At 69.9% G+C, this 56,985-nt stretch carries 50 protein-coding genes (1 of these 50 cut by a window edge); 14 read left to right on the top strand and 36 right to left on the bottom strand.

Annotated features, from left to right (window positions below; all coding sequences use genetic code 11):
* On the top strand, positions 1-1,146 hold a 1,146-nt coding region (locus tag J7E25_RS06525), incomplete at its 5' end, for a hypothetical protein (RefSeq protein ID WP_214869057.1).
* 63 nt (positions 1,147-1,209) lie between these two features.
* Here J7E25_RS06525 and J7E25_RS06520 read toward each other — a convergent pair.
* From J7E25_RS06520 to sucC, 9 genes are all read right to left on the bottom strand, one after another.
* Positions 1,210-3,015, bottom strand: a complete 1,806-nt coding sequence (locus tag J7E25_RS06520; protein WP_214869056.1) for an ABC transporter ATP-binding protein — start codon at positions 3,013-3,015, stop codon at positions 1,210-1,212.
* The gene (locus J7E25_RS06515; protein WP_251007171.1) at positions 3,012-4,958 is read right to left on the bottom strand and encodes an ABC transporter ATP-binding protein; all 1,947 of its coding nucleotides are present in this window, start codon (positions 4,956-4,958) and stop codon (positions 3,012-3,014) included. The genes J7E25_RS06520 and J7E25_RS06515 overlap by 4 nt, the downstream gene beginning before the upstream one ends.
* Before the next feature lie 342 nt (positions 4,959-5,300).
* The gene (gene ddaH / locus J7E25_RS18180) at positions 5,301-6,557 is read right to left on the bottom strand and encodes a dimethylargininase (protein ID WP_285289809.1); all 1,257 of its coding nucleotides are present in this window, start codon (positions 6,555-6,557) and stop codon (positions 5,301-5,303) included.
* Positions 6,558-6,587: 30 nt separating this feature from the next.
* Entirely contained in the window at positions 6,588-7,679 is a 1,092-nt protein-coding gene (locus J7E25_RS06505) for a Glu/Leu/Phe/Val dehydrogenase family protein (protein WP_215009314.1), read from the bottom strand.
* A gap of 233 nt (positions 7,680-7,912) precedes the next feature.
* Complete coding sequence (purH, locus tag J7E25_RS06500; protein ID WP_214869054.1) at positions 7,913-9,523, bottom strand: bifunctional phosphoribosylaminoimidazolecarboxamide formyltransferase/IMP cyclohydrolase; 1,611 nt, start codon at positions 9,521-9,523, stop codon at positions 7,913-7,915.
* Positions 9,520-10,113 (bottom strand): phosphoribosylglycinamide formyltransferase, encoded by a 594-nt coding sequence (gene purN / locus J7E25_RS06495; protein WP_214869052.1) that lies wholly within the window; start codon positions 10,111-10,113, stop codon positions 9,520-9,522. The genes purH and purN overlap by 4 nt, the downstream gene beginning before the upstream one ends.
* Positions 10,114-10,144: 31 nt before the next feature.
* Positions 10,145-11,488 (bottom strand): DUF6350 family protein, encoded by a 1,344-nt coding sequence (locus J7E25_RS06490; protein WP_214869050.1) that lies wholly within the window; start codon positions 11,486-11,488, stop codon positions 10,145-10,147.
* Between the two features lie 266 nt (positions 11,489-11,754).
* Positions 11,755-12,657, bottom strand: a complete 903-nt coding sequence (gene sucD, locus J7E25_RS06485) for a succinate--CoA ligase subunit alpha (RefSeq protein ID WP_214869048.1) — start codon at positions 12,655-12,657, stop codon at positions 11,755-11,757.
* 16 nt (positions 12,658-12,673) lie between these two features.
* A complete protein-coding gene (gene sucC / locus J7E25_RS06480) occupies positions 12,674-13,840 on the bottom strand; it encodes an ADP-forming succinate--CoA ligase subunit beta (RefSeq protein ID WP_214869047.1) in 1,167 nt (388 codons plus the stop codon).
* A gap of 201 nt (positions 13,841-14,041) precedes the next feature.
* Between sucC and J7E25_RS06475 the strand changes: the two genes are divergently transcribed.
* The 4 genes from J7E25_RS06475 (at position 14,042) to J7E25_RS06460 (ending at position 17,631) form a co-directional block, all read left to right on the top strand.
* The gene (locus J7E25_RS06475) at positions 14,042-14,761 is read left to right on the top strand and encodes a VIT family protein (protein ID WP_214869045.1); all 720 of its coding nucleotides are present in this window, start codon (positions 14,042-14,044) and stop codon (positions 14,759-14,761) included.
* 2 nt (positions 14,762-14,763) lie between these two features.
* Positions 14,764-15,594, top strand: coding sequence for a DUF72 domain-containing protein (locus tag J7E25_RS06470; protein ID WP_214869067.1), 831 nt, complete (start codon positions 14,764-14,766; stop codon positions 15,592-15,594).
* Between the two features lie 73 nt (positions 15,595-15,667).
* Positions 15,668-17,302 carry a cyclic nucleotide-binding domain-containing thioredoxin-disulfide reductase gene (locus J7E25_RS06465; RefSeq protein WP_215009309.1) on the top strand — a complete coding sequence of 545 codons (1,635 nt, stop codon included), beginning with the start codon at positions 15,668-15,670 and terminating at the stop codon, positions 17,300-17,302.
* Entirely contained in the window at positions 17,299-17,631 is a 333-nt protein-coding gene (locus tag J7E25_RS06460; protein WP_214869041.1) for a UBP-type zinc finger domain-containing protein, read from the top strand. Before J7E25_RS06465 ends, J7E25_RS06460 begins: the two co-directional genes overlap by 4 nt.
* 13 nt (positions 17,632-17,644) lie before the next feature.
* On the opposite strand, the gene J7E25_RS06455 is transcribed toward J7E25_RS06460, so the two are convergent.
* Entirely contained in the window at positions 17,645-18,268 is a 624-nt protein-coding gene (locus tag J7E25_RS06455) for a TetR/AcrR family transcriptional regulator (RefSeq protein ID WP_214869039.1), read from the bottom strand.
* Positions 18,269-18,367: 99 nt separating this feature from the next.
* Here J7E25_RS06455 and J7E25_RS06450 point away from each other — a divergent pair, with 99 nt between their 5' ends.
* Positions 18,368-19,819: an FAD-dependent monooxygenase gene (locus J7E25_RS06450; RefSeq protein WP_214869038.1), complete on the top strand. Its 1,452-nt coding sequence runs from the start codon at positions 18,368-18,370 to the stop codon at positions 19,817-19,819.
* 19 nt (positions 19,820-19,838) lie between these two features.
* Here J7E25_RS06450 and J7E25_RS06445 read toward each other — a convergent pair whose 3' ends face one another.
* Positions 19,839-22,301, bottom strand: coding sequence for an ATP-dependent helicase (locus tag J7E25_RS06445; RefSeq protein WP_214869037.1), 2,463 nt, complete (start codon positions 22,299-22,301; stop codon positions 19,839-19,841).
* 191 nt (positions 22,302-22,492) lie between these two features.
* Here J7E25_RS06445 and J7E25_RS06440 point away from each other — a divergent pair, with 191 nt between their 5' ends.
* On the top strand, positions 22,493-25,048 hold the full coding sequence (locus J7E25_RS06440) for an FG-GAP-like repeat-containing protein (protein ID WP_214869036.1): 2,556 nt from the start codon (positions 22,493-22,495) through the stop codon (positions 25,046-25,048).
* A 3-nt stretch (positions 25,049-25,051) separates the two neighbouring features.
* On the opposite strand, the gene J7E25_RS06435 is transcribed toward J7E25_RS06440, so the two are convergent.
* On the bottom strand, positions 25,052-26,173 hold the full coding sequence (locus J7E25_RS06435) for a glycerophosphodiester phosphodiesterase family protein (protein ID WP_214869035.1): 1,122 nt from the start codon (positions 26,171-26,173) through the stop codon (positions 25,052-25,054).
* Positions 26,174-26,330: 157 nt separating this feature from the next.
* Between J7E25_RS06435 and J7E25_RS06430 the strand changes: the two genes are divergently transcribed.
* Positions 26,331-27,143: a Bax inhibitor-1/YccA family protein gene (locus J7E25_RS06430; RefSeq protein WP_214869034.1), complete on the top strand. Its 813-nt coding sequence runs from the start codon at positions 26,331-26,333 to the stop codon at positions 27,141-27,143.
* A gap of 63 nt (positions 27,144-27,206) precedes the next feature.
* Here the strand turns inward: J7E25_RS06430 and J7E25_RS06425 are convergent, their stop codons facing one another.
* The 10 genes from J7E25_RS06425 to J7E25_RS06380 all read right to left on the bottom strand — a co-directional run bounded on the left by J7E25_RS06425 (position 27,207) and on the right by J7E25_RS06380 (position 38,123).
* Positions 27,207-28,151 carry an L-lactate dehydrogenase gene (locus J7E25_RS06425; RefSeq protein ID WP_214869033.1) on the bottom strand — a complete coding sequence of 315 codons (945 nt, stop codon included), beginning with the start codon at positions 28,149-28,151 and terminating at the stop codon, positions 27,207-27,209.
* A gap of 49 nt (positions 28,152-28,200) precedes the next feature.
* A complete protein-coding gene (gene guaA, locus J7E25_RS06420; protein ID WP_214869032.1) occupies positions 28,201-29,802 on the bottom strand; it encodes a glutamine-hydrolyzing GMP synthase in 1,602 nt (533 codons plus the stop codon).
* Positions 29,799-30,263, bottom strand: coding sequence for a DUF3817 domain-containing protein (locus J7E25_RS06415; RefSeq protein ID WP_214869030.1), 465 nt, complete (start codon positions 30,261-30,263; stop codon positions 29,799-29,801). The genes guaA and J7E25_RS06415 overlap by 4 nt, the downstream gene beginning before the upstream one ends.
* 9 nt (positions 30,264-30,272) lie before the next feature.
* On the bottom strand, positions 30,273-30,869 hold the full coding sequence (locus J7E25_RS06410) for a TetR/AcrR family transcriptional regulator (protein ID WP_214869028.1): 597 nt from the start codon (positions 30,867-30,869) through the stop codon (positions 30,273-30,275).
* Positions 30,870-30,978: 109 nt separating this feature from the next.
* Positions 30,979-31,908 carry a trypsin-like peptidase domain-containing protein gene (locus J7E25_RS06405; RefSeq protein WP_308164394.1) on the bottom strand — a complete coding sequence of 310 codons (930 nt, stop codon included), beginning with the start codon at positions 31,906-31,908 and terminating at the stop codon, positions 30,979-30,981.
* A 61-nt stretch (positions 31,909-31,969) separates the two neighbouring features.
* On the bottom strand, positions 31,970-32,755 hold the full coding sequence (locus J7E25_RS06400; RefSeq protein WP_215009301.1) for an SURF1 family protein: 786 nt from the start codon (positions 32,753-32,755) through the stop codon (positions 31,970-31,972).
* Between the two features lie 11 nt (positions 32,756-32,766).
* The gene (locus J7E25_RS06395) at positions 32,767-33,273 is read right to left on the bottom strand and encodes a cation:proton antiporter regulatory subunit (RefSeq protein WP_214869023.1); all 507 of its coding nucleotides are present in this window, start codon (positions 33,271-33,273) and stop codon (positions 32,767-32,769) included.
* A gap of 51 nt (positions 33,274-33,324) precedes the next feature.
* Positions 33,325-35,055 (bottom strand): glycerol-3-phosphate dehydrogenase/oxidase, encoded by a 1,731-nt coding sequence (locus J7E25_RS06390; RefSeq protein ID WP_214869021.1) that lies wholly within the window; start codon positions 35,053-35,055, stop codon positions 33,325-33,327.
* Between the two features lie 95 nt (positions 35,056-35,150).
* Positions 35,151-36,275 (bottom strand): GuaB3 family IMP dehydrogenase-related protein, encoded by a 1,125-nt coding sequence (locus tag J7E25_RS06385; protein ID WP_214869019.1) that lies wholly within the window; start codon positions 36,273-36,275, stop codon positions 35,151-35,153.
* A 147-nt stretch (positions 36,276-36,422) separates the two neighbouring features.
* Complete coding sequence (locus J7E25_RS06380) at positions 36,423-38,123, bottom strand: ABC-F family ATP-binding cassette domain-containing protein (protein WP_214869018.1); 1,701 nt, start codon at positions 38,121-38,123, stop codon at positions 36,423-36,425.
* A gap of 113 nt (positions 38,124-38,236) precedes the next feature.
* Here J7E25_RS06380 and J7E25_RS06375 point away from each other — a divergent pair, with 113 nt between their 5' ends.
* Positions 38,237-39,397 carry a MalY/PatB family protein gene (locus J7E25_RS06375; protein WP_214869017.1) on the top strand — a complete coding sequence of 387 codons (1,161 nt, stop codon included), beginning with the start codon at positions 38,237-38,239 and terminating at the stop codon, positions 39,395-39,397.
* Between the two features lie 252 nt (positions 39,398-39,649).
* Here J7E25_RS06375 and guaB read toward each other — a convergent pair whose 3' ends face one another.
* Positions 39,650-41,152 carry an IMP dehydrogenase gene (guaB, locus tag J7E25_RS06370; protein WP_214869016.1) on the bottom strand — a complete coding sequence of 501 codons (1,503 nt, stop codon included), beginning with the start codon at positions 41,150-41,152 and terminating at the stop codon, positions 39,650-39,652.
* 348 nt (positions 41,153-41,500) lie between these two features.
* Between guaB and J7E25_RS06365 the strand changes: the two genes are divergently transcribed.
* The 4 genes from J7E25_RS06365 to J7E25_RS06350 are packed head-to-tail and all read left to right on the top strand — an operon-like array spanning position 41,501 to position 45,357.
* A complete protein-coding gene (locus J7E25_RS06365; protein ID WP_374196196.1) occupies positions 41,501-42,703 on the top strand; it encodes a branched-chain amino acid ABC transporter permease in 1,203 nt (400 codons plus the stop codon).
* Positions 42,704-42,718: 15 nt separating this feature from the next.
* Positions 42,719-43,699: a branched-chain amino acid ABC transporter permease gene (locus J7E25_RS06360; protein ID WP_214869065.1), complete on the top strand. Its 981-nt coding sequence runs from the start codon at positions 42,719-42,721 to the stop codon at positions 43,697-43,699.
* Complete coding sequence (locus tag J7E25_RS06355) at positions 43,689-44,603, top strand: ABC transporter ATP-binding protein (protein WP_214869014.1); 915 nt, start codon at positions 43,689-43,691, stop codon at positions 44,601-44,603. Before J7E25_RS06360 ends, J7E25_RS06355 begins: the two co-directional genes overlap by 11 nt.
* Entirely contained in the window at positions 44,590-45,357 is a 768-nt protein-coding gene (locus tag J7E25_RS06350) for an ABC transporter ATP-binding protein (RefSeq protein ID WP_214869012.1), read from the top strand. The genes J7E25_RS06355 and J7E25_RS06350 overlap by 14 nt, the downstream gene beginning before the upstream one ends.
* Positions 45,358-45,837: 480 nt before the next feature.
* Here the strand turns inward: J7E25_RS06350 and J7E25_RS06345 are convergent, their stop codons facing one another.
* From J7E25_RS06345 to groES, 3 genes are all read right to left on the bottom strand, one after another.
* Entirely contained in the window at positions 45,838-47,127 is a 1,290-nt protein-coding gene (locus J7E25_RS06345) for an ABC transporter substrate-binding protein (RefSeq protein ID WP_214869011.1), read from the bottom strand.
* 273 nt (positions 47,128-47,400) lie between these two features.
* The gene (gene rarD, locus J7E25_RS06340) at positions 47,401-48,303 is read right to left on the bottom strand and encodes an EamA family transporter RarD (protein WP_308164396.1); all 903 of its coding nucleotides are present in this window, start codon (positions 48,301-48,303) and stop codon (positions 47,401-47,403) included.
* Between the two features lie 151 nt (positions 48,304-48,454).
* Complete coding sequence (groES, locus tag J7E25_RS06335) at positions 48,455-48,751, bottom strand: co-chaperone GroES (RefSeq protein ID WP_129521053.1); 297 nt, start codon at positions 48,749-48,751, stop codon at positions 48,455-48,457.
* A gap of 129 nt (positions 48,752-48,880) precedes the next feature.
* Between groES and J7E25_RS06330 the strand changes: the two genes are divergently transcribed.
* Positions 48,881-50,068, top strand: coding sequence for a class I SAM-dependent methyltransferase (locus J7E25_RS06330; RefSeq protein WP_214869007.1), 1,188 nt, complete (start codon positions 48,881-48,883; stop codon positions 50,066-50,068).
* Between the two features lie 77 nt (positions 50,069-50,145).
* On the opposite strand, the gene J7E25_RS06325 is transcribed toward J7E25_RS06330, so the two are convergent.
* The 10 genes from J7E25_RS06325 to glmS all read right to left on the bottom strand — a co-directional run.
* The gene (locus J7E25_RS06325; RefSeq protein ID WP_214869005.1) at positions 50,146-50,622 is read right to left on the bottom strand and encodes a DUF4190 domain-containing protein; all 477 of its coding nucleotides are present in this window, start codon (positions 50,620-50,622) and stop codon (positions 50,146-50,148) included.
* A 10-nt stretch (positions 50,623-50,632) separates the two neighbouring features.
* Positions 50,633-51,286, bottom strand: a complete 654-nt coding sequence (locus tag J7E25_RS06320) for a DUF4190 domain-containing protein (RefSeq protein ID WP_214869003.1) — start codon at positions 51,284-51,286, stop codon at positions 50,633-50,635.
* A 42-nt stretch (positions 51,287-51,328) separates the two neighbouring features.
* Entirely contained in the window at positions 51,329-51,730 is a 402-nt protein-coding gene (locus tag J7E25_RS18285) for a DUF4190 domain-containing protein (protein ID WP_214869001.1), read from the bottom strand.
* A gap of 138 nt (positions 51,731-51,868) precedes the next feature.
* Complete coding sequence (tsaD, locus tag J7E25_RS06310) at positions 51,869-52,921, bottom strand: tRNA (adenosine(37)-N6)-threonylcarbamoyltransferase complex transferase subunit TsaD (protein WP_214868999.1); 1,053 nt, start codon at positions 52,919-52,921, stop codon at positions 51,869-51,871.
* Complete coding sequence (gene rimI, locus J7E25_RS06305; protein ID WP_214868997.1) at positions 52,918-53,559, bottom strand: ribosomal protein S18-alanine N-acetyltransferase; 642 nt, start codon at positions 53,557-53,559, stop codon at positions 52,918-52,920. Before rimI ends, tsaD begins: the two co-directional genes overlap by 4 nt.
* On the bottom strand, positions 53,556-54,176 hold the full coding sequence (tsaB, locus tag J7E25_RS06300; protein WP_214868995.1) for a tRNA (adenosine(37)-N6)-threonylcarbamoyltransferase complex dimerization subunit type 1 TsaB: 621 nt from the start codon (positions 54,174-54,176) through the stop codon (positions 53,556-53,558). The genes rimI and tsaB overlap by 4 nt, the downstream gene beginning before the upstream one ends.
* A gap of 9 nt (positions 54,177-54,185) precedes the next feature.
* Positions 54,186-54,710, bottom strand: a complete 525-nt coding sequence (gene tsaE / locus J7E25_RS06295) for a tRNA (adenosine(37)-N6)-threonylcarbamoyltransferase complex ATPase subunit type 1 TsaE (protein WP_214869064.1) — start codon at positions 54,708-54,710, stop codon at positions 54,186-54,188.
* Positions 54,710-55,852 carry an alanine racemase gene (gene alr / locus J7E25_RS06290; protein WP_214868994.1) on the bottom strand — a complete coding sequence of 381 codons (1,143 nt, stop codon included), beginning with the start codon at positions 55,850-55,852 and terminating at the stop codon, positions 54,710-54,712. Before alr ends, tsaE begins: the two co-directional genes overlap by 1 nt.
* Positions 55,845-56,240, bottom strand: a complete 396-nt coding sequence (locus J7E25_RS06285; protein WP_214868992.1) for a holo-ACP synthase — start codon at positions 56,238-56,240, stop codon at positions 55,845-55,847. Before J7E25_RS06285 ends, alr begins: the two co-directional genes overlap by 8 nt.
* A gap of 25 nt (positions 56,241-56,265) precedes the next feature.
* On the bottom strand, positions 56,266-56,985 hold the end of the coding sequence (gene glmS / locus J7E25_RS06280) for a glutamine--fructose-6-phosphate transaminase (isomerizing) (protein ID WP_214868990.1). It continues 1,131 nt past the right edge of the window; 720 of the gene's 1,851 nt are visible here — the last part of the coding sequence; its start codon lies beyond the right edge, outside the window — the gene reads right to left on this strand; its stop codon occupies positions 56,266-56,268.

The raw sequence follows: 56,985 nt of genomic DNA, 5'->3' as shown, positions 1-56,985 counted from the left end.
TCGCCCGCGTCGCCCGCGTCGGCGCACCCCGCGGCCGGCCGCTGGGCGGCACCCGCCGACGTCGCCGACCATCGAGCCGCCGTCGAAGCCACTCGCGCCCGCCGCAGGGTGCGTTTGCGCGCGGGCACCGACACCATCTGGAACCTCGACCCTGGATACCGGTTCGCGATCGCCTCGCGCGCCGTGCGTCTCATCGACCGCGTGGTCGTCTCCCCGGTGAATCGTGTGATCGCCATCGGGGCAGGCGCCGTGCTCGCAGCGCTGCGCCCCATCCTCGTCGCGCTGCCCACCCTCATCGACCCGCCGCGGCTCGCGCTCATCGCGGGCTTCGTGGCGGCGGCCGCGTGGCTCACGAGCTGGAAGGCCGTTCCCAAGCAGGTCGCATGGGTGCCCTTCGGCATCGCGATGGCGATCTGCGGCGTGCTGCTCGTCCTGCTCGTGGTCGGCGTCGCGCGAGCGAGAATCCGGTGGAGCGCCGTCAAGAACGCGAGCGACGGGGAGCTCGCCGACCTGGTCGGGCGCGCGGCACTTCGGGCGTGGCGGCCGACCCTGCTCTACGGCGTCGTCGCGATCCTGAGCCTGTTCCCGCTCGCGTTCTCGATCTACCAGTCGAACACGCTCATGACGCTGCTCTGCCTCGGCGTGAGCGGCGCGCTCGTCGCGACGACGAACCGCGCCGCGACGTCGGTGCGGCGCACCGATGTGCCCGGCCGACGGCTGCGCGTCTGGCTGATGCTGGGCACGTTCGCCGTGCTGGGCGGTCTCCTGCCCCTCACGCAGTTCCTCGTGGGGCAGACCTCAGGGCTGCTGGATCCTGAGCCCCGGTGGTTCCTGCCGATCCTCGTCGCGGGCGGCAGCGCGGTCGCGATCGTGCTGACGCACGACTGGCTGCCGATCACGGGCATCCCGCTCTCGGTCTCGCGCGGCGTCAACTGGCTCACGATCACGATCGTTTCGGCCCTCGGCGGGTGGGCGGCATGGTTCCTCGTCGACAAGCTCGACGCGCGGCTCGAGCCGTTGCTCCAGCACACGCTGGAGGCCGCTGCGTTCGTCATCGCGTGGGCGAACATCGTCTGGTGGCTCCCCGAGGCCCGCGCCGCCGAGGCGGAGATCGACGATCGCGTGGTGCGGGCGCCGCTCGACTGACTCGAGGGGAGGACGATTCCGCGGAATCGTCCTCCCCTCGCGTTCAGCTCCTGCCGCGGCACCTCACACGAGCGAGTCCCGCCACGCCGCGTGCAGAGCGGCGAAGCGGCCCGACCCGCCGATGAGGTCGGAGGGCGCGCCGTCCTCGACGATGCGGCCCTGCTCCATCACGAGCACCCGGTCGGCGATCGCGACCGTCGAGAGGCGGTGCGCGATGATCACCGCGGTGCGGTCGGCGAGGAGCGTCGTGAGCCCCTCCTGCACGAGCCGCTCGCTCGGGATGTCGAGCGATGACGTCGCCTCGTCGAGGATGAGCACCGCCGGGTTCGCGAGGAACGCCCGCGCGAACGAGATCAGCTGGCGCTGGCCCGCGCTCACTCGCCCGCCGCGCTTGTTCACGTCGGTGTCGTACCCGTTCGGCAGGCTCTCGATGAACTCGTGCGCACCGACGGCCTTCGCGGCGCGCACGATCTCGTCGTACGACGCGTCGGGCTTGCCGAGCGCGATGTTGTCGGCCACGGAACCCGAGAACAGGTACGCCTCCTGCGTGACCATCACGATCGCGCGCCGCAGGTCCTTCGGGTGCAGCGACCTGAGGTCGATGCCGTCGAGCTCGACGACCCCGTCACTCGGGTCGTAGAACCGCGCGAGGAGCTTCGCGAGCGTCGACTTGCCGGCCCCCGTCGAGCCCACGAGCGCGATCGTCTGTCCGGCCGGCACGTCGAGGTCGAAACGCGGCAGGATGACGCGATCCTTCGTGTATGCGAACTCGACGGCCTCGAAGCGCACATGCCCCGACGCCTTCCACAGGTCGACCGGATGCCGCGGCTCGGGCACGCTTGGCTCCTCCTCGAGCACGCCGGAGATCTTCTCGAGCGCCGAGGCGGCCGACTGGTACCCGTTGTAGAACATCGCCATGTCCTCGATCGGGTCGAAGAACCGCTTCGTGTAGAGGAGCGCCGAGAGGAGCAGGCCGATCGCGAGCTCACCCTCGACCACGCGGAATCCGCCGACGACGAGCACCGCCGCGACGCACGCGTTGCCGATGAGCAGCAGGCCAGGGTCGTAGATGCCGAAGAGCTGGATCACGCGGGCGTTGACGTCGCGATAGTCCTCGACGAGCTCGCCGTAGGCCTTCTCGTTGCGCCGCTCCTTGCGGAACGCCTGCACCGCCCGGATGCCCGTCATCGACTCCACGAAGTGCACGATGAGCTTCGCCGAGGCGACCCGGGACTGGCGGAAGAGCTTCTGCGAGCGCACCTGGAACCAGCGCGTGAGCACCGTGAGCGGGATGAGCGCGCCGAGCAGCACGAGCGCCGACGTCCAGTCGAGCAGCACCAGGGCGATCGCCGTGAACGACATGTAGAGGACGCCGCGCACGAGCTGGTTGATGCCCTCGTCGAGCAGCTCGCGGATCGCATCGAGGTCGCTCGTCTGTCGCGAGATGATTCGCCCCGAGGTGTACGACTCGTGGAACTCGAGCGAGAGCTTCTGCGTGTGCAGGAACACTCGCGTACGCAGGTCGAGGAGCACCGCTTGGCTGATTCGAGTCGAGAGCCGGATGTACCACGCGATGAGCAGCGCTCCCGAGGCGGCCGTGAGCAGGTAGGCGACGCCGGCGAAGCCCACCGGCAGCCAGTCGCCGTCGAGCAGGGCCGGCAAGCCGCGGTCGATGCCGAATCCGATGAGCGCGGGCCCTGCGACCTGCGCGGCCGTCGAGACGAGCACGACGAGCATCGTGAGCCAGAGCCGCAACCGCAGCGGCCGCAACAGGGAGCCGAGCAGGCGCAGCGATCGCGCGCGCACCTGCTTCGACTCGGCCTTGGTGAAGTCGTTGCGCTCCTCACCTTCGACGCCGATGACGCTCATCGGTTCGCCTCCTCTCGTTCGATGGGTCCGGTCTCGGTCGATGTGTGTTCGGCGGCTTCCGATTCGATGGGATCGGATGACTCGGCGGCATCCGTCACGAGGAGATCGGATGCCTCCGCAGCCTCGCGTCGCACTTCGTCTTCGAGGCTCGAGATGACGAAGGCGTAGTGCTCGTTCTCACGCAGCAGCTCGGAGTGGGTGCCGACCGCGGTGATGCGACCCTCCTCGAGGAGCGCGACGCGATCGGCGAGCAAGACGGTCGACGGGCGGTGCGCGACGATGAGCGCGGTCGTCGAGGCGAGCACTCGGCGCAGCTCGGCTTCGACGCGTGCCTCGGTCGCGACGTCGAGCGCCGAGAGGGGGTCGTCGAGCACGAGCACCGAGGGGGATGCCGCGACCGCGCGAGCGAGCGCGAGCCGCTGCCGCTGCCCTCCTGAGAGGCTCATGCCCTCTTCGCCGACCTTCGTGTCGACGCCGTCGGGCAGGTCGTAGACGAACGACGCCTGCGCGATGCTCAGTGCTTCGTCGAGCACTCGCTCGGCCTCGGCGGCGAGCGCCGGGTCGCCTTCGCCGAATTCGGGACGGCCGAGCAGCACGTTCTCGCGCACCGAGGCGCTGAACAGCGTGGCATCCTCGAACGCCATGGCGATGTGCGTGCGGAGCTCCTCGCGGGAGAGCGCCCGGATGTCGACGCCGTCGAGCGTGATCGAGCCTCCCGTCACGTCGTAGAGCCGGGTGGTGAGCGCGGTCAGGGTCGTCTTGCCGCTCCCGGTGAGGCCGACGAGGGCCATCGTCTCGCCGGGCTCCACGACGAGGTCGATCCCGTCGAGCAGGTCGCCGAACCGCTCGGGCGCGTCCTGGTAGCGGAAGCGAACGCCTGAGAACGCGAGCTCGCCGAGCGGCTGCTCGACCGAGACGCGGCGCTCGGGGTCGGTGATGGCGTTCTCGCTGTCGAGGATGTCGAAGAAGCGATCGGTCGCCGTGCGCGCGTCGAGCGAGAACGCGAGCAGGAAGCCGATCGACTCGATCGGCCACGCGAGCACGGTGGCCGTCGCGAAGAACGCGACGAGCTCGCCGACGGTGAGCACGCCTTGCGACGCGAGCCACACACCGAGCACGAGGCATCCGGCGAGCGCGACGGCAGGGACCAGGATGATCCATGCCCAGATGCTCGCCTCGAGGCGCGCCTTCTCGATCTCGGTGCGGCGCAGGGACTCGGCTCGGACGCGGAAGCTCGACAGTGCGTGCTTGCCGCGGCCGAAGGCCTTCAGCACGCGGATACCGTGCACCGATTCCTCGACGGCGGTTGCGAGGTCGCCGGCCTGGTCCTGGCTGCGCCGGGAGACCTCCGAGTAGCGGCCCTCGAACCGGAAGCCGACGATCCAGAGCGGGATCGAGCACACGAGGAACACGACGCCGAGCATCCAGTTCATGGAGATGAGGATGCCGAGGCCCACGACGATCACGATGAGGTTCACGACGAGCAGCACGAGCCCGAACGACAGCCACCGGCGGATGAGGCCGAGGTCGCTCATGGCTCGCGACAGCAGCTGCCCGCTCGGCCAGCGATCGTGAAAGCTCACCGGTAGGTCCTGCAGCTTCGCATAGAGCGCGTTGCGCATGCTCGCCTCGACCTTCGTGCCCGGTGTGAGCACGAACCAGCGGCGCAGCGCGATCATCACGGCCTCGAGCACGCCGAGGCCGAAGACGAGCCCGGCGAGCGGCCAGATCGCGCTCGCGTCGCCGTCGGAGAGCGGGCCGTCGACGACGGCCTGCAGCACTTGCGGAATCGAAAGCGCGATGAGCTGCGAAGCGAGCGAGGCGCCCATGCCGGCGGCGATCGCGGGGAGCGCAGGCCGCGCGTACTCGCGGAGCCGGAACAGCGCCCGCACGGCGCTCGTGCGCTCGGCGGGGTGGTCGGTGTTGTGAGGGGTGGCTGACAAAGCCGTTTCCTTCCGGAGGTGCGCCGAGCGGTCGCGAAGAGGCGTCGATCGGACGAGATCAGAACAAGTGGACGCGTGGAATCGCGCCGGATGCGGAGATACCGCGAGACGGGCCGGCGAAGCCGGCGGACGGGCCTGGTGCTACCCGGCGATCCGATCGGAGAGGAGCGCCGGGCGGGCAGCGCCGTCGACCGCGATCGTGCGGGCGTTGGTGTCTGTCTGCATGGTGTCCTCCTGCGTCGTTGACTGATCATCCCCAAGGCCACCGGATCTCTCACGGCAGCCAGCCCTACAGCCTATGGGTACAGCTCCGTCGGGTGCAAGAGTCTCGGCGAGACTCGCTCAGCGCACCCGCACCGACAGGCACGTGACGCAGCCCTCGAGCTTCTCGAACTCACTGATGTCGACGGTGACCACGCGGTAACCGAGGCTCGAGAGCATCGCCGCCGTCTGCGGTGCCGCCGCCGACATGAGCAGCGATTCCCGTGAGAGCTCGACGACGGCGACGCCCTCGGGCTCGGGCACGGGGACGAACCGGGGGAAGAGGCTCACCACGTCGAGGAGCGTAGGGTCGCCGATGATGGTGCCGTCGGGCAATGCCGTCGCGGCGCTCTTCAGATGCAGCGCCTTCGTGATGGGCACCGCGACCACGGTGTAGCCGTGGGGGTTGAGGAGCGAGCGCAACTGGCGGATGCCCTCGGCGTTCGTGCGCGACGAGGCCCCGACGTAGACCGTGGATTCGACCTTCAGCACGTCGCCGCCGTCGAGCGTGCCGGGCAGCTCGATCCGCTCCACTGTGACGCCGGGGATCGCCCGCACCGCGCGCTCGACCGCCTCGATCTCGGGGCGCCGCGACACCGCGCCCGGGCTCGTGATCACGGCGAGGTCGCCGAACATCACGACGGCGTCTTCGACGAAGGCCGAGTCGGCGAGCTCGGGTGCGGCGTCGACCTCGAAGGTCTCCCAGCCCTCCGCGACGAGCGCCGCACAGTAGTTGTCCCACTGCTCGTCGGCGCGCGCCTTGTCGACCGGCTGCCGCTCGAGATGCGTGAGCTCGCCTTCGTCGAGGTTCGAGGCGGGAATGCGCACGAGCGCGATCTGCCGCGGCGGCCGAGCCGGCGCGAACGCCAGGATTCCGTGCAGCACTCGCGGAGCGAGGAAGACCTCGCCGGCGATCGCCGCGAGGATGAAGATGAGGTTGAAGCTCACGAGCGAGCCGAGCACGGCTTCGAATATGCGCGGCGTGAACGGATTGCCGCCGGCGCTCACGGTGGCCGTCGTGGCGAACAGTGCGGCGAGGCACGCCGAGGCGAAGCCGGCGATCGCGGCGAGGAACCACCTGCGGGTCGCGCCGATCCCGTTCGCCACCGAGAGCAGCACCCACACCACGAGTGCCGCGAGCCCGAAGTGGCCGAACAGCTGCGGGACGATCGCCGGCGACTGGCCGTTGCCGATGAAGAAGGCGAGCACCGCGACGGACATCGCGATGATCGCGACGACCCCCGCCGAGACGAGCACCGCCATCGTGCGCCGCCACGGTGTGATGGCCGGCGTGAACCGGGCCGTGGCGGACGGAGGCGGCGAGGCGGGGGACGTCATGGCACGAGCCTATCGGCCGGTGCCGACCCGTCAGCGCGCGGCGTCGAGGCGATCGCGGGCGAGTCGTTCGGCCGCCTCGAGTGGGGTCGAACCGTTCGCAACGGCGCTTCGGAGCACCGCGGCGACGGTGTCGCCGATGCCTGCGATGCGCGCGTCGAGGCCCGCCTGGTCGGCGCCGGGCGCACCGGCCACGTCGAGGTAGATGACGCCGCCGGCGTTCACGACGAAGTCGGGCGCCCAGACGATGCCGCGGCGCTGCAACATCGTCGCGACGTCGCGAGAGGCGAGCTGGTTGTTCGCCGCACCGACGACGGCGTGCACGCGAAGGCCGCGAGCGACGTCGGGCGTGAGCACGCCGCCGAGTCCGCACGGCACGAACACGTCGGCCTCGACGAGGTGCGCGTCGCCGGGTTCGACCCAATCGGCGCCGAGCTCGTCGGCGAGTGCCCGCTTGCCGTCGGCGACGTCGGTGACCGTGAGCCGGGCTCCGGCTGCGGCGAGGCTACGGGCGAGGCGTCCGCCGACCTGGCCGAGGCCCGCCACGACGAAGTGCCGGCCGGCGATCTCGGGCGATCCGAAGACGTGGTCGAGGGTCGCGATGATCGACGCGTGCACACCTGCCGCAGTGGCATCCGCAGGCTCGCCGACGCCGCCCTGCTCGGGCGGAAGTCCGCAGACGAACTCGGTGCGCTCGTGCACGACGGCCATGAGCTCGGCGCTCGTGCCGACGTCTTCGGCGGTCATGTAGGCGCCTCCGAGCGACTCGACCGCGTCGCCGAGGTCGAGCATGGCGTCGCGCGTGCGCGCCTCGTCGAGGATGACGCCGGCGGGGATCGCGATCACGGACTTGCCGCCGCCGCGCGCGAGGCCGGCTGCGGCGTTCTTCAGCGTCATCGCCTGCGAGAGGCGGAGGGCGTCGGCGAGGGCGTCGGTCCAATGCCCGTAGCGCCAGAGCCGGGCGCCGCCGAGGGCCTGGCCGAGCCGTGTCGAGTGCACGGCGACGATGATGGTGAGGCCGGAGCGGGGGCCATGGGTGATCAGCACACGTTCGTGCTCGGGGGCGTCCATCGGCAGTTCTGCGCGGACCTCGGGCGCAGGTGCCGGGGCGTGGGTGATCGTCATCGATCGTTCTCCTTGTTCAACCGCCTCGTGAGCGGAACCGGTGCCCGCGCCTCGTGAGCGCGGGATCACTTAAGGGTACCGCCGCGGGCGGCGTGCGAACTCCCCCGGACGCCTCCCTTCGGGAGGACATTCGCCGCTCGGTAGGACGATCGGCTCGCCGAGCGTCCTCCGAAACCCCGAATGTCCTCCGGCGGGACACGAGGCGGTGGCCGTAGTGAGTCGGGGCGTTGGCCTCAGTGGAAGAAGTGCCGCTCGCCCGTGAAGTACATCGTGACGCCCGCCGCGCGTGCCGCCTCGACGACCTCCTCGTCGCGCACCGAACCGCCGGGCTGCACGACCGCGCGCACGCCGCCGTCGATCAGGATCTGCAGGCCGTCGGCGAACGGGAAGAAGGCGTCGGATGCCGCGACCGACCCCGTGGCTCGCTCCCCCGCGCGCTCCACCGCGAGCTTGCACGAGTCGACGCGGTTCACCTGTCCCATGCCGACGCCGACCGAGGCGCCCTTCGAGGCGAGCAGGATCGCGTTCGACTTCACCGCGCGGCACGCGCGCCACGCGAACTCGAGGTCGGCGAGCGTCGCCTCGTCGGCGGGCTCCCCCGCGGCGAGCGTCCAGTCCGCGGCCGGCGCGAAGTGCCGATCGGCTTGCTGGAGGAGCATCCCGCCGGAGACCTGCCGCAGCTCGACCGCGGTCGGGACGAAACCCTCGGGAAGCGTGAGCAGTCGCAGGTTCTTCTTCTTCGTGAGCACCTCGAGCGCCTCGGGCGCGAAGCCCGGCGCCACGAGCACCTCGGTGAAGATGCCGGAGACCGTCTCGGCCATCGCCCGGGTGACGACGCGGTTCGCGGCGATCACGCCGCCGTAGGCCGAGACCGGGTCGCACTCGTGCGCACGCTGGTGGGCTGAAGCGATGGGATCGGATGCCTCGGGCGACGCCACCGCGATGCCGCACGGGTTCGCGTGCTTGATGATCGCCACGGCCGGCTCGTCGAAGTCGAAGGCGCTGCGCACCGCGGCATCCGCGTCGACGAAGTTGTTGTACGACATCTCTTTGCCGTGCAGTTGCGTCGCCTGTGCGATGCCCGGCCGCCCGCCCTGCGATGCGTAGAGCGCCGCCCGCTGGTGCGAGTTCTCGCCGTAGCGCAGGTCGGCGTCTTTCGTCCACGTGCCGCCGACCCATGCGGGGAAGGGGGACTCCTCGACGGGCTGGTCTTGAGCGACGACGCTGCCGAGGTACGACGCGACCGCCACGTCGTAGGTCGCGGTGTGGCGGAACGCCTCGCGGGCGAGGGCCTTGCGCTGTGCGAGCGTCGTGCCGCCGGCGACCACCGCCTCGATGATCTCGTCGTAACGGCCGGGCGAGACGACGACGGCGACGTTCGCGTAGTTCTTCGCCGACGCCCGCACCATCGCGGGCCCGCCGATGTCGATCTGCTCGATGGCAGCATCGGGTGCCGCACCCGCGGCCACGGTCTCGGCGAACGGGTACAGGTTGACGACGACGAGCTCGTACGGCTTGATGCCGAGCTCGGCGAGCTGGGTCTCGTGGTGTTCGAGTCGCAGGTCGGCGAGCAGACCCGAGTGCACGGCCGGATGCAGCGTGCGCACTCGCCCGTCGAGGTGCTCGGGGTAGCCCGTGACCTCGGACACCTGGGTGACGGGAAGGCCGGCGTCGGCGATGGCCTTGCCGGTGCCGCCCGTCGAGACGATCTCGACGCCCGCGCCGACGAGTGCGGTGGCGAGCTCGACGAGTCCGCTCTTGTCGCTCACGGCGACGAGCGCCCGCCGCACGGGCACGAGGTCGCGTTCGCGATAGAGGCTCGGGTCGTGGCTGGGGCCGCTCATGATCGTGCGAGTTCCTTCAGGTCGAGGTGGGAGTTGGCGATGTCGAGCACGACCTGGATGAGCAGGCGCCGCTCGACGGGCTTGATGCGGTCGTGGAGGCTCGACTCGGTGTCGCCAGGGAGCACCGGAATGCGCTCCCGCGCGATGATCGGGCCGCCGTCGACGGAATTGTCGACGACGATGAGGCTCGCGCCGGTCTCGGTGACGCCGGCGGCGAGCGCGTCGCGCACCGCGTGGGCGCCCGGGAATTCGGGCAGGTAGGCGGGATGCGTGTTGATGAGGTACGGCGCGAACGCATCGACGACCGACGGTGGCACGAGCCGCATGAGGCCCGAGAGCACCACGAGGTCGGGCTCCCATTGGCGCACCTGCTCGATGAGCGCTGCGCCCCACGCGTCGCGATCGGGATACGCCGTGAACGGCACCGTGAACGTGGGGATGCCGAACTCCTCGCCGAGCGCAAGGCCGTCGGCTTGGCGGTCGGCGCCGATCGCCACGACGCGAGCGGGGAACTCCGCGTCTTCAGAGGCTTCGAGCAGGGAACGGAGGTTCGAGCCTCCGCCCGAGATGAGCACGACGAGCTTCTGCACCCTCAGAGCCTACCCGCTGGGCGGAGACCCCTCAGCGCTCGGCACCCCAGATGAACTCACGCTGCGACGCCGGCTCCGCGGGGTCGCCGGGCAGACCTGTTTCGTCGCGCTTGCCGGCTTCATAGTCCGGCGCGGTTCCGCGCGCCCTGGCCGCGTAGCTGCCGACGATCGCCCCCACGCCGACCGTCGCAGCGGCGACCGCCGCGACCGCCCACGCATTGGGGCCGACCTCGGCGAGGCGGCCCGGCCCGGCCGCACCGCCCGACCACCACGAGAGCAACCCGAGCGCGAGCGCCGCGACGCCGCCCGCGCCGGCGCCCACGCCAAGCGGATGCCACCAGGAAGTGCCCGCACCGTGCGCGGCTCGTAGGGGGTGGCTCCCATGAGCGGGGCCGGCGTCCGGGTAGACGAGCCACGCCCCCACGAAGCCGAGCAGCACCGGCGCGATGAGCCAGAGGCCGCCGAGGGCCGCCACGTCGGTCGGCAGCGCGCCGAGGAGCGGGATGCCGGGCACGGGCCCGAGCAGCGTGCCTCCCGGCGACACGGCCGTGCCGGTGCCGATCGCGAATCCTGGGCCGAGCAGCCACGCGGTCGCCCAGACGACGACATTGGGCACGAGCGCGAGCTCTCCGACTGTGAGGGCGATGCCGCCATCGATGCCCGCGCCGAGCGACTGGTAGAGCCCGGCGATCGTCGCGTAGTCGAGGGCGACCAAGACGGCCACGAGCACCGCGCCGAGCGCGAGCACGCCGAACGCGGCTCCGGCTCCGATGCGCACCGCCGCGCGCGCGCCCGCGACGAGGGCCGACGGGAACGCGGCGAGGCGGCCGCGCACGACGACGCCCGTGGCATCCGTCACCGTGCCGGCCCCGTTCAACTCGGCGACAGCGCCGACGACCACGCCGAGCGCCATCACGAAGGCCGGGAGGAGCGCCGCCTGCCACAGCGAGGGACGAGCACCGTCGATTCCGGCCGCGAGCGCGAGCCCGGCACCGACGAGCGCGTAGATGACCGTCGCCGACAGTCCGCCGGTGAACGAGTGGCCGCCGGCGGCCGATCGCCGGCCGATCCGCAGGCCGGACGAGACGGAGAGCAGGGCGAAGCCGAGCAACGCGATCGTGATCGCGAAGGGATCACCGGCTGCGGGCAGTCCGGTGCGCGCCGCGGTCACCGCATCGAGTTGGAACTCGAGGTCGACCCCGTGGCCGAGCAGCCACACGTCGGCCGCGGTTCGCAGGAACACGGCCACGTCGACCACGAGTCCGAAGTGCACCGCCCAGAGCAGCATGAGCGGCACGAGCACGATGCCCAAGCCGATGAGGGCCGCGACGGATGCCTCGAGTGCGGCCAGCAGGGCGATCGTCGTGCGTCTCATTCCTCCGGGAGCTTAGCCCGGCGGACGCCGCTCGGTCGGCACGACGCACCTCCGGTGGTTGAGTAGCGCCGGGCGAAGCCCGACGCGTATCGAAACCACACCCCGGTGGTTGAGTAGCGCCGGGCGCAGCCCGACGCGTATCGAAACCACACCCCGGTGGTTGAGTAGCGCCGGGCGCAGCCCGACGCGTATCGAAACCACTGATCCGGGCAGGGTGGTTTCGATACGGTCCTTCGGGCCTACTCAACCACCGGACAGTACGATGCTCAGAGCGCGGCGTAGACCTCGCGGAGCAGCGTCGCGGTCTCGGACGGCGTCTTGCCGACCTTCACGCCGGCGGCCTCGAGGGCCTCCTTCTTCGCCTGGGCGGTGCCGGCCGAGCCGGAGACGATGGCGCCCGCGTGGCCCATGGTCTTGCCCTCCGGAGCGGTGAAGCCCGCGACGTAGCCGACGACGGGCTTGGTGACGTTGGCCTTGATGAAGTCGGCCGCGCGCTCCTCGGCGTCGCCGCCGATCTCGCCGATCATGACGATCGCCTTGGTCTCGGGGTCGGCCTCGAATGCGGCGAGCGCGTCGATGTGCGTCGTGCCGATGATGGGGTCGCCACCGATGCCGATCGCGGTGGAGAAGCCGAGGTCGCGCAGCTCGTACATCATCTGGTATGTGAGCGTGCCCGACTTCGAGACGAGGCCGATGGGGCCCTTGCCGGTGATGTTCGCCGGGGTGATGCCGACGAGCGACTCACCGGGGCTGATGATGCCGGGGCAGTTCGGCCCGATGATGCGGGTCGTGCCGCCCTTCTCCCTGGCGTACGCCCAGAACTCGGCCGAGTCCTGCACGGGCACGCCCTCGGTGATGATGACGAGGAGGGGAATCTCGGCGTCGATGGCCTCGACGACGGCGTCTTTCGTGTACGCCGGCGGAACGAAGGCGATGGAGACATCCGCCCCGGTCTGCTCGATCGCCTCGGCGACCGTGCCGTAGACCGGCAGCTCGACGGCATTGCCGTCTTTGTCGTTGTGCAGCACGGTGGTGCCGGCCTTGCGTGCGTTCACGCCGCCGACGACCTGCGTGCCCGCCGCGAGCATGCGTGCGGTGTGCTTCGAAGCCTCGCCGCCGGTGATGCCCTGGACGATGACCTTGGAGTTCTTGTCGAGAAAGATCGTCATGTCTTCGAATCCCTTACTACGCGGCGTTCGCCAGCTCGGCGGCCTTGTCGGCGCCCTGGTCCATGTTCTCGGCGAGCGTCACCAGCGGGTGATTCGCCTCGGCGAGGATGCGACGACCCTCTTCGACGTTGTTGCCGTCGAGTCGCACGACGAGCGGCTTGTTGGCGCTCGAGCCGAGCTCGGCGAGCGCGCCGACGATGCCCTTCGCGACCTGGTCGCACGCGGTGATGCCGCCGAACACGTTGACGAAGACGCTCTTGACCTGCGGGTCGCCGAGGATGACGTCGAGACCCGCGGCCATGACCTCGGCCGAAGCGCCGCCGCCGATGTCGAGGAAGTTCGCGGGCTTCACGCCGCCGTGGTTCTCGCCGGCGTAGGCGACCACGTCGAGCGTGGACATGACGAGGCCAGCGCCGTTGCCGATGATGCCGACCTCGCCGTCGAGCTTCACGTAGTTCAGCTCGGCGGCCTTCGCCTTCGCCTCGAGCGGGTCGGCCGCGGCCTTGTCTTCGAGCAGGGCGTGGCCGGCGTGGCGGAATTCGGCGTTCTCGTCGAGCGTGACCTTGCCGTCGAGCGCGATGACCTCGCCATCTTCGGAGAGGATGAGGGGGTTCACCTCGACGAGGGTGGCGTCTTCTTTGTCGTACACCTCGTAGAGCTTCACGAACACGTCGGCGACCTTCTCGACGAGGTCGGCCGGGAAGTTCGCGGCCACGGCGATCTCGCGGGCCTTCTCGAGCGTGATGCCCGCAACGGGGTCGATTTCGATGCGAGCGAGCGCCTCGGGCCGCTCGACCGCGAGCACCTCGATCTCGACGCCTCCCTCGACGCTCGTGAGCGAGAGGTACGAGCGGTTGGCTCGATCGAGCAGCACCGAGAAGTAGAACTCCTGCGCGATGCGCGCCCCGCCGGCGACCATGACCCGCTTGACCACGTGCCCCTTGATGTCGAGTCCGAGGATGGCCTTGGCCGCCTCGTACGCCTCGTCGGGGTTCTTCGCGACCTTGACGCCGCCGGCCTTGCCGCGGCCACCGGTCTTGACCTGCGCCTTCACGACGACGACGCCGCCGAGCTTCTCGGCCGCCGCACGCACCTCATCGGGGGTGTCGGCCACGATGCCCGGAAGCACCGGAACCCCGTAGTGCTCGAACAGGTCTCTGGCCTGATACTCGTAAAGATCCACGCTCTCTACTTCCAATCGATCCGCACGCGCGGTCGCGCACAGGGGCTGTTGGGTGGTGGTGGCCCGGGCCGTGCCGATTCATCTCGACGTCAAGATACGCGGGCCGACGACCATGGTACTCCCCTCTCCGAGGGGTCCGAACCGGACTGCACAGCCCCAGGGCTGCTGGCGAGGTCGCGAGCCCGGTGCGAGACTGGCCGCATGACCCACCCGCGGGAACCGATCCACCGCACCGACCCGCACAAGGCCGCGGTGCATGCGAAGCTCAACTGGCTGCGCGCCGGGGTGCTCGGCGCGAACGACGGCATCGTCTCGGTCGCGGCGCTCGTCGTCGGGGTCGCGGCGGCGACGACGGATGTCGGGGCCATCCTGGTGGCGGGCGTGGCGGCCGTCGTGGCCGGCGCGATCTCGATGGGACTCGGCGAGTACGTTTCGGTCTCGAGCGCGCGCGACACCCAGCGCACGCTCATCGCGAAGGAGCGGTGGGAGCTCGAGACGATGCCGCAACAGGAGCTCGCCGAGCTCGCCGAGCTCTACCGGGGCAAGGGGCTCTCCGCCGGCACCGCCGAGACGGTCGCGCGAGAGCTCACCGCGCACGATGCGCTCGCCGCACACCTCGAGGTGGAGCTGCACATCGCCCAGGACGACGTGGTGAACCCGTGGCACGCCGCCGGGGCATCCGCTCTCTCATTCCTCATCGGTGCCGTGCTGCCCATGCTCGCGATCCTGCTGCCGCCGCCCGAATGGCGGATCGTGACGACCTTCATCTCGGTCGTCGTCGCGCTCGCGATCACCGGCTGGCTGAGCGCGTGGATCGGTGGCAGCCCGAGGCTCCGCGCCATCCTGCGCGTCACCGTCGGCGGCGCGCTCGCGCTCGCGGTGACCTGGACGATCGGCGGCCTGCTCGGCGTGGCCGTGTGACGATGTCCGACCGGGCCGAGGTGCGGGTCGGGACCTCGGGTTGGCTATACCCGCCGTGGCGGGGGAAGTTCTACCCGAAGGGCGTGCGCCAGGCCGACGAGCTCGAGTACGCCTCTCGACACGTCACGTCGATCGAGGTCAACGGCTCGTTCTACTCCCTGCAGAAGCCCGGGAATTGGGTCAGGTGGCGCGACGCTGTGCCCGACGACTTCGTCTTCGCCGTGAAGGGGCCGCGTTTCATCACCCACCTCAAGCGCCTCCGCGACGTCGACGCGCCGCTCGCGAACTTCTTCGCCTCTGGCGTGCTCGCCCTCGGCCGGAAGCTCGGCCCGGTGCTCTGGCAGCTGCCGCCGAACCTCGCGTTCGACGAGGAGATCCTCGACGCGTTCCTCGCAAAGCTGCCGCGAACGCACGGTGACGCCGCGGCACTCGCGCGGCGCCGCGACCGGCGGATGTCGGGACGCACCGCCTTCGCCCTCCACGCCCCGGCCGACCGCATCGTGCGCCACGCGGTCGAGGTGCGGCATCCGAGCTTCGAGACGGATGCCTGGCGGTCGCTGCTCGAGCGTCACCGCGTGGCATCCGTCATCGCCGACACCGCCGGCAGGTTCCCGCGCCTCGACTGGGCGACCGCCGACTTCGCCTACGCCCGCCTGCACGGCGAGAAGGAGCTGTACACCTCGGGCTACGACGAGGCGTCGCTCGAACGGTGGGAGGCCTGGGTGCGGTCGCACCTCGCGGCCGGCCGCGACACGTTCGTGTACTTCGACAACGACGTGAAGGTGCGGGCGCCGTTCGACGCGATGGCGCTCCTCGAGCGGCTGTCGGCGTGAAGCAGGCCCGCGACGGGCACCCCGGACGCCCTCCCCTCCCATTCGATCGATGGTGCACGATAGGGAGATGGGCATGGACTCGGATCGTGTCGTACCCGAACTCACCGACGCGCAGTGGGATCGGCTCGTGCGGTACGGCGTGCCGGCCGACGTGGCCGCCGGGGAGATCCTCGTCCGGTCGGGCGACCGCTGGTACGACCTCATCCTCATCGAGAGCGGTGAGGTCGAGGTCGTCCGCGACGCCCTGCCCTGGATCGGCGAATCGATCATCGCGGCGATCGGAGAGCGCACGTTCTTCGGCGAGCTCGGCCTGCTCAACGGACAGCGCGCCTTCCTCACGGCGCGCGCCTCCAAGCCCGGCCGCATGCTCCGGGTCGATCATGCATCACTGCAGCGGCTCATGGCCGAAGACGACGAGCTCTGCGACATCCTGCTGCGCACCATGTGGGCTCGGCGCGAAGCCCTGCGAAAGGGACCGGCGGCGCTGACGCTCAAGATCATCGGCACGTCCCGTTCGGCGGGTTCCCATGCGCTGCGCCGGTACGCCGAGCGACTCGAGCTCGCCTACACCTGGGTCGATGCCGACGACCCGGCCACGTCGGCGTCGCTCGCCGGCCACGGCTTCACTGCGCAAGACCTGCCGGTCGCCATCGTGCAGGGCGAGAACGTGCTCAGCGCGACTCCCGGGCAGGTCGCCGAGATGCTCGGCCTGGCCTATGTGAACGACGACGAGCGGGCGGCCGACCTCGCGGTCGTCGGCGGCGGTCCGGCGGGTCTGGCCGCGGCGATCTACGGGGCATCGGAGGGCCTGCGCACGGTGCTGCTCGACTCGATCGCGCCGGGCGGGCAGTCCGCCGCCACGTCGCGCATCGAGAACTACCTCGGCTTCCCCTTCGGCGTGAGCGGCGATGCGCTCACCGGTCAGGCGTCGCTGCAGGCGCTCAAGTTCGGCGTGCGCGTGTTCGCGCCGTGCGAGGCGGCCGGGCTCGAGTGGTCGCCTGATCCGCTCACGCTGTCACTGTCCGACGGCACGCTCGTTCGCGCGAGGGCGGTCATCGTCACGACCGGCGCGCAGTACCGCACACTCGAGCTCGATCGCTGGGCCCAGTTCGAGGGCGCGGGCATCTTCCACGCGGCGACGCCGCTTGAACTGCGGCAAGTCACCGGAGCGCCGGTCGTGGTCGTCGGCGGCGCCAACTCGGCCGGGCAGGCGGCGCTCTACCTCGCGGCGAACGGATGCCCCGTGCGACTCGTCGTGCGTTCCGACAACCTGTCGACGCAGATGTCGAGCTACCTCGTCGAGCGACTCAGCGAGCATCCTCGAATCCAGGTGCACACGCGCACCAGCGTCACCGAGCTGCACGGCGACGCTGCGCTCGAACAGGTCACGCTCGCGGGTGGCACGAACGCCACGGTGGACTGCCGTGGCCTGTTCTGCTTCATCGGCGCGCAGCCGGCGACCGACTGGATCACCCAGCTCGACCGCGATGAGCACGGATTCGTGCGCACCGGAACTGACGTTCGGCAGCTCGGTCCGATGTGGGAGGCGCTGCACCGCTCGCCGCTGCCGTTCGAGACGAGCCTTCCCCGCGTGTTCGCGGCCGGCGACGTTCGGCGCGGGTCGATGAAGCGCGTCGCGGCGGCCGTCGGTGAAGGCTCGAGCGCGGTCGCATCGGTGCACCGCGCGCTCGCCGAGGTGTCGGAATGAGCGCGTTCGCGCCGCCGCCGTCGGGAACCGGATGCGTCGAGTGCCTCGCTGGCGGAGGCTGGTGGTTGCACCTGCGGCGCTGCATCACGTGCGGCGAGATCCGCTGCTGCGACTCCTCGCCCGCGCAGCACGCCTCACGGCATGCCCGGGAGGCCGGCCATCCGGTCGCCGCCTCGTTCGAGCCGGGCGAGGACTGGTTCTGGAACTACGTCGCCGACGCGCCGGCCCGGCCCGTTCCGCTCTCACCGCCCACGTCGCGTCCCGTGGAGCAAGCGTCGCCCGGTCCCGACGGGCGCGTGCCCGACGACTGGCGCCTGCTGCTGCATTAGTCGCCGTCGCCGCTCATCCCCGCGATGCCCACAGCGTGCGTTCGGCCATCGCGACCAGGCGAGCTGCAGTGTCCTCCTCGTTGAGACCGCGCCCCGTGTACAGCTGATCGAATGTCTCGAAGCTCGTGATGACCCACAGGATGTCGGTCGCCTCGTCGACCGTGACATCCGGGTGCAGGTGCCCCTCCTCACCGAGGCGGACCGCCATCCGGCGCTGCCCCTCGGCGCGGCCGCGCTCGACCACCTCGAAGGCGCGGCGCACGGCCTCGGGCTCGAGGGACCACATCGAGTAGATCGTCCGGCTGACGTCGCGTTCGGCGGCGTACACGCTCGCCGCCGCCCGCAGGGACTCCCGCACCGCATCGCGCGCATCGGGCAGCGCGACGGCATCGACGATGCGCTGGAAGCCGGTTCGCTCGAGCAGGTCCTGGCCGAGCGCCTCGAAGAGCCCGGCCTTCGAGCCGAAGACGAGGTACACGGTCGAGCGGGCGACGCCGGCCTCTTGCGCCACCCGTTCGATGCTCAGTGCCTCACTGGGGGCCGCGCGCAGCCGATCGCGCATCGCATCGAGGATCCGGCGTTTCGTCTCATCGGCCGCCATGGCGCGTGCCTGCTGGGTGTACTTCCGTGTCGTCACGAGGAACATCCTACTTTCACTTGACATCTTGTCCGACAAAAGACACACTGTCTATCGAAAGACACTCTGTCCGATGAAATACTCAGAAGGATTCCGCACATGCACACCACCGCCACACCCACCGTGATCGTCGTCGGAGCCGGCCCTGCCGGGCTCACCGCCGCGATCGCCCTCGCACGCCTCGGCGTCCGCACACTCGTGGTCGAGCGTCGCGCCGCCCTCTCCCCCTTCCCTCGCGCCACTGGAGTCAACCTCCGCACGATGGAGCTGATGCGCGCCTGGGGCCTGGAGCACGCGGTCCGCTCCGGCGCGATCGACGGCAGCCCCACCGGCTGGGTCGGCCGTACCCTCGCGTCGGCCGAGGGCACTGAGGTGTCGATGGGATTCCCGTCAGTCGAGGTCGCGGCCTCGCTCAGTCCGACGACCGGCGTCATCGCTCCGCAAGATCACCTCGAACCCGTGCTCATGGAGCACTTGCTCTCCCTGCCAGGCACCTCGGTCCGGCTCGGCACCGAGCTGGTCGCGATCGACCAGGATGACGACGGCGTCACCGTGACGCTTCGCGAGGGCGACCAGTCGTCGACCCTCCGCGCCGACTACGCGATCGGCGCCGACGGCGCCCACAGTGCCGTGCGTCGCCACGCCGGCATCACGATGCAAGGGCCGGGCGAGCTCGGCGCCTATCTCGCCGTGCTCTTCCGGGCACCGCTCGCCGAGGTCGTCGGCGATCGTCGACACGGGCTCTACATGCTCATGCGCCAAGGACCACCGTGGGTGTTCCTGCCCACCGATCGCCACGACCGCTGGGTCTTCTCCATGACGTGGGATCCCACGCGCGAGACGCGGGCCGACTACCCGCCCGAGCGCCTCGAGGAACTCATCCGTGCCGGCGCCGGAGTGCCCGACCTCGAGACCGAAATCGTCTGGACCGGCGACTTCACGTTCACCGCCCAGATCGCCGACCGGTACCGCGAACGGCGCGTGTTCCTCGTCGGCGACGCCGCGCACCGCATGACTCCGCGCGGGGCCGCTGGGATGAACACGGCGATCCATGACGGGTACGACCTCGGCTGGAAGCTCGGCTGGGTCCTGCGCGGCTGGGCCGACGAGTCGCTGCTCGACTCGTTCGAGGCCGAGCGCCGGCCGGTGGGCCTGCGGAACATGCAACGATCGGCGAACCCGTCCGACCAGCGCGACGTCTCGCTGGACTACGTGGACGACATCGCCGACCGGATTCCTCACGCGTGGTTGCCCGACGGGCGCACGTCCACGCTCGATCTGCTCGGAGAGGGACTGACCGTGCTCGCGGGCCCGCAGGCGGAAGTGCCGCTGACACAGGCGCAAGCGCACGGAATGACGGTCGCCGTGCACGTCGTCGACCCGGCGACCGCCGAAGTCCTCCAGATCGGAGCCGACGGCCTGGTTCTGGTGCGGCCTGACGGTCGACCGGCCGCTCGCTGGGCTACGTCGACCGACGCGTCGTCGATCTCAGCGGCCATCCTCGAAGCCGTCAGGGGCACGACGCGCCGTGTCCTTGCCCGAGCCGCGTAGGAGGCTCAGCAGTCGAAGATCAGAGCTTCTCGATCGGCGCGATCTTGATCAGGAGCTTCTTCTGCCCGGCCGTGTCGAAGCTCACGTGCGCCACCTTCTTCGAGCCTTCGCCCGTGACCTGCGTGACCTTGCCCTCGCCGAAGTCGGTGTGCCGGATGCGGTCGCCCGCCGCGAGGGTGAGGTCGCCGTTGTCGCGCACCGTGCCGGTGACGCGGTTGGCCCATTCGGTCTGGGGCTTCGCGGACTTCGTGACGCTGAACCGTTCGAGATCGCGGTCGCGGGTGCCCCACGCGCCGCCCTCGCGACGTGCGTTCAGCGCCCGCGGCTGCGTGCCGCCGCGCGACGTCGCCATGCCGGGAGACTGCCGCCAGTCGATGAGCCCTTCGGGGATCTCCTGCAGGTAGCGGCTCGGCATCGCGACCGCCACCTCGCCGAACTGCGCGCGGCTCATCGCGAGCGAGAGGTAGAGGCGCTTGCGCGCCCGTGTGATGCCGACGTAGAAGAGACGCCGCTCCTCGGCGGGGCCGCCGGGCTCCGATGCCGACATCTGGTGCGGCAGCAGGCCCTCCTCGATGCCGGTGAGGAACACCGCGTGATACTCGAGGCCCTTCGCGGTGTGCAGCGTCATGAGCGAGACGGTGCCCGAGGCGTCGTCGAGCTCGTCGGCCGCGGCCACGAGCGAGACCTGCGTGAGGAAGTCGACGAGCGTGGCATCGGGGTTCTCCCGGTCGAAGTCACGCGTCTGCGCGACGAGTTCCTCGACGTTCTCGGCGCGAGTCTCGTCTTGCGGGTCACGACTGTTGCGGAGCGTGTCGAGCAGGCCCGATCGCTCCATCAGGAACACGAGCACGTCGGAGACCTTCGCGGCGCCGGCGTTGGTGCCCGCGGCGAGCCCCTCGGCCGACGGCACGAGCATCGCCGCCGCCTCGTCGAGAGTCGTCGCGAGGCCCGAGATCGCCCCCGTCACCTTGGGGCCGAGCCCGAGACCGGATGCCGCGCGCATGGCCTGCCGGAACGACATGTCGTTCTGCTCGGCGAAGCTCGCGAGCGCGGTCTCGGTGGCGGGACCGATGCCGCGTTTCGGCGTGTTCAGGATGCGCCGCAGCGCGAGCTCGTCGAGCGGGTTCGCCACGGCGATGAGGTAGGCCATCGCGTCTTTGATCTCTGCGCGCTCGTAGAACTTCGTGCCGCCGACGACCCGATAGGGCAGCGCCGAGCGCACGAAGATCTCTTCAAGCGCTCGCGTCTGCGCGTTCGTGCGGTAGAAGACGGCGATGTCGCGGTAGGCGACGCCCGCCCGGTGCAGCGACTCGATCTCGTCGGCGACGAACTGCGCCTCGTCGTGCGCGGTGTACCCCGTGTACCCGGTGATCTTGTCGCCGTCGCCGTCGGCGGTCCAGAGCTTCTTCTCTTTTCGGTCGAAGTTGTTCGAGATGACGGCGTTGGCGGCCGAGAGGATGTTCTGCGTCGACCGGTAGTTCTGTTCGAGCAGCACGACCCGGGCGCCCGGGAAGTCGCGCTCGAACTCCACGATGTTGCGGATGTCGGCGCCGCGGAACGCGTAGATCGACTGGTCGGAGTCGCCGACGACGGTGAGGCTCGCGCCGGGGATGCCGCCCGCGGCATCCGTCAGCGCCCGCACGTTGATGCCGTGCGACTCCATCTCGCGCACCCGCTCGGCCGGCACCGGCCGCGTGAGCTCGCGGATGAGCGAGTACTGCGCGTGGTTGGTGTCTTGGTACTCGTCGACGAGGATGTGCCGGAAGCGGCGCTGGTAGAGCGCGGCGACCTTCGGGAATGCGCGGAAGAGATATACCGTCTCGGCGATGAGGTCGTCGAAGTCGAGCGCGCTGGCATCGCGGAGTCGCCGCGTGTACTGGCGGAAGATCTCGAGGAACATGACCTCTTGCGGGTCGTTCGTGTTCGCATTGCGCGCGTACGACTCGACGTCGGCGAGCTCGTTCTTGAGCTTCGAGATCTTCGCTTGCGCGCTCGCGGTGGTGAACCCCATCGTGTCGGCGTCGAGCTCTTTGATGATGCGCTTCAGGATGGTGCGCTGGTCGGCGGAGTCGTAGATCGTGAACGTGCCCGTGAGGCCGATCGACTCGGCTTCACGGCGCAGGATGCGCACGCACGCCGAATGGAACGTGGAGATCCACATTCCGGATGCCCCTTCGCCGAGCAGGGCCTCGACGCGCTCGCGCATCTCGGCCGCGGCCTTGTTCGTGAAGGTGATCGCGAGGATCTGGCTCGGCCACGCCTCGCGGCTCTCGATGAGGCTCGCGATGCGGTGCGTGAGCACGCGGGTCTTGCCCGAACCGGCGCCCGCGACGATGAGCAGCGCCGGGCCGCGGTACTCCACCGCTTCGCGTTGCTCGGGATTGAGCCCGTCGGTGAGGCGAGAACCGCCCGTGGTCACACCGTGCGCGGGCGGCGCCTCGCGCCAGCCGGCCGGTTCGTCGGGGTCGAGGATCAGCGTCATGTCACCGTCAAGTCTAGGCGCGGCATCCGACACCCGATCCGACCACGAGAATCGCACCATCGACTCGCCGTCGGTCGCGGGAAGCGCGTTCCTCGCCTGAGCAGCGCCGGTCGCATAGAGTCACTGTCACGGTCGCGATCCCAGTCGGAGGGCTGGGGTTCGCAGCGACCATCAGCCTGGGGGAACACATCATGAACAGGTCTTCGGGACGCGCACGGTCGCGCATTCTCGTCGCCGTGGCGGCGATCGCGGCACTCGGCTTCGGGTCGCTCGCGGCCGCATCGCCGGCGTCGGCAGAGGGAGAGACAGGAACCGTCACCGGCACCGTGACCGGCACCGTGACCGGCACCGACACCGCCGGGGCCGGCATCGCCGACGTCGAGGTCGAGCTCTACTACTACGTTGCCGAAGCGTGGATCGAGGTCGTCGCGACCGGTATCACGAGCGCCGACGGAACGTTCCTCCTCGACGAGGTGCCGGCGGGACAGTATCTCTTCTCCGCCGAGCCCGGCCCGGGAGTGAACTATCTGCCCGCCCCGCAATCCTCGACCGCAGTGGACCTGGTCGCCGGGGAGACCATCGAGATCAACCCCGTGCTCGAACCCGGCGCGGTCATCTCGGGGAACGTGAAGGCCGAGACCGCCGGCGGCGAGATCGCCGTGGTGCCGGGCATGAGCATCAGCCTCCTGAGCAACGGCCACGGGGTGCGGAACGGGAACGCGGTCGTCGACGAGGACGGCGACTACCGCATGGTCGGCCTGCCCGCCGGCGACTATGTCGTCGTGTTCAACGAGAACCGGAACCTGCCGCAGTACCCGACCACGTACTGGGATGGCAGAACCGACCTCGACAGCGCCGACCACGTCGTGCTCGCCGCGGGCGAGACACGTACCGGCATCGACGCGACCCTGCCCCTGGGTGGCACCATCAGCGGCCGCATCACCGGGCCCGACGGTCCGGTCGGCGAGTGGGCGGCGCATGCCGTGCTGTGGAAGCTCGATGATGGCACGTGGGAGTCAGATCCCAGCCTCAAGGGCCGTACCAATGCCGACGGGGAGTACTCCATCAGCGGCTTGCTCCCCGGCACCTACAAGGTCCAGTTCAACGACGTCTACTTCGCCGTGCTGGAGTACTACGACAACGTGCACGACCTGGCGAGTGCCGAGGAACTGGTCGTCGCCGGTCATGAGACGATCGCCGACGTCGATGCCTTCATCGGCACGGACGTCGTGCCGACGCCCACGATCGGCTCCGATGCCGACGTCGTCGCGGTCGACAGTGCCACTGGCGTGTTGTCGGTGTATCCGGCCACGGGTTCCGGCGAGCTCGGCGCGGCAGTCGCGATCGGGCCGGGATGGGGAGCCGCCAAGGCGATCTACAACGTCGACTGGAACAACGATGGCCTCCAGGATGTCGTCGCGCAGTGGAGCGATGGACGGCTGACCCTGTATCGGGGCGAGTACGACGGGGGATTCACTACGCCCGTGCAGATCGGCTCGGGATGGCAGGGCTGGTCGATCACGATCGGCCCGTGGAGGGTCGACGACCGATTCCCCGGAATCGTGGCCAAGAGCAGCACCGGTGGCCTCGTCTACTACCCCAACACCACCGGAGTCGCGCTGACATCGGCGACGGCGATCGGAAGCGGGTGGTCGGGCCTCGCGTTGACCCAGATCGACTTCGACGGTGACGGCTACCAGGACCTGCTCGCCCGATCCAAGGACGGCAGCGTGCGCCTCTACCGCTCCAACGGCATCGGCGGCTTCATCGACGAGGCCAGGACCGTCGTCGCCACCGGGTGGAACACGATGAACAGCGTCAGCACCCTGTTCGGGTTCGACGGGGCGACGAGTTCGGGGATCGGGGCGCGGACCCCCTCGACGGGCGACCTGATCTACTACCCGGTCGAGGCCGGAACCCTCGGCTCTCCGTCGACGATCGGCACCGGCTGGAACGACCGCCTGATCGCCGGCGCACCACTGTCCAACGACCTGCCCGCCGTCAAGCTCGGCGCCGCCGACGTGGTCGCCGTCGACGGGCAATCCCGTCTGTGGCGATACAAGGCCACCGGAACCGGCGGTGTCGAGAACGGCGTGCAGATCGGAGCAGGCTGGTCGGGGCTCCTCTCCGCGTTCGTCACCGACTGGAACATCGACGGCGTGCAGGACATCGTCGCCCAGTGGGCCGACGGGCGCCTGACCCTCCACCCCGGACTGGCCGACGGAGGTCTCGGCGCACCGACCGCACTCGGCACGGGCTGGGAGAGCTGGTCGATCACCGTCGGCGCATGGAAGAAGGGCGAGAGCCGCCCCGGCATCGTGGCCAAGAGCAGCACCGGCGGCCTCTACTACTACCCCAACACCACCGGAGGTGCCCTCACGACCGCTACCGCCATCGGCAGCGGCTGGTCGGGACTCGGCATCACCCAGGTCGACTTCGATCGCGACGGCAAGCAGGACATCCTCGCTCGCACGGGCGACGGTGCGCTCCGCCTCTACCGTTCCAACGGCAGCGGCGGATTCATCACGGAGCCCAGAGCCCTCGTCGGCACCGGCTGGAACGCGATGACCGCCATCGCGCCCACCGCGCGCTTCGCCGGCGACTCCACCCTCGGACTCGTCGCCCGGTCGACCACCGGCGAACTGCGGTACTACCCGGTCAACACCGGCGGCACCTGGGGCCAGCCCAAGACCGTGGGCACCGGCTGGAACGGGTACCTCATCTTCGGCACCTCCACCCTGAAGTAGCGCTCAGCGGGCGAGATCCTCGGCGCGCGACCACCAGTCACGCGCCTCGACGCCGAGGTCGGGATGGTCGACGAAGATTCCGTCGACGCCCGTGCCGACGATGAGCGTGAACTCGCCGAGCCAGTCGCCGTAGGCCGCGCGCGCCGTGCCGCGGCGGAACCCCTTGGAGAGGAAGCGGTTCTCGGGCCGGAGCGTCCACGTGAAGATCTCGAGGCCCGCGGAGTGCGCCGCATCGACGAGCTCCGAGCCGACGAGCGTCGGGTGCGCTGCACGTCGATCGAGGGGTGCGCCCGTGGCATCCGTCGCTGCAGCCACCGCCTCCCCCCGAGCCCCGGCCCGCGGCTTCGGTTCGCCGATCAGGCGGGCCTTGCCGACGCTCACGCCGTCGACCCGGTCGGCGAGCGCCAGCAGCCCCGCCTCGGTGACGAATTCGTCGTAGCGGGCCGCCCGGGTTCCCTCGGCGAGCACCAGGTCGTAGGGCGAACCGGTCGCCTCGATGAGGAAGATCCGGGAACCACGGATGCCGCGTGCGCCGAGCCGATCGAGCAGCCCGGGCTCGAACGACTCCATGATGAGCCGCTCGTCGCCACGCCCCCAGCCGGCCTCGTCGAGCTCGGCAGCGAAGAGCTCGTCGAGCGGCAGGCCGAGCGCGTCGAAGTGGCTCGCGTGCTTGAACTCCGCGACCATGCGGATCAGGCGGCGCTGCTCGTCGGCCGCGGTGTCGATGAGCGCGAACAGGTCGCGTAACCGGATGATCGGGTAGCGGTCGTTGAAGCTCGAGCTCGATTGGCGCACGGCGCCCAGTCGCTCTCGTGCCCTCAGGGTCGACAGCTCGGCCCACGTGAAGTCCTCGGTGAACCAGCCGGTGAGCGGCTTGCCGTCGACTTCGCGCGTCGTGCGCTTCGCGGCGAACTCGGGCCGCCTCGCGACATCCGTCGTGCCCGAGACCTCGTTCTCGTGCCGCAGCACGAGCACGCCGTCGCGCGTCGCCACGATGTCGGGTTCGACGGCGTCGGCGCCGAGCGCGAACGCGAGCTCGTAGGCCGACCTCGTGTGCTCGGGCCGGTAGCCCGGGGCGCCGCGGTGCCCGATCACGAGCGGCCGTTCCGCGAGGTCGTGCAGCATGTGCCCCAGCGTAGCCACGCGGCCGCGGCATCCGCGGGAATCCGCCGCGAACTCCGGGCGTTGTCACGGGTATCTCCGGTAAGTTGGAACTCGGCACGGATGCCGCATCCGGCCACCCGTCCCCCGCACCGACGTCAGCCGAAAGCAGAGGAACTCCATGGCTCTCGACAATCCCGCCTTCAAGCGGAACTCCGCCTTCTCTTCGCAGGGAGCCGTGGCCGCAGCGCAAGACGTATCCGCCCAGCAATTGCAGGAGATGTACAACCAGCCGGCCACGCTGCCCGACCGCGAGGTCATGACCATCGAGACCACGGTGCAGAAGGCGGCCGTTTCGTTCGGCCTGCTCGTCGTGGGCGCGGCCCTCGGCTGGCTGACGACCGAGTCGCTGCCGTTCCTCTGGATCGGCGCCGGCATCGCGGGCTTCGTGCTCGCGCTCGTCAACATCTTCAAGAAAGAGCCGTCGCCGGGCCTCATCCTGGCCTACGCCGGCGTGCAGGGCGTCTTCGTCGGCGGTATCTCGGCATGGTACGAGCTGGCCTTCGGCGGCGGCATCGTCGCGCAGGCGGTCATCGCCACGCTCGTCGTGGTCGGCGTGACGCTCGCCCTCTTCGCCTCGGGCAAGATCCGCGCCTCGAAGCGGGCCACGAAGATCTTCCTCGTGGCGATGGTCGGCTACCTCGTGTTCTCGCTCGTGAACCTCGGCCTTCAGATGTTCAACGTCGTCGAGAGCCCCTGGGGCGTTCGCGGCTTCGAGATCATGGGCATCCCGCTCGGGGTGATCCTCGGCGTCCTCGTCGTGATCATGGCGGCGTACTCGCTCGTGCTCGACTTCGACTTCATCCAGCAGGGCGTGCGCAACCGCGCTCCGAAGAAGTACGAGTGGACCGGCGTCTTCGGCATCATGGTCACGGTCATCTGGCTGTACCTCGAGATCCTCCGGATGCTCGCGATCATCCAGTCGAGCGACTGACCCTCGCGCAACTCGCGCCAACGTCGAAAGGCCGCCCTCGGGCGGCCTTTCGTGTTTCGTCGGTCAGACCCCGAGAGAATCCACCGACGCGCGGATCGCGGCGGCCGACGTCTGCAGCAGCCGCACCTCGTCATCGGAGAACGGCGTCTCGGCGACGGGCACGGCTCCACTGCCGCTCACGACGCTCGGCACCGAGAGCGCCACACCGTCGATGCCCCGGATGCCGCGTTGCACGGTGCTCACCGGCATCACCGCGTGCTCGTCGTTCATGACCGCCTCGACGATGCGCGCACCGGCGAGCCCGATCGCGTAATTCGTGGCGCCCTTGCCGCGGATGACGGTGTACGCGGCATCCCGCACCTCGCGGGCGATCCCGTCGAGCTCGGATGCCTTGAACGGCTCGCCGCTGCGCCAGTCGAGAATCGGCACCGGGCCGATGCGTGCGCTCGACCACAGGGGGAACTCGGTGTCGCCGTGCTCGCCCACGATGTCGGCGTGCACGTTCGCGGTGGTGACGCCGGCGCGGCGGGCGAGCAGCCAGCGCAGCCGGGAGGTGTCGAGCACGGTGCCCGACCCGAAGATGCGCTGCGGCGGCAGTCCTGAGATTCGCTGGGCGACGACCGTGAGCACGTCGACGGGATTCGTGACGAGCACGTAGATCGCATCAGGGGCGCGTTCGAGCAGGTTCGGCAGGAGCGACTCCAGGATGCGCGCGTTCGTGCTCGCGAGTTCGAGCCTGGTCTGGCCCGGCTCCTGCTTCGCACCCGCGGTGATCACCACGACGTGCGAGCCCTCGACCACCGCGAGGTCGTCGCCGCCGCTGACGCGGGCCTCGGTGAACTGCGTGCCGTGCGCGAGGTCGAGCACCTCCGCTTCGACCTTCGCCGACGCGATGTCGTAGAGCGCGACCTGGCTCGCCGACCCGCGGATGAGTGCCGCGTACGCGAGGCTCGACCCCACGCTTCCGGCACCGACCACGCACAGCTTCGAGTTCTCCACCACGCTCATCCCGCCATACTGCACCAGGCCGGCTCGCGCCGGCGACGCCGTGCGGGCGTTACTCCCACTCGATGGTGCCCGGCGGCTTCGACGTGACGTCGAGCACGACGCGGTTGACCTCGCGCACCTCGTTCGTGATGCGGTTCGAGATCTTCGCGAGCACGTCGTAGGGCAGGCGGGTCCAGTCGGCGGTCATCGCGTCTTCCGACGAGACCGGACGCAGCACGATGGGGTGGCCGTAGGTGCGGCCGTCGCCCTGCACGCCCACGGAGCGCACGTCGGCGAGCAGCACGACGGGGCACTGCCAGATCTCCTGGTCGAGTCCGGCGGCGGTCAGCTCCTGACGGGCGATCGCGTCGGCGTCACGCAGGATCTCGAGACGGTCAGCGGTGACCTCGCCGACGATGCGGATCCCGAGGCCTGGCCCCGGAAACGGCTGGCGGCCCACGATCGCCTCGGGGAGGCCCAGCTCGCGGCCGATCGCGCGCACCTCGTCTTTGAAGAGGGTGCGCAGCGGCTCGACGAGCTCGAACTGCAGGTCTTCGGGCAGGCCGCCGACATTGTGGTGGCTCTTGATGTTGGCCGTGCCCGTGCCGCCGCCCGATTCGACGACGTCGGGATAGAGCGTGCCCTGCACGAGGAAGCGGATCGGCTCGCCGTCGGCGTCGGCCTCGGCGACGAGGTCGCGCTCGGCCTGCTCGAACGCCCGGATGAACTCGCGGCCGATGATCTTGCGCTTCTGCTCGGGGTCGCTGACGTCGGCGAGGGCTTCGAGGAAGGTGTCGGCCGCGTCGACCGTGACCAGGCGGATGCCGGTGGCCGCGACATAGTCGACCTCGACCTGTCGGCGCTCGTCTTTGCGGAGCAGGCCGTGGTCGACGAAGACGCACACGAGCTGGTCGCCGACCGCTTCGTGCACGATCGCCGCGGCGACCGCGGAGTCGACGCCGCCCGAGAGCCCGGCGATGACGCGGGCCGAACCGACCTGCTCGCGAATGCGCGCGACCTGCTCGGCGATGACGTTGCCCGAGTTCCAGTCGGCGGGGATGCCCGCGGCGCGATGCAGGAAGTTCTCGATGACGCGCTGGCCGAACTCGGAGTGCTTCACCTCGGGGTGCCACTGCACGCCGTAGAAGCCCTTCGCGTCGTTTGCGAACGCGGCGACCGGCGTCGTCGCGGTCGAGGCGAGCACCTCGAAGCCCTCGGGAGCGACCGCGACCGAGTCGCCGTGGCTCATCCAGACCGTCTGCGCCTCGGGCTGGCCGTCGAGCAGTGCGTTGCCGTCGTCGGTGCGCGCCGTGACGGCGGTGGAGCCGTACTCGCGGTGGCCGGTGTGGGCGACCTCGCCGCCGAGCTGCTGTGCCATGACCTGGAACCCGTAGCAGATGCCGAGCGTCGGCACCCCGAGCTTCAGGATCCCCTCGTCGAGCGCGGGCGCGCCCTCTTCGTAGACCGACGACGGCCCGCCGGAGAGCACGATGCCGACGGGGTTCTTCGCGGCGACCTCTTCGGCGGTGATCGTGTGCGGCACGATCTCGGAGTAGACGGATGCCTCGCGCACGCGCCGCGCGATCAGCTGCGCGTACTGCGCGCCGAAGTCGACCACGAGCACCGGGCGCTGTTCAGTGGGCTGCTCGGGCTGCTCGGTCTGGTCGGTCACTGCTGGGCCTCCACGGTGTCGGGGGTGGCGTCGGATGCGGGCTGCGCGCTCTCGCGCTCGCGGCGATCGAGGTAGGCGAGCACCTCGCGGCCGTTGCGTGCCTCGAGGATGAACGAGAGGAAGGGGATGACGCCGCCGAGGGCGATGACGATGAATCGCCCGAACGGCCAGCGCATGAGGCTCCAGAGCCGGAAGTCGCTGAAGAGGTACACGACATAGAACCAGCCGTGCACGATGAGGATGCCGGTCGAGAGGTTGACGGCGGTGACCGTGCCGCTCGGTACGAAGGCGAGGAAGCCCCGCTCGCCGCCGAGCTCCAGCTCGAGGCCGAACGCGTACTTCATGATCATCTCGGCGCACAGCGAGAGGAGCAGCACGCCGGTGATGATCGAGGAGACCTGGTAGAAGCGGAGCGCCCCGCGGATGCGCGGCAGATCGGCGAGTTTGGGCTCGAGGGGCATGCGACCAGTCTACGGTGCGCGGTTCGGGGAAAGACCCGAGAGCAGGCGCGCGAGGGTGTCGATCGCGGCGTCGATCTCACCGGCGGCATCCGCGGCCGTGGCGTTCGCGATCGCCACTTCGTTCAGCGCGCCCGAGATCATCGTGGCGACGGTGCCGAGGCGCTCCCCGCCGATCACACCGGCCTCCGCGAGCTCGGCGACGCCTTCGTCGAGCAGGCGCACGCTCGTGTCGAGGTCGCCCTCACGCCAGTCGTCCCAGCCGAGCACGGCCGGGCCGTCCACGAGGAGGATCCGCCGCACTTGCGGGGCGAGGCTCGCGTCGAGGAACGCGCGGCAACCCGCGAGGAACGATTCGAGCGGGGCTTCGACTCCGGATGCAGCGACCTCCACGGCCTGGGCGACGTCGCGCTGCGCGTGCTCCACCACGGCACGGAACAGGCCCGACTTGCTGCCGAAGTGATGGTAGAGCGCACCGCGGGTGAGGCCGGCCTCGGCGACGACGTCTTCGAGGGCGACCCCGACATACCCGTGTTCGGAGAATCGGCGCGCGGCGATCTCGAGGATCGCGACGCGAGTGCGCTCGCGCTGCTCGGCCTTCGTGGGCATCCCGCTCCGATCCTGGGCGCCGGCGCGACCGCACGGCCGCGGTTGACATACACACTGTACGTCGGTGAGGATGCATACACACTGTATGTATCCGCCCTGAGGAGCGCGCCTACCTCGGCACGTCGACGAGCTCGCGGGGCACGACGAACACGTCGACGAGCGCGCCGTTGCGCCAGAGCGTCATCTCGACCTGCCGATCGATGGCGTCCTCGACCATGAGCTTCTGGATCGACGTCGACGTCACGATGCTCTGGCCGTCGAGCGAGACGACGACGTCGCCGCGGTGCACCCCGGCGAGATCGGCCGGACTGTCGGTCGCGACGCCCGCGACCTGCAGGCCCTTCGGCGAGCCGATGCGGGCCGCGAGCGACGGTTCGAGTTGCACCTGCATGCCGACGATGCCGAGCCAGGCCCTTCGCACGCGTCCGGTGCGCACGAGCGTCTCGATGATGCCGCGCGTGGCCAGGTTGATCGGTACTGCGAGGCCGACGCCGATGCCGGCGACCGCGGTGTTCACGCCGACCATGTGCCCGTTGCCGTCGGCGAGCACGCCGCCCGAGTTGCCGGGATTCAGCGCGGCATCCGTCTGGATCACCTCGTCGATCACCCGACCCGATGCCGTGGGCAGCGAGCGCCCGAGGTTCGAGACGATGCCGGCCGTCACGCTGCCGGCGAGGCCGAGCGGATTGCCCACGGCAACGACGAGCTGACCTACGCGAAGCCCGGCTGCGTCGCCCAGCGGCACGGGCGGCGGCACCTGCCCGCGAGCGCGGAGCACCGCGAGGTCGGAGAGCACGTCGCGGCCGACGACGTCGACGGTGACGGACGTGCCGTCGCCGAACGTCGCTTGTGCCGACCTCGCCCCCACCACGACATGTGCGCTCGTGAGCAGCACGCCGTCGGCGCTGATGACGCTCGCACTCCCGGCGCCTTCGCCGCGAGCAGAGCGGACCGCGAGGCTCGCGACGCTCGGCAGCACCGAACTCGCAACCGCGGTGACGACGGCCGAATAGGCGTCGAGCGGATCTTCGATGGTCACAAGGGAATCATGACCCTCACGAGGCGGCGCGCGCCCCGAGTTCGCCGCGAGCGGAACCCGGTCAGCCGGCCGGCGTCCCGGCTTGCTCTGACGCGCGATCGGCCGCCACGACCGCCTCATCGCGTTCCCGCTCCACGGCGTCGCGCACCAGGCGGTACCAGAGGAACACCGCGAACCCGGCGAACACCACCCACTCGACGGCGTAGAAGATGTTCAGCCAGTTGAACTCCACGGCCAGCTCGGGCGGCGGAGAGACGATCGCCTCCAGCCCGGCGGCGGGATCGGCCGCGGTGACGTAGCCGAAGTACACGGGCCGGTTGTCGTAATCGGCCCAGACGTTCACGAGCTGGGCGACCGCGACGGTCGTCATCGCGAAGGGGTCGCCGTCTTGGGGCGGCACGACGGGCGCCTCGCTCGGCAGGAACCGGCCCGTGATGGTGATCTCCGCGCCTGCGGCAGCTTCGAAACGGTCGGCGGCGGCCCGGGCGGTCTTCTCGTCGGCGGCCCAGCCGAGCGCCACGGGGAGGCCTCCGGCTGCGGCATCCGTCACCTCAAGGTGGGCCACCGGCCAGAAGCCGGCGACGCCGTCGTTGAGTCGGCCCTCGACGATGACCGTGTCGCCGGGCACCACGACGCCCGTGACCTCGACCATCTGCGCCGTCGCCGCCTGCGTCGTCGGCACGTCGGGCCGGGCCACGTCGGCGAACGGGCGAACCTCTTCGGTTGGCCGCTCGACGACGACGGATGACTCGACGGCGCGTTGGAGCTGCCATTGGCCGAGCAGCGCGAAGCCGGCGGCGATGCCGAGGGCGAGCAGGAGCGCGAGCACCCACCTGGGGCGCATCATCATCCGGAGCATCAGGCGCCGTGCCTCCCGGCGAGCCCCACGCCCTGGTGCACCGCGCGGAACACCGTGGCGATGCCCTCATGCGGGCCGACCGCGACGATGGTGTCACCCGCGTGCACGACGAAGTCGCGCGCAGGTGAGGGGTATGCGTGATCGTCGCGCACGACCGCGACGATGGCGACGCCGGAGGTCTCGGGCACCTCGCCGAGCTCGCGGCCGGCGATCGCGTCATCGGCGTCGATGCTCACCCAGTCGATCGGCACGCCCGGCAGCTCGTCGAGCTCGGTGATCGACTCCACGATGCGCGTGCCGCCGAGCAGCTCGGCGAGGGTGTGCGCTTCGTCTTCGCGCAGCCGGATCGTCGACGCCGTCGCGTCGTCGTCGGCACCCGGCGGCCTCGTGACGAGATCGCTCGAGCCGGTGCGGTGCGCGACGACGGCGAGTTCGACGCCGTCGGCACTCGTGAAGGAGTGCAGTACACCCACCCCGGGAAGGGTGATCCGGCGGACATCAACCATGGCGCGGACTCCTCGGTCTCGAGTGCGTCGCCCCAAGTCTATCCGCGCGCCTCAGTCCACCTTCACGATGTCGGGAGCCTCGAGCCGCACGCGGTCGGCCGACTCGTCGTCGGGCTGCAGTTGCGACGCACGCTCGGCGGCCACCCGTTCGAGGTAGCGCTCGACCTCGAGCGCCTCCCGCGCGGCATCCCAGCCGAGCACGCCGGCCATGAGCCTCGCCGCGACCGGCGCCGCGGAGACGCCGCGGTCCCACGCCTCGATCGAGATGCGGGTGCGGCGCGCGAGCACGTCGTCGAGATGCAGCGCCCCCTCGTGCGAAGCCGCATAGACGACCTCGGCCTCGAGGTAGTCGTCGGCACCGGGCAGGGGCTCGCCGAGCGAGGCATCCGACCTGATGATGTCGAGCAGTTCGTCGGTCATCGTGCCGTAGCGATTGAGCAGGTGCTCGATGCGCACCTTGTGCACGCCGAACGCACGTGCGATCTTGCCGCGCTTGTTCCACGCGGCCTGGTAGCCCTCGGCGCCGAGCAACGGGATGTCCTGCGTCGTGGACGCGGGAACCTTGCCGTCGAGGGCGTCGGCGGCCGCATCGATCGCGTCTTTGGCCATCACCCGGTAGGTGGTCCACTTGCCGCCGGCGACGACGACGAGGCCCGGCACCGTGTGCGCCACGACGTGTTCGCGCGAGAGCTTGGAGGTCTGCTCGCTCTCACCCGCGAGCAGCGGCCGGAGTCCCGCGTACACACCCTCGACGTCTTCGCGCGTGAGCGGCACGCCGAGCACCGCGTTCACGTGCTCGAGCAGGTAGTCGATGTCGGCCGCCGTCGCGGCAGGGTGCGCCTTGTCGAGGTTCCAGTCGGTGTCGGTCGTGCCGATGAGCCAGTGCCGACCCCACGGGATGACGAAGAGCACGCTCTTCTCGGTGCGGAGGAGGAGGCCCATCGTCGACTGGAACCGGTCGCGGGGCACGACGAGGTGGATGCCCTTCGAGGCCCGCACGTGGAACGTGCCGCGTTCGCCGACCATGCGTTGCGTGTCATCCGTCCACACCCCGGTGGCGTTCACGACCTGCTTGGCGCGAACCTCGAAACGTTCGTCGGTCTGCAGGTCGTGCGCCTTCACGCCCACCACCCGCTCGCCGACCTTGATGAAGCCCTCGACCTTCACGCGGCTCGCGACGTGCGCGCCGTAGAACGACGCGGTGCGGGCCAGGGAGGCGACATACCGCGCGTCGTCGACCTGCCCGTCGTAATAGGTGATCCCCCCGATGAGCACGTTCGGAGCGAGCGACGGAATCGCCTTCATCACTTGGCGCTTCGAGAGGTGGCGGTGGTGCGGCACACCGGGCGGGCGACCGCCCGTGTAGCTGAAGAGGTCGTACAGCAGCATGCCGGCGCCCACGTAGACACGCTCGATGAACCGCGTCTTCAGCGGGTAGAGGAACCGCACGGGCTTCACGAGGTGCGGCGCGATGCGCTGCAGCAGGAGGCCACGCTCGATGAGCGCCTCGCGCACGAGCCGGAAGTCGAGCTGTTCGAGGTACCGGATGCCGCCGTGCACGAGCTTCGATGAACGACTCGAGGTGCCCGACGCCCAGTCACGGGCCTCGAGCAGGCCGACGCTGAGACCCCGCGTCACGGCGTCGAGGGCGCTGCCCGTGCCGACGATGCCGCCGCCGACGACGAGGATGTCGAGCTCCTTCTCCTTCAGCCGCGCGATCGCCGCGTCTCGCTCCTCGGGTCCGAGCTTCGTCGAACGCGTCACCGAATTGACTCTCGCCATCGTCGCTCCCCATCCTCACGGCCGGGCGCTTGCACGGCCGCGCTCGCGTTCCACGCTACCCGAGGGGTCGGCCCCGCGCCATGGAACGCGCGGGGTCAGGCGAGGCGGTACGGCGCGACGACGACCTCGACGCGCTGGAACTCCTTGAGGTCGGAATACCCCGTGGTGGCCATCGAACGCTTGAGCGCCCCGATGAGGTTGGCCGTGCCGTCGGCGGCCGGCGCTGGGCCGTAGAGGATCTCCTCGAGCGGCGCCACCTGGCCGACCTCGACCCGCTGGCCGCGGGGCAGCTTCGCGTGGTGCGCCTCAGCGCCCCAGTGGAACCCGGCGCCCGGAGCATCCGTCGCCCGTGCGAGTGCCGCGCCGAGCATGACGGCGTCGGCGCCGCACGCGATCGCCTTCACGATGTCGCCCGACTTGCCGACGCCGCCGTCGGCGATGACGTGCACGTAGCGCCCGCCCGACTCGTCGAGGTAGTCGCGGCGAGCGCCGGCGACATCCGCCACCGCGGTGGCCATCGGGGCGTGGATGCCGAGCGTCGCACGCGTCGTCGACGCCGCTCCTCCGCCGAAGCCGACGAGCACGCCCGCTGCGCCCGTGCGCATGAGGTGCAGCGCGGCCGTGTAGGTGCCCGCGCCACCGACGATGACGGGCACGTCGAGCTCGTAGATGAACTTCTTGAGGTTCAGCGGCTCCTGGTTCCTCGAGACGTGCTCGGCCGAGACCGTGGTGCCGCGGATCACGAAGAGGTCGACGCCTGCGGCGACGACGGTCTCGTACAGCTCCTGCGTGCGCTGCGGTGAGAGCGCGCCCGCGACGGTGACGCCGGCCGCGCGGATCTCGGCGAGGCGCTCGGTGACGAGCTCGGGCCTGATCGGTGCGGAGTAGAGCTCCTGCATGCGCGTCGTCGCCGTGTCGGCGGGCAGCCGCCGAATCTCGGCGAGCACCGACTCGGCGTCGTCGTACCGGGTCCACAGGCCCTCGAGATCGAGCACGCCGAGTCCGCCGAGCTGGCCCATCATGATCGCCGTGCGCGGCGACACGACGGAGTCCATCGGGGCCGCGAGGAACGGGATGTCGAACTGGTAGGCGTCGATCGACCACGTGGTCGAGACGTCTTCGGGGTCGCGCGTGCGGCGGCTCGGAACGATCGCGATGTCGTCGAAGGCATAGACACGACGGCCCCGCTTCGAGCGGCCGATCTCGATCTCCTGGGTCACGAGTCAACCCTAGCGAACTGACGTGATGGCCTCGTCTTACGCTTCGAGGTCGGCGCGGCACGCTTCGCACCGCTTCGCGTCGCGATCGCTCCTGCTGCCGCCTTCCTGACGGAAGCCCGTCGCAGCTCCGCTGCGCCGTGCTGAGCGTCAGCGAGCGCGCACCACGCGCCCCTCGTTCCACACCGGGGCATCCGACTCGACGACTTCGCCGTCGGCACCGAACACCACGAACCGGTCGAAGCTGCGCGTGAACCAGCGGTCGTGCGTCACCGCGAGCACCGTGCCGTCGAATCGCGAGAGCGCGTCTTCGAGTGCCTCCGCCGAGACGAGGTCGAGGTTGTCGGTGGGCTCGTCGAGCAGCAGCAGCGTCGCCCCCGACAGCTCGAGCAGCAGGATCTGCAGGCGCGCCTGCTGGCCGCCCGAGAGCGAGTCGAAGCTCTGCTGCGCGGATGCCGCGAGCCCATAGCGATCGAGGGCCGAACTCGCCGCCTCCCGCGCCATGCCGTCGCGGTTCGCGTCGCCGCGGTGCAGGATGTCGAGCAGGGTGCGGCCGCGGAACTCGGGGTGCACGTGGTTCTGCGCGAACCACCCCGGCACGACTCGCGCGCCGAGCACCGCGCGCCCGGCGTGCGGAATCCGGGCCAGAGCCTCGCCGACCGTCGTGACGTGCCCGAGCGTGCGATCGGGCTCGGTGCCGCCGCCGGCGAGCAACCGGAGGAAGTGCGACTTGCCCGAGCCGTTCGAGCCGAGCACCGCGACCCGGTCTCCATACCAGACCTCGAGGTCGAACGGCTTCATGAGGCCCGTGAGCTCGAGTTGCTCGCACACAACCGAGCGCTTGCCGGTGCGCGCCCCGCGCAGCCGCATCGCCACGTTCTGCGACGGCGGGCGCTCCTCGGGCGGCCCAGCCTCCTCGAACTTCCGCAGTCGCGTGACGGCCGCCTGGTAGCGCGACGCCATGCCGTCGTTGTAGGTGGCCTTCACCTTGAGGGTCGCCACGAGCGTTCTCAGGGCGGCGTGCTGTTCATCCCAGCGCCGCCGCAACTCGTCGAGCCGCTCGAAGCGCTCGTCGCGCGCACGGTGGTATCCCTCGAAGCTCCCGCCGTGCACCCAGGCGGTGTTGCCGGCGGCGCCGAGCTCGAGCGTCACGATGCGGTCGGCAGCGCGCGCGAGCAGCTCGCGGTCGTGCGAGACGAGCAGCACCGTCTTCGGCGTCGCCCGAAGCTGCGCCTCGAGCCAGCGCTTGCCGGGCACGTCGAGTGAGTTGTCGGGCTCGTCGAGGAGCAGCACCTGCTCGGGCCCGCGGAAGAGCGCCTCGAGCGCGAGCCGCTTCTGCTCGCCGCCCGAGAGCGTGGCGAGCTCACGCCACTTCGCGCGTTCGAAGGGAATGCCGAGCGCTGCGCTCGTGCAGTGGTCCCACACGACCTCCTGCTCGTAGCCGCCGGCCTCGGCGTACTCGGCGAGCGCCGTCGCGTAGCGCATCTGCGCCGCCGTGTCGTCGCGTTCGATGAGGGCGTCCTCGGATGCCTCGAGCTCGATCGCCGCGGCCCTGATGCGGGTCGGCGCGACGGACACGAGCAGCCCGGCGACCGTCTCGGCGGCCCCTTCGACGGTGCGGCCGGTGCCCACGAACTGGTCCATCACGCCGAGTCCCCCGTCGACCTGCACGCTGCCCTCGTCGGGGCGAAGGTCGCCGCGGATGATGCGCAAGAGGGTCGACTTGCCGGCGCCGTTCGCGCCGATGAGCGCCGTCGTCGCGGCATCCGTCACCCGGAATGCGAGGTCGGCGAGCAACGGCCTGCCGTCGGGCAGCGAGAACGAGACGCCGTTGACGTCGATGAAGCCCATGCGAGTGTCCGATCGGTCGGCGGCATCGCCGCGCCGCCCGTCGGGCAGCCGACCAGACTACACGCGCCGGGAGATCCCGTGCCACCCGACCCGATCTGCGGCAAGCTGGAGGCATGCAACGCATCGCCGCCGAACCGCTCGACGCCCTCCGCAACCGCACGAGCGCGAAGTGGCGCAGCTACCCCGCCGATGTGCTGCCGCTGCCCGTCGCCGAGATGGACTACCCGCTCGCCGAACCCGTCGCGGCGGCACTCATCGACGCGGTGCGGCGCTCGGACACGGGCTACAACCAGGGCAGCCGCACCGTCGCCGAGGCATTCGAGGGCTTCGCCTCGACACGCCTCGGCTGGGACGTCGACCCGGCCCGCATCACGTGCACCGGCGACGTGAGCATGGGCATCGTCGAAGTGCTGCGCCGGGTCACGAACCCGGGTGACGGCGTCATCATCACCCCGCCGATCTACCCGCCGTTCTTCGATCTCGTCACCGAGAGCTCGGCCCGAATCGTGGAAGTGCCGATGCTCGGGGGCATCGACGAGGGCTGGGCGCTCGACCTCGAGGGCATCGAGGCGGCGTTCGAGGGGGGCGCCAGGGCAATGGTGCTCTGCAACCCGCACAATCCGATCGGCATGGTTCCGGATGCCGCGGCCCTCGCGGCGCTCGCCGACATCGCCGCGCGCCACGACGTCACGATCGTCGCCGACGAGGTGCACGGGCCGCTCGCGCAGCCCGCGACGCCCTACACGCCGTTCCTCACGGTGTCGGATGCCGCGCGCGAACACGGCATCGCGATCACGTCGGCGAGCAAGTCGTTCAACATCGCCGGGCTGAAGTCCGCGCTCGTCGTCACCGCGAGCGAGCGCGGCGACCGGGTCCGTGCCGCCCTGCCGTATGAAGTCGAATGGCGCATGGGGCAGTTCGGCGCGATCGCGTCGATCGCGGCGTTCCGGCACGGCGGGCCGTGGCTCGACGGCGTGCTCGCAAGCCTCGACGACAATCGGCGGCTGCTCGCCGAACTCCTCACCGACGAGCTTCCCGGGGTGCGCTACCGGATGCCCGACGCCACGTACCTCGCGTGGCTCGACCTCTCAGTGCTCGGCTGGGGCGACGACCCGGCAGCGTACGCCCTCGAGCACGCGAAGGTCGCGCTCGCGAACGGGCCGACGTTCGGCGCGACGGTGGGACGCGGGTACGCGCGGCTGAACTTCGCGTGCACGCCCGAGGTGCTCGACGAGGCGGTCACGCGGCTTGCGGAGGCCAGATCTGCGGGTTGAGGAGCTGCGCAGCGAGCGGCTCGAAACCGGACGCCGGTCGCGGCAACTTGCTCTGCGGGTTGAGGAGCTCGCGCAGCGGGCGTCTCGAAACCGCACGCTCGTCGAGGCGCTGCGCGCCGGCGCTTCGCGGCCACGGGGCTTGCGTTCCGCGGTCTGCCGCGGCACGCTTCGCGGCGCTGGCGCGCCGCGAGCGCTACGGCTGCCGCCGTTCTGACGGAAGCGCGTCGCGGCTTCGCCGCGCCGCGCTGACCGTCAGCGCGTGTAGTTCGGCGCCTCCACCACGATCTGCACGTCGTGCGGGTGCGACTCCTTGAGACCGGCCGGCGTGATCCGCACGAACCTGCCCTTGGCCTTCAGCTCGTCGATGGTGCGGGCGCCCACGTAGAACATCGACTGGCGGAGCCCGCCGACGAGCTGGTAGGCGACGGCCGACACCGGGCCGCGGTAGGGCACCTGGCCCTCGATGCCCTCGGGAATGAGCTTGTCGTCGCTCGGGACATCCGACTGGAAGTAGCGGTCTTTGGAGTACGAGGTCTTCTTGCCGCGGGTCTGCAGCGCCCCGAGCGAGCCCATGCCGCGGTAGGTCTTGAACTGCTTGCCGTTCTGGAAGACGAGCTCGCCCGGGCTCTCGGCGGTGCCCGCGAGGAGCGAGCCGAGCATGACCGTGTCGGCCCCGGCGACGAGCGCCTTCGCGATGTCGCCCGAATACTGCAGCCCGCCGTCGGCGATGAGCGGGACCCCTGCGGGCCTCGTCGCCTTCGACGCCTCGTAGACGGCGGTCACCTGGGGAACACCGACGCCCGCGACGACACGGGTCGTGCAGATGGAGCCCGGACCGACGCCGACCTTGACCGCGTCGGCGCCCGCGTCGACGAGCGCCTGGGCGCCCTCGCGAGTCGCGACGTTGCCGCCGATCACGTCGATGTGGGCGAACGTCGGGTCGGCCTTGATCCGCCGGATGATGTCGAGCACGCCGGCGCTCTCGCCGTTGGCCGTGTCGACGACGAGCACGTCGACGCCGGCATCGCGCAGCGCCTCCGCACGCTCCCAGGCGTCACCGAAGAAGCCCATCGCCGCACCGACGCGCAAGCGACCCTCGGCGTCTTTCGTCGCGTTCGGGTACTGCTCGGACTTGTCGAAGTCCTTGACCGTGATGAGCCCCGTGAGCCGGCCATGCTCGTCGACGAGCGGCAGCTTCTCGACCTTGTGCTGCGCGAAGATCGCGATCGCCTCGTCGGGGTCCATGCCGACGCGGCCGGTGATGAGCGGCATCTTCGTCATGACGTCGGCGACCTTCGTCGACGACTTCTCGAAGTCGGAGACGAACCGCATGTCGCGGTTCGTGATGATGCCGACGAGGATGCCGTCGGCGTCGATGACCGGAAGGCCGCTGACGCGGAACGTGGCGCACAACTCGTCGACCTCGGCGACGGATGCGTCGGGCGTCGTCGTCACGGGATTGGAGACCATGCCCGACTCGCTGCGCTTCACGCGGTCGACCATCTCGGCCTGCTCTTCGATCGAGAGATTGCGGTGCAGGATGCCGATGCCGCCCTGGCGGGCCATCGCGATCGCCATGCGCGACTCGGTGACCGTGTCCATCGCGGCCGACAGGAGCGGCGTCGCAACGGTGATGCGTCGGGTGAGACGCGAGGCCGTGTCGGCTTCGCTCGGGATCACATCGGTGTGACCTGGCAGCAGCAGGACGTCGTCGTACGTGAGTCCCGTGAATCCGAACGGATCTGCCTGATCCATGTCTTCCCTTCAATCTGTGATGCCCCAAGTGCCGCGCGAAAGCGAATCGTGCGATGCATCAATGTTAAGCGAGTTTGCATAGAGGGCATTCCCCGGATAACAATCGAGGGCCATTGTGGACCGCGCATGAAACACTTGGGACATAATCGGCACGTACTGTCGACGAAGATGTCGATAGGAAGACCGGACCCGGATGGCCATCAGCCTCCGGGCACCCTTGGAGGTGCAGTGGAACCCACGCAATCAGTCGCCAAACGGTCGCCCCGAAGGTGGCTCGTCCTCCTCGGAATCCTGTTGTCCGCCCTCACTCTGTCCGGCATCGCAGCGTCCCCTGCGATGGCGGACACCGTGAGTACGGAAGACAGTCCCGAGGACTTCGAGTACTTCTTCACGGGCAACGTGACCTTCGATGATGAACCCCTCGAGGGCGTTCGCATCACGGTCGAAGGTGACGGCTACGAAGCCGAGACGGAGACCGACGCCGAGGGCAAGTGGCGCCTCGGCGTACCCGAGAAGGCCGAGTACGAGCTCACGCTCGACGAGGACACCCTTCCCAAGGGCGTCGTCGTCGCGGAAGGCCAGGCCACGATCAAATCGGAGTTCGGGCTCACGAAGCTCAAGGCGGTGAACTTCTTCCTCGGCGAGGGCCAGCGCACCACGACCGACATCGGCGCCCAAGTGCTCATCCGGTTCATCAACGGCCTGAACTTCGGCCTCCTGCTCGCACTCGCGGCGATCGGGCTCTCGCTGATCTTCGGCACGACGGGCCTCTCGAACTTCGCGCATGCCGAGATGGTCACGTTCGGGGCGCTCATGGTGCTCACGTTCGGGGTCGACCTGGCGTTCCCCATCTGGCTCGCCATCATCATCGCGATCGTCCTCAGTGCAGCACTCGGATGGACGCTCGACGCGGTGATCTGGAAACCGCTCCGAAGACGCGGAGTCGGACTCATCCAGCTCATGATCGTCAGCATCGGTCTCTCGCTCGCGGTCCGCTACATCTACCAGTTCCTCTACGGCGGATCGACCCGGCAGCTTCCGGGCGCGACCCTCGCCTCCGACATCCACCTCGGACCCGTCTCGATGTCGTGGGTCGACCTCGCGAGCATGATCACGAGCGTCGTGGTGCTCGGGGCCGTGGCCTACTTCCTGTTGCGCACGCGCATCGGCAAGGCGACGCGCGCGGTCTCCGACAACGCGAGCCTCGCCGCCGCGAGCGGCATCGACGTCGATCGCGTCATCCGGATCGTCTGGGTGATGGGCGCCGCCCTCGCCGGGCTCTCGGGCATCCTGTGGGCGTACTTCCGACCCGGCGTCAGCTGGGACATGGGCTTCCAGATCCTGCTGCTCATCTTCGCAGCCGTCACCCTCGGCGGGCTCGGCACCGCGTTCGGCGCACTCGTGGGCTCCATCATCGTGGGGCTCTTCATCGAGATGTCGACGCTCTGGCTGCCATCCGACATGAAGTACGTGGGCGCACTCGTCGTGCTCATCCTCGTGCTGCTGTTCCGACCGCAGGGCATCCTCGGTCGCCGCGAGAGAATCGGCTAAGGAGGACCGACCATGATCGACTGGATTCAGATCTTCTCCAACGCGGCGCAGGAGCTCATCAGCCCCACCACCGCCGCCTACGCCTTGGCCGCCCTCGGCCTGGCGATCCACTTCGGATACACGGGCCTCCTGAACTTCGGGCAGGCGGGCTTCATGGCCCTCGGCGCATACGGCTACGCGATCTCTATCCTCAGCTTCGGCTTCCCCGTCTGGGGCGCCGTGCTGGTGGGAATCGGGGCATCCGTGGTGTTCGCCCTGATCCTCGGTATCCCGACCCTGCGGCTCCGCGCCGACTACCTCGCGATCGTCACGATCGCGGCGGCCGAGATCCTGCGGCTCACCTTCACGACGAACACGTTCGCCGACATCACCGGCTCGGCGAGCGGGCTGCAGGGCTACAAGGGCGGCTTCGCCGACCTCAACCCGATCCCAACGGGCAGCTACGGCTTCGGACCCTTCACGTACAACGCGTACGACTGGTGGATCCGCATCGTCGGCTGGTCGCTCGTGGTGATCCTGGCACTCGTCACGTGGCTCATCATGCGCAGCCCGTGGGGCCGCGTCATCAAGGGCATCCGTGAAGACGAGGACGCCGTGCGCGCGCTCGGCAAGAACGTCTACTCGTACAAGATGCAGAGCCTCATCCTCGGTGGCGTCTACGGCACCCTCGGAGGAATGATCTTCATCCTGCCCCGATCGGTGGTACCGGCGAACTACCAGACGTCGCTCACGTTCTTCGTCTACGCGATCCTGCTCCTCGGCGGGGCCGCCACGATCCTCGGGCCGGTCATCGGCTCGGTGATCTTCTGGGTGCTGCTCTCCTTCTTCTCGGGCTTCGTCGCCCGGGCGGTGGAGGCGGGCTGGCTCCCGTTCATGTCACAGGTGCAGGCCGGCCAGCTCCGGTTCATCCTCGTCGGCATCGCGATCATGCTGATCGTGATATTCAGGCCTCAGGGCATCTTCGGAAACAAGAAGGAGCTGGCCTTTGTCAAGTAACGTCACTCCCACGTCCACGCCGGTGAAGACCACCGGCCTCCACGTCGGCGACGCCGGACCGGGTTGCCGCAAGGTCGACCCGATCCTCATCGCCGACAACGTCAGGCGCACCTTCGGGGGCCTCACCGCCGTCGATGTCGAGCATGTCGAGGTCCCGCGTGGTGCGATCACCGCACTCATCGGTCCCAACGGCGCCGGCAAGACGACTCTCTTCAACCTGCTCACGGGCTTCGACAAGCCCGACAGCGGCAAGTGGGAGTTCGACGGCCGGTCGCTCGCGCATGTGCCGGCCTACCGGGTGGCCCGCATGGGCCTCATCCGCACCTTCCAGCTGACGAAGTCGCTCGCCCTGCTCACCGTGCTCGACAACATGAAGCTCGGTGCGAAGGGCCAGATCGGTGAGAACCTCTTCCGGTCGTTCCTGCCGTTCCTCTGGCGCAAGCAAGACGACGAGATCGAGGCGAAGGCACTCGAGATCCTCGCGCGCTTCAAGCTGGATACCAAGAAGGACGACTACGCAGCCAGCCTGTCGGGCGGGCAGCGCAAGCTCCTCGAGATGGCGAGGGCGCTCATGAGCGACCCGACGCTCGTCATGCTCGACGAGCCGATGGCCGGTGTGAACCCGGCCCTCACGCAGTCGCTGCTCGACCACGTGCTCGACCTGAAGTCAAAGGGCATGACGGTGCTCTTCGTCGAGCACGACATGCACATGGTGCGCCACATCGCCGACTGGGTCATCGTGATGGCCGAGGGCAAGATCGTCGCCGAAGGCGACCCGCACCTGGTCATGCAGGACCCCGCTGTGATCGACGCCTACCTCGGCGCCCATCACGACGCCGACATCGGCACAACGGACACCGAGCACGTCGAGGTGTTGAAGGAGCTCATCGATGACGAACAGTGAACCGACCGCTGCTGCGGTCCTCGAACCCGTCGCAGACGCGGTCGTTGAAGCCACGAATGTCACGGCGGGCTACCTGCCCGGCGTGAACATCCTGAACTCATGCTCCCTCGTTGCGAGGAAGGGCGAGCTCATCGGCATCATCGGCCCGAACGGCGCCGGCAAGTCGACGCTCCTGAAGGCCATCTTCGGTCTCGTGAAGGTGCGCGACGGGTCGATCCGCCTGAACGGCGAGGAGATCACGAATCTCAAGGCGAACAAGCTCGTGGCGAAGGGCGTCGGCTTCGTGCCGCAGACGAACAACGTGTTCCCGTCGCTCACGATCCAGGAGAACCTCGAGATGGGAATGTTCCAGAAGCCCAAGGGGGTGAAGGAACGCCTTTCCTACGTTACCGAGATCTTCCCCGAGCTCGGCAAGCGACTCGGCCAGCGTGCCGGGTCGCTCTCCGGCGGTGAACGGCAGATGGTCGCGATGTCGCGTGCACTCATGATGGGTCCGCACGTGATGCTGCTCGACGAGCCCTCCGCCGGGCTCTCCCCTGTGCGGCAGGACGAGGCCTTCCTTCGCGTGAAGGAGATCAACCGCGCCGGCGTGACCACCATCATGGTCGAGCAGAACGCGCGGCGCTGCCTGCAGATCTGCGACCGCGGCTACGTGCTCGATCAGGGCCGCGACGCCTACACCGGCACGGGCCGCGACCTGCTGAACGACCCGAAGGTGATCGGCCTCTACCTGGGCACGCTCGGCCAGGACTGATCCACCCGCACGAACGGGGGCGGATGCTACGGCATCCGCCCCCGTTCTGCGTTCGCGGGTTCGCGCATCGATCGGACTCATGATCGTCGCGGACGCATGCGTGCGCCGGCCTACGCCCGCACCCTCACGGCAGCGCACGCGCGCACGCTCAGGTCGGCGCACACGCGCACCCTTATGTCAGCGCACGAGCGCACCCTCACGTCAGCGCAAGGGGCTCATACTTTGCCGCGCCCCGCGCCCCACGGCACGTCTCGGCGGATGACGCAGTTTCGGCAGACACGCCGATGCAGACGGCGCGAAACGCCGCACGAGTCGGATTCCTACCTCATCGGCGACACCGACAGGAAGGCGTGAGTGCCGCAAGGAGCACCCTGGAACCCGCGACGGGGTCCATGGACACCCTTGCGTATGCAACGGGCTGGAGACGGGCACGAGAAAGGGCCCCGGCCGAAGCCGAGGCCCTTCCAAGCGAGAACCGTACTAGCCGATTCGCTCGTACGTGTTGTCTTCGCCGTACTGGTAGATTCCGATGGTCGCCTCGGTCGGGTCACCGTGCTCATCGAGCGTGATCGGGCCGGACGGGCCGTCCCAGTCGATCTGCTTGCCCTCGGCGAGGAGCGCGAAGGCATCCTCGAGCGACGTGACCTTCTCGCCGTCACCGGTGCCACCCGACACCTGACGCAGGTACTTGGCGATGTCGACACCATCGGTGCTGTTCGCCGCGTACGCCGCGAGGGCGATCAGCACGGTCGCGTCGTACGACTCGGGGCCATAGCTGAAGTCAGCCAGGTTCGGGTCGACGGCGAGGATGCGCTCACGGAAGTCGTCTTCGAGCACCGGACCGGGCAGCGTGCCCTTCGCGCCGGCGATGAGGCCGGGTGCGAAGTCCGCGCTGTAGTCGGACAGGTTGCCGTCGACGAAGTAGAGCTGGCTGCCGGGGTAGCCGGAGCCGACGAGCGCCGGGACGACGACCTTGGCCTCGTCGAACGTGATGACGGCCACGGCGTCGGGGTTCGCGGCGTTGATGGCCGAGAGCTGCGAGTCGAAGTTCGAGTCACCCGTGTTGAAGAGCTCCTCGGCAACGACTTCGCCGCCGGCTGCCTCGAACGACTCCTTGGTCGCCGCTGCGAGGCCGGTGCCGTAGGGGTCGTTCAGGACGAGGAGACCGAGGGTGGAGGCGCCGTCGGCGGCGATCTGGTTGCCGAGCACCTCACCCTGCAGGAGGTCGGACGGCGCAGTACGGAAGTACAGGTCGTTGTCCTCGTAGTCGGTGAAGTCGGGCGACGTGTTCGCCGGCGAGAAGTGCACGACACCAGCCGCGGTGATCTGGTCGATGACCGTGAACGACACACCCGACGACGCGGCACCGATGATCGCCGAGACGTCCTGCGAGAGCAGGTCAGTCACGGAGACGGTGGCGATGTCGGTCGTGGTGTCACCCGAGTCGCGGTAGACGACCTCCATGTTGATTCCGCTGTCGGCGGCGTTGACCTCCTGCTCGCCGAGCGCCACACCGGCCTCCTCGGGCGGGCCGAGGAAGGCGAGCGTTCCACTCTGCGGAAGGATCGTGCCCACCTTGAGGGTGAGGTCTCGTTCGCCTGCCTCGATGGGCAGGGCGTCGCCGGCGTCGGCCGGCTCTTCCGTCTCGGCCGGCGGCGTGCCACCCGCTGCACACGCAGAAAGGAGGAGGGTGCTGACGCCAGCGATGGCGAGACCCGTCCAGGCTGCGCGAGCCGAGCGCGAGGCCTTGGCCTTCGCGAATACGCTCATGTTGCTCCTTGGGACTGAAGGATTGGTACACAAAGCAGCGTCTGATGACGCCGTTGTTTGACAGTATTGCGCCCCCATGGCGGAAACAAGTCACCGCGGTCACAACCGTGTAACACCGCCTGAATCGTTATCTCGCCGACACCTTGCCCGTCGAAAGCGCACGGAATCGGCGTGCAACGCGTACTGCGCGCGCAGAATGCGCGTCGAGGCATCCGTCGCCCGGGCCCCTTCTCAGACCTCGGTTTCGAGCCTCCAGTAGCCCGACTCCAGGTCTCAGATCGGCTCCGCGGGAACACGTCGCGAGGCACGGACGCCCCTCACGAGGTCGAACGTGAGCACGGCGAGGGCGACCCACACGAGGGCGAATCCGATCCACCGTTCGAGCGGCATCGGCTCGTGCAGCACGGCGACGCCGACGACGAACTGGATGAACGGCGCGAAGTACTGGATGAACCCCATGTAGATGAGCGGCAGCCGGCGCGCCGCCGCCGCGAACAGGAGCAGCGGCACCGCCGTGATGGCTCCGGCGAGCAGCAGCAGCGCCGTGTGCCAGCCGCTCACCGTGCCGATCGTGAGCCCGGTGGTCATCGACACGAACACGAGCTGCACGACGGCGAGCGGCGCGAGCCAGGCGGTCTCGAGGGTGAGTCCCGAGACCGCGTCGACCTTGGGCCCGACGCGCTTCTTGATGAGGCCGTAGAAGCCGAACGAGAACGCGAGCACGAGTGCGATCCACGGCAGCTGCCCGTAGCCGAAGGCGAGCACGACGACGGCGACGATGCTGATGCCGACGGCCACCCACTGCGTCACATTGAGGCGCTCGCGCAAGACGAGCACGCCGAGGAAGACCGTGACGATCGGATTGATGAAGTAGCCGAGCGCGGCCTCGACGACCTGTCCGCTCAGGGTGGCGTAGACATAGGTCTGCCAGTTGACGAAGATGAGCACGCCCGCGATGGCCATCGTGAGCACCGCGCGGCGATCGCGCAGGATCGTGACGAACGGTCGCCAGGCGCGCATGACCGTGATGAGCAGGGCACAGAACACGAGCGAGAGCAGCACGCGCCATCCGACGACCTCGAAGGGGCCCGTGGGTGCGAGCGCGATGAAGTAGACGGGGAGGAAGCCCCAGAGCCCGTAGGCGCTGACCGCGAAGACGAGTCCGGAGCGGCTCACGCCCGATGCGGGCGTGAGGTTCGCACGGGCCGAGACGTCGGAACGGGTTGACACCAGCACAGACTACGCCGGGCTGCAGGCATCCGCGGCCCGGCATACGAAGAGGCCCGGATGCCGCAGGGGCATCCGGGCCTCGAACGAATCGTGTCGCCTAGCGAACGACGACCGCGAGCACGTCGCGGGCCGAGAGCACGAGCAGGTCGTCGCCGCCGAACTTGACCTCGGTGCCGCCGTACTTGGAGTAGATCACCTTGTCGCCGACTGCGACGTCGAGCGGGATGCGATTGCCGTTGTCATCGATGCGACCGGGGCCCACGGCCACGACCTCGCCCTCTTGGGGCTTCTCCTTGGCAGTGTCGGGGATGACGAGACCTGACGCGGTGGTCTGCTCGGCGTCGACCTGCTTGATGACGATGCGATCCTCGAGCGGCTTGATGGAAACCGACACGTTTGACCTCTTTCTTGACGAAGACTGTTTAGCACCCTCAAAGCGAGAGTGCTAAGACGAGTCTAGGCAGGATTTGGCACTCATGCAACGCGAGTGCCAGCGCACGGATGTGGGTGCTAGCGTGGCCGGGTGGATCGCGCCGAGCTCGTCGAACTGCTCTCGCCAGAGGGCCTCAGGCTCCTCGACGGCCTGCCCGCCTGGGACTCGAAGGCCGACATCGTGAAGACGGTCGCGCGGCTGCGCCGCGAGGGGCATCCGTCCGGTCTCGTCGCCACCGTGCTCAGCCAGTCGAAGCTGCGCGCGAAGGCCCGTGCGAAGTTCGGCGAGTTCGCCTCGCGCATGCTCTTCACCGAGACCGGCCTCGAGCAGGCGACGCGGCTCAGGGTCGCCGCCCTGCACGCCGGCCGCTTCTCACGCGCCGGCATCACGCACGTGGCCGACCTCGGCTGCGGCATCGGCGGCGACGCGCTCGCGATGGCCGCGATCGATCTCGAGGTGACGGCCGCCGAAGCCGACGAGGTCACCGCCGCGATCGCCGCGTACAACCTCACGCCCTTCTCGCGGGTACAGGTGCTGCACGCGCGCGCCGAAGACGTGCCGCTCGGCGGCATCGGCGGCGCCTGGCTCGATCCGGCACGCCGGACCACGACCGGAGGCACGACGCGACGCATCTCGGATGCCGCCGACTACTCCCCCTCGCTCGATTTCGCGTTCGGCCTCGCCGCGCGGATGCCGGTGGGCGTCAAGCTCGGCCCGGGCACCGACCGCGACGTCATCCCGGCCGAAGCCGAGGCGCAGTGGGTGTCGCTCGACGGCGACGTGGTGGAGCTCGGCGTGTGGCTCGGCCAGCTGGCGCGCCCGGGCATCCGCCGCGCGGCGCTCGTGATCCGCGGCGATGCCGCCCATGAGCTCACGGCTCCGGCCGACAGCGAGGATGCTCCGACCGGCCCGATCGGCGACTACCTCTACGAACCCGACGGCTCCGTCATCCGTGCGCGCCTGATCGGCGACCTCGCCCGCGCGAACGGCGCATGGATGGCGAGTGCCGGCATCGCCTACCTCACGGCAGACGCGCCGTTCGACTCGCCCTTCGCGCGAGGGTTCCGGGTGCTCGAACGGCTTCCCGCCGACGAGCGGCAGTTGCGGCAGGCACTACAGGCGCGGCACGTCGGCACGCTCGAGATCAAGAAGCGCGGGATCGACGTCGACCCGGCGGCGCTCCGCACGCGGCTGAAGCTGCGCGGCGACGAGTCGGCGACGATCGTGCTCACCCGCGAGCTCGGCCGGCACGTCGCGCTGCTCGTGGAGCGACTCTAGCGACGCTGGCGACTTCTGCCGGCGCTGGCGGCGGCTCTGGCGCCTCTGGCGCCTCTTCCGGCAAGCGCGTGGGTGGCTCAAGCGGGCAGTGCGCCGAACACGATCGCGTAGTAGCCGATCCACACCGCCGAGAACACGAGTCCCGCGAGGCCGGTGCCGATGCCCACGAAGGCGAGGGTGCGGCCCTCCTCCTCTCGGCGCAGGCCCAGCACGCCGAAGACGATCGCGGCGATGGACAGCGGCAGCATCCAACCCACGAAGAGCGATGCGATGGCGCCCATCGTGCCGGCGACGGCGGCGACCCAGCTGTACACCCGGCGCTGGGTCTGCTCCTCGACGGCATCGGCCTCGTCGCCCCCGGGCCGATGCACGACGAGGAGCTGGCCGGTCGAGAGCGAGCGCAGCTGCCCGGTGTCGAACGGCACCTCGAACTCGCGCACGGTCGGGTCGACGCGGAAGGTCGGCTCGGCCGGCTGGAACGGCGCGAGCGGATCTTCCGGTTCGAAGCGATCGGGGGTCCCGCCCTCAGGCGAAACCCCCTCACGCTCGGTCATGAGTGCCTCATCAGTACGTGTAGCCGTCCATCGTTCCGATGCTCGCGAAGGCGATGGCCCACAGGAGCAGTGAAAGCAGGCCGATGGCGATTCCGACGAAGCCGAGGATGATGCCGGTGAGCCACATGCCCTTGGCCGCCGGTTCCTTCCTCTTGCCGATGAAACCGAGCACGACGGCAGCCGCCGGGATGAACAGCTGCATGATGCCGCCGACGAACGGGATGAAGACCACGAAGAAGCCCACGAGGCCGATGATGCCGGCGATCAGCGAGATGAGGCTGTACACCGGTGTGGGCTTGCTGGGCGTGGTGCCGTAGGCGGGCGCCGCATAGCCGGGCTGCGCCGGTGCGCCGTATGCAGCGCCTGCGGGCTGATCGGACGGCATCCCGTAGCCGGGGGCCGCGGGCGGCGGAGGCGGCGGGGTGGCGGAACCGTAGCTCGGCGGCTCCGGCGGAGCCGGAGGTGCGGGCGGTGCGGGCGGCTCAGGCGCTGCAGGCGGCTCGGGAGCAGACGGCACCTCGGGCACCTCGGGCCCGCTCGCGAGCGGCTCAGCCGCGTCGGCATCGGCAGCCGAGACCGGCGACTCGGGCGCGGCCGGCACCTCGGGCACCTCAGGCGTTCCCGGCACCTCGGGAACGTCTTCGGGGTTTTTCGGATCACTCATGGCATTCGCCCTTCTTCGTGGTCGTGTTCTGCTGGCACGCGCTCAATACGACGTGACACCGGTGGAGTAGAGGGCGGCGAGCCCGGCGATCACGACGATGACGACGATGATCGAGAGCACGATGCCGATGTAGCCGATGATGACGCCGGCGAGCGCGAGGCCGCGGCCCTGCTCGCCGGTCTTCTTGATCTGGCCGAGTGAGATGTGTCCGCAGATGATGCCCGCGATGAATCCGACGCCCGTCGCGAAACCGACGAGGGATGCCACGAGGGAGACGATCGCGAGCGTGTTGGTCTTGCCGGTGGCGGGCTGGCCGTAGGCGGAATCGGCCTGGCCGTAGGCCGGAGCGGCCGGTGGCGGCGCGCTGTATCCGGGCGCGGGAGGTGTGGCCGGCGGCACGGGCGGCACCGGTGCTCCGGGCTCGGGAGTGTTCGGATCGGTCACGATGGTCCCCTCAATGCTGTGGTCAGCGCACGCCGTCTGTGGCGCACGCACAGAGCCGGTGCCGACTGGCGAATCCGGCGTCTTCGAGTTCACACTATCGTGGCGCCCGCATGATGCACAGGATCGCACTCGGCACGGTCACGCTTGGATTTCGGTGACGGGCAGCGTCGAATCCGCGCCGAAACCGAGCTCAGACGGGGCGTGGCCTGCCATCACGAGTTGGGCGCCGAGCGCTGCGATCATGGCGCCGTTGTCGGTGCAGAGCGAGAGGGGCGGCACGCGCAGTGCGATGCCCGCGGCATCCGCTCGCGCTTCGGCCACCTCGCGGAGCCGGGCGTTGGCGACGACGCCGCCTCCGAGCAGGAGCCGGGGCACTCCGAGGTCGGCGCACGCGGCGACGGCCTTGCCGACGAGCACGTCGACGACGGCTTCGCGAAAGCTCGCGGCGACGTCTTCGAGCGGCACGGGCTCGCCGGCCGCCTCACGCTGTTCGACCCAGCGCGCGACGGCGGTCTTCAACCCCGAGAAGCTGAAGTCGTAGCGATGCGCGGCGAGGTCTTTCGGGTGCGTGAGCCCGCGCGGGAACCGGATCGCCGCCGGGTCGCCGCCGATCGCGGCCCGGTCGATCTCGGGTCCGCCGGGATACGGCAGGCCGAGCACGCGCGCGACCTTGTCGAACGCCTCACCCGCAGCATCGTCGATCGTCTCGCCGAGCAACTCGACGTCGGAGACGAGGTCGCGCACGAGCAGCAGCGAGGTGTGACCGCCCGAGACGAGCAGCGCGATCGTCGGGGTCTCGAGCGGCGCCTCGTCGTCGAGCAGGTCGGCGCCGACGTGGCCGACGAGGTGGTTCACGGCGTAGATCGGCACGTCGAGCGAGAGGGCGAGGGCTTTCGCTGCTCCCACGCCGACCATGAGGGCGCCCGCGAGGCCCGGGCCGTTGGTGACGGCGATCGCATCGAGCTCGCCGAGCGCGACGCCAGCCTCGTCGAGCGCGGTGCCGATCGCCGGGCCGAGCGCTTCGAGGTGCGCCCGCGCGGCGACCTCGGGCACGACGCCGCCGTAGCGCGCGTGCTCCTCCATGGACGAGGCGATGGCGTTCGCGAGCAGGGTCGTGCCGCGCACGATGCCCACGCCCGTCTCGTCGCACGAGGTCTCGATGCCGAGCACGAGGGGCCGGCTGCGGTTCATCGCGCTTCCCCTGCGTCGGCGCGGCGCGGCTGGATCCCGAGCGCTGCGTGGGCACCGGATGCCGCGGGCCGCGTCACTGCGGCCGGCACCTCGAGTCGCATCGTGATCGCGTCGACCCCGTCGGGCTGGTAGTAGCCGCGCCGCACGCCGATCTGCCGGAATCCGAGCGAGTCGTAGAGCGCCCGCGCGATCGCGTTGTCGGCACGCACCTCGAGGAACAGCTCGGCGACGTGACGGCGCCGGGCCTGGGTGATGAGCGCGTGCATGAGGCCGCGTCCGAGGCCCATGCCCCGCGCTGCGGGCGCCACCGCGATGGTCTGGATGTCGCCTTGCCCGCTTCCGGCGGGGGCGAGCAGGCCCGCGTATCCGAGCAGGCCGACGGGCGGACGCACCGGCCGGGCCGAACCACCCGAGGTTCCGTCGATCGTCGCGCCCGCGGCATCCGGCGCGTCGCTCTCGTCGGTCTCGGGCACGGGCGCCGGCGCGTCGTCGACGGCGACGAGGTAGTAGCCGTGGGGGCTCTCGAGCTCTCGGCGCATCGCATCTTCGGGCCAGGCATCGGTGACGAACGTCGCGCGCTCGAGTCGCATGATCGCGTCAAGGTCTTCAACCTTCGCGCGGCGCATCAGCACGCTCATCGCAGCACTCGCTTCCGGGCGGACGGCGTGACGTCGGGTGCCCTGAGATACAACGGCGCATCGGCCGCGAGCGGCAGGCGCCCGGCGGCGAACGCGAGCTCGGCGAGCATGCCGATGGCGCCGGCCGGCACGAGATGGGCGTCGAAGCGGATGCCGCGGGCAGCGGGCACCGCGTCGCGCGGCACGAGCTCGGGCCCGGTGAGTCGCACGGGCAGGTCGTCGGCGTCGAGCCCGTCGTACTCGCTCACGGCGAACTCGCGGCGTCGCGCGTCGGTCACGACCTGCAGCCCGCCCGTGCCGCCGGCGTGATACCAGGACCATGCCACGGCATCATGGCTGACGACCGGGATGAACGGCCTGCCGATGCCGAGCGCGAACGCGTGCGCGGCCGCAATGCCGACGCGAAGCCCGGTGAACGGCCCGGGGCCCATGCCTGCGGCGACGCCGGAGAGCCGGCCCGGCGGCACACCCGCCTCGGCGAGCGCGTCGCGGATGAAGCCGCCGACGACTTCGGCGTGCCGCATGGAGTCGTCGGTGCCGACCTCGGCGAGAATGCCGCCGTCGCGGTCGACGACGGCGACGCTCGTGCCTGTCGAGGTGTCGATGGCGAGGAGCATGGATCCAGCCTATGGCCCGTCGACATAGGCAGTGCCTGCCCAGCGGCGGCCGTGGCCGGTCACCGTCAGCGTGCGCGGCTCGTCGGCCTCGAGCTCATCCTCGTCATCGTCATCGTCATCGTCATCGTCGAGCGTCGGCGTCGCTGCACTCGCGCCGGTCGGCCGGTCGATCGTGATCTCGAGCCATGACTCGCTCACGTCGTCGAGGAGGCCCGCGCCCCACTCCGCCACGACGACCGCGTGGTCGAAGTCGAGGTCGAGGTCGTCGAGCTGTGCGGCGCTGCCGAGCCGGTAGGCGTCGACGTGCACGAGCGGCGGCCCGCCGACGAGGCTCGGGTGCGTTCGGGCGAGCACGAACGTGGGGCTCTGCACCGGCCCTCGCACGCCCAGGCCGGCGCCGATGCCGCGTGTGAGCGTCGTCTTGCCCGCCCCGAGCGGGCCGGTGAGCACGACGAGGTCGCCGGTGCGGAGCACGCCGCCGAGCTCACGGCCGAACGTCTCCATGTCTTCAGCGGTCGGCACCTCGAGGCGCATCACGCGCCGCCCACGTAGCGGCGCGGCACTCGCGCGCCGATGCGGGTGACGATCTCGTAGCCGATCGTGTCGGCGGCGTCGGCCCAGTCATCGGCGGACGGTGCTCCCGACGACGGGTCGCCGAAGAGCACGACCTCGTCGCCGACGGCGACCGGGGCATCGCCGACGTCGACGAGGAACTGGTCCATCGCGATACGGCCCACCACCGGCCGGCGCGCGCCCGCGAGCCACACCTCCGCTCGGTTCGACGCCTGCCGCGGCACCCCGTCGGCATAGCCGAGCGGCACGAGTGCGAGCGTCGTGGCGTGTTCGGCGCGCCAAGCATGGCCGTACGACGCGCCGGTGCCCGCCTCGATGCGCCGCACGGCCACGACCCTGCCCCGCAGCGTCATCGCGGGAACGAGGCCGAGGTCGGCGGCCGTGGTGCCGTCGCCGTACGGCGGCACTCCATAGATGCCGATGCCGAGCCGCACGAGGTCGAACCGTGCCTCGGGCAGGCGCAACGCGGCCGCGGTCGAGGCGAGGTGGCGCAGCTCAGGGGTGAGGCCAGCTGCGGATGCCGCGTCGAGCGCCCGCTCGAAAGCGGCCAGTTGTGCGGCATCCTCGGCGGGCGAGGCGTTCGCGAGGTGGCTGAACACACCGCGCACGCGCAGCCGGCCGTGGCGCTCGAGCTCTGCGGCGGCCCCGACGACGCGCTCCCAGTTCGAGGGTGCGACGCCGTTGCGGCTGAGTCCGGTGTCGATCTTCAGGTGCACCGCCGCGATCCTGTCGACGGATGCCGCAGCCCGCACGATCTCGTGCAGCTGCTCGAGCGACGAGACGCCGAGGTCGATGTCGCGCTCGATCGCCGGCGCGAACCCGGCGCCGGGATCGTGGAGCCAGGCGAGCAGCGGCGCCGTGATGCCGGCGTCGCGGAGTGCGATCGCCTCATCGACGTCGGCCGCCCCGAGCCAGTCTGCTCCGCCGTCGAGGGCCGCCCGAGCCACCGGCACGGCGCCGTGGCCGTAGGCATCGGCCTTGACGACCGCCATCGACAACGCGGGCGCGACGTGCGCTGCGAGTGCAGCGACATTGGCCCGGATCGCGGCGAGGTCGACGACCGCCTCCCGGAAGGAGCGTGGTGCGCCCGGCGTCTCACTCATCGCCGGCACTCGAACGTGCTGGCGGCTCGGCGGTGTCGGCTCCCTCGAGCACGACGAAGGCGCTCGCGAGACCGGCGTCGTGGCTCATCGAGAGGTGGACTCGTGCGATGCCGAGTGCCTCGACATGCTCGGCGAGGGCGCCGGCGAGCAGGAAATCGGGATTGCCCTCGTCGTCTTGCACGATCTGCATGTCGTGCCAGCGGATGACCGCGTGCCCGCCGAGCGCCTTGATGAGAGCTTCCTTCGCGGCGAACCGCGCGGCAAGCGATCGAGGCGCCCGCCCTCGTTCGCTCTCGGCGAACAATCGCTCGAGCAAGGCGGGAGTTCGGGCGAGCGAGCGCTCGAAACGCCCGATGTCGACCACGTCGATGCCGATTCCCGAGATCACGACTGCCTCCGGCCTCGTCGCCGTGCTACTCGACCGTCACGGACTTCGCGAGATTGCGGGGCTGGTCGACGTCGAGACCCTTCGCCTGCGCCAGCTCCATCGCGAAGATCTGCAACGGCACGACCGCGAGGAGCGGCTCGAAGAGCGGGGCCGCGAGCGGAATGCGCAGCACCTCGTCGGCGTACGGCAGCACCGCGGCATCCCCCGCCTCGGCGATCGCGATCACGCGTGCGCCGCGAGCCCGGATCTCCTGGATGTTCGAGACCACCTTCGGGTGCAGCGCCGCAGAGCCGCGCGGGCTCGGCACGACGACGAAGACCGGCTGGCCTGGCTCGATGAGGGCGATCGGCCCGTGCTTGAGTTCGCCGGCCGCGAAGCCCTCGGCGTGGATGTAGGCGAGCTCCTTGAGCTTGAGCGCGCCCTCGAGCGCGATCGGATAGCCCACGTGGCGGCCAAGGAAGAGCACCGAGCGGGTGTCGGCCATCCAGTGCGCGAGCTCGCCGACGCGCTCAGCCTGCCCGAGCACCGTCTGGAGCTTGTCGGGCACCGCCTGGAGCTCGGCGAGCTGGACTGCGAGCTGCTCGGGCGAGAGCGTGCCGCGAACCCGGGCGAGGTGCAGGCCGAAGAGGTAGAGGGCGGCGATCTGCGCGACGAAGGCCTTCGTCGACGCTACGGCGACCTCGGGGCCGGCATGGGTGTAGACCACGGCGTCGGACTCGCGCGGGATCGTGGCGCCCTGGGTGTT

This window comes from Agromyces sp. ISL-38 (genome assembly GCF_018613935.1).
Classification (GTDB): domain Bacteria; phylum Actinomycetota; class Actinomycetes; order Actinomycetales; family Microbacteriaceae; genus Agromyces.
This window is presented reverse-complemented; position numbering and strand designations above follow the sequence as displayed.

Coding starts and splice junctions, on each gene's coding strand:
- J7E25_RS06490 (WP_214869050.1), bottom strand. CDS start 11,488: ATGAGACGCACGACGATCGCCCTGCTGGCCGCACTCGAGGCATCCGTC.
- J7E25_RS06435 (WP_214869035.1), bottom strand. CDS start 26,173: ATGCTGCACGACCTCGCGGAACGGCCGCTCGTGATCGGGCACCGCGGC.
- J7E25_RS06505 (WP_215009314.1), bottom strand. CDS start 7,679: ATGACGATCACCCACGCCCCGGCACCTGCGCCCGAGGTCCGCGCAGAA.
- J7E25_RS06425 (WP_214869033.1), bottom strand. CDS start 28,151: ATGAGCGTGGTGGAGAACTCGAAGCTGTGCGTGGTCGGTGCCGGAAGC.
- J7E25_RS06400 (WP_215009301.1), bottom strand. CDS start 32,755: ATGATGCGCCCCAGGTGGGTGCTCGCGCTCCTGCTCGCCCTCGGCATC.
- J7E25_RS06395 (WP_214869023.1), bottom strand. CDS start 33,273: ATGGTTGATGTCCGCCGGATCACCCTTCCCGGGGTGGGTGTACTGCAC.
- J7E25_RS06390 (WP_214869021.1), bottom strand. CDS start 35,055: ATGGCGAGAGTCAATTCGGTGACGCGTTCGACGAAGCTCGGACCCGAG.
- J7E25_RS06375 (WP_214869017.1), top strand. CDS start 38,237: ATGCAACGCATCGCCGCCGAACCGCTCGACGCCCTCCGCAACCGCACG.
- alr (WP_214868994.1), bottom strand. CDS start 55,852: ATGAGTGAGACGCCGGGCGCACCACGCTCCTTCCGGGAGGCGGTCGTC.
- J7E25_RS06470 (WP_214869067.1), top strand. CDS start 14,764: ATGTCCGACCGGGCCGAGGTGCGGGTCGGGACCTCGGGTTGGCTATAC.
- J7E25_RS06475 (WP_214869045.1), top strand. CDS start 14,042: ATGACCCACCCGCGGGAACCGATCCACCGCACCGACCCGCACAAGGCC.
- J7E25_RS06520 (WP_214869056.1), bottom strand. CDS start 3,015: ATGAGCGTCATCGGCGTCGAAGGTGAGGAGCGCAACGACTTCACCAAG.
- guaB (WP_214869016.1), bottom strand. CDS start 41,152: ATGGATCAGGCAGATCCGTTCGGATTCACGGGACTCACGTACGACGAC.
- sucD (WP_214869048.1), bottom strand. CDS start 12,657: ATGACGATCTTTCTCGACAAGAACTCCAAGGTCATCGTCCAGGGCATC.
- J7E25_RS06440 (WP_214869036.1), top strand. CDS start 22,493: ATGAACAGGTCTTCGGGACGCGCACGGTCGCGCATTCTCGTCGCCGTG.
- tsaD (WP_214868999.1), bottom strand. CDS start 52,921: ATGAACCGCAGCCGGCCCCTCGTGCTCGGCATCGAGACCTCGTGCGAC.
- J7E25_RS06445 (WP_214869037.1), bottom strand. CDS start 22,301: ATGACGCTGATCCTCGACCCCGACGAACCGGCCGGCTGGCGCGAGGCG.
- tsaB (WP_214868995.1), bottom strand. CDS start 54,176: ATGCTCCTCGCCATCGACACCTCGACAGGCACGAGCGTCGCCGTCGTC.
- J7E25_RS06415 (WP_214869030.1), bottom strand. CDS start 30,263: ATGCCCCTCGAGCCCAAACTCGCCGATCTGCCGCGCATCCGCGGGGCG.
- J7E25_RS06345 (WP_214869011.1), bottom strand. CDS start 47,127: ATGAGCGTATTCGCGAAGGCCAAGGCCTCGCGCTCGGCTCGCGCAGCC.
- J7E25_RS06430 (WP_214869034.1), top strand. CDS start 26,331: ATGGCTCTCGACAATCCCGCCTTCAAGCGGAACTCCGCCTTCTCTTCG.
- tsaE (WP_214869064.1), bottom strand. CDS start 54,710: ATGCGCCTCGAGGTGCCGACCGCTGAAGACATGGAGACGTTCGGCCGT.
- J7E25_RS06350 (WP_214869012.1), top strand. CDS start 44,590: ATGACGAACAGTGAACCGACCGCTGCTGCGGTCCTCGAACCCGTCGCA.
- J7E25_RS06410 (WP_214869028.1), bottom strand. CDS start 30,869: ATGCCCACGAAGGCCGAGCAGCGCGAGCGCACTCGCGTCGCGATCCTC.
- ddaH (WP_285289809.1), bottom strand. CDS start 6,557: ATGACGTCCCCCGCCTCGCCGCCTCCGTCCGCCACGGCCCGGTTCACG.
- purH (WP_214869054.1), bottom strand. CDS start 9,523: ATGAGCGGCCCCAGCCACGACCCGAGCCTCTATCGCGAACGCGACCTC.
- J7E25_RS06460 (WP_214869041.1), top strand. CDS start 17,299: ATGAGCGCGTTCGCGCCGCCGCCGTCGGGAACCGGATGCGTCGAGTGC.
- J7E25_RS06380 (WP_214869018.1), bottom strand. CDS start 38,123: ATGGGCTTCATCGACGTCAACGGCGTCTCGTTCTCGCTGCCCGACGGC.
- J7E25_RS06325 (WP_214869005.1), bottom strand. CDS start 50,622: ATGACCGAGCGTGAGGGGGTTTCGCCTGAGGGCGGGACCCCCGATCGC.
- J7E25_RS06320 (WP_214869003.1), bottom strand. CDS start 51,286: ATGAGTGATCCGAAAAACCCCGAAGACGTTCCCGAGGTGCCGGGAACG.
- rimI (WP_214868997.1), bottom strand. CDS start 53,559: ATGAGCGTGCTGATGCGCCGCGCGAAGGTTGAAGACCTTGACGCGATC.
- J7E25_RS06450 (WP_214869038.1), top strand. CDS start 18,368: ATGCACACCACCGCCACACCCACCGTGATCGTCGTCGGAGCCGGCCCT.
- J7E25_RS06465 (WP_215009309.1), top strand. CDS start 15,668: ATGGACTCGGATCGTGTCGTACCCGAACTCACCGACGCGCAGTGGGAT.